This is a genomic window from Streptomyces sp. NBC_00178, from assembly GCF_036206005.1.
Lineage (GTDB): Bacteria > Actinomycetota > Actinomycetes > Streptomycetales > Streptomycetaceae > Streptomyces.
The window spans coordinates 1-56,241 of sequence record NZ_CP108144.1 but is presented as its reverse complement, the minus strand read 5'-3'; the positions used below and the strand labels follow the sequence as shown (position 1 = coordinate 56,241).

The following is a 56,241-nucleotide window of genomic DNA, read 5'->3' as shown; positions in this document are numbered from 1 at the left end:
TACCTGCTCCGGGACGGTGGTGGTGGCTGTGCGGCGGGCGACGGGTTTCGTGGGCAGGGGCGGGGACTGGCGGAACGCGTCGATCGTGTCCGTGACGGCGAGGGCGTGCGGGGCGCCGGCCTTCGCCGCGGCCCGGGCCGTGCCGCCCATCTCCTTCACCGGACGCCCCACCTCCGACGCGGCCGACGCGAGGCCCGCTGTGGTCAGGTTCCACAGGTCCCGCCACACCGGCCGCCCCGCCGCCGACAGGTGCGACGTGCGGCCCACCGACTCGACCAGGCCGACCCAGCGCAGGTCCTTGCACGCGTTGCGGACCGTCTGCACATCCGCCGTGCCCGGCAACACCAACTGCCGCAACTGCTCAGCCGTCGCCACCTTCACGATGCCCAACGCGAGCAGCACCAGGCCCCGCGCCTTCGCCGTCGACCGGTACGGCCACGCACTCTTCCCCACGCCTTGCTCCGCCTCGTCCTCTCCACCCGGCACCCCCTGGTGCCACATGCGTTGCCGGGCCGGGGCGGCAGCCCCGCGGCCCGCGCCGCCGCGACCCCCGTCAGAACCCTTCACCGCGTCATTCTCTAGCGGTTTAAGGGTTCTCGAGGCGGTGGGCAAGCCTCGAAAGGGCCCTCCACCTGCGCAAAGACCAAGCCGGGCGACGATGATCACTGTAGGGGAGAGTGTAGGGACAACGATAGGGACAGGTGTAGGGAAAACGGTGACGGTGCGCGAGGGCTTGCCAACTCACCACGGCCACGCAGCGCCTGCCTCGCGCAGGTGCGCAGTCGTCGTTGCGGGAGGGCCAGGGTGAGGACGCGCACGGCCCTCCCCCGCGTGGCAGCACCGTGCGGCAGCGCGTGAGCGTGAGGGTGGCAGAGGTTGCGTGCGCTCCGTGCAGTCCGGCCGACGGGTGGGCGTCCAGCCAGCTGTGGCTTCCGCCAGAGCTGCGGCTCGTGCCCACGGAAGCCACAGCACCCGCCCCCGCTCACCAGCCACCGTCGGCCACAGTTGCACAGACCGGTCATGGTGACCGACGACAGTTGCACGCACCGGTCGTCACCGTGACCGATGGCCCGCCACACGGCGGCCTGGGCAAGCACGGCTCAACCTGGGCAAGCCCTACGCGCAGGCCGGCTTGCCCAGGGGACAGGACGATCCACGTCATGCCGGATGGCCCCAGGTCTCCGGTCGCGAGATCCGGCCGGATGGCATCCAATGCCTGCCACCACGTAGGCCCGCGCCAGGCCGGCTGTGATCGTCGGAGTGAAGCAGGGCGGTGGGACGAGGTGGCTCTACTGGGCGGGTTCGAACTGCACGGTGGTGTCAGGGCAGGCCCCGGCGAGCTTGAGCAGTGCGGCACGTTCCGTGTCGTCCGCGGTCAGGCCCCAGCGAAGTTTGGTCGCGGTCCAGTCGGCGCCGTAGGTGCAGTGGGCCGTCTCGGCCGGCGGGAGCCAGGTGGCGGGGTCCTTGTCGGCCTTGGACCGGTTGGTCCTCGCAGTGACCGCGACCAGCGACCGATCGGCACCGAGGTCATTGGCATAAGCCTGACGGCGCTGAGCGGTCCAGTCGTAGGCGCCGCTGTCCCAGGCCTCGGCGAGCGGAACCATGTGGTCGATGTCCAGCTTCCGGGCGTCGGTGACCTCAACCTCGTCGTAGTACGACATCCACACCCCGCCCGTGAGCGCGCACCGCTCCCCCTGCTCCGGCTTCTTGGTCGCCTCCTCGATCAGGACCTCGGCGCGGGTGGGGCAGCCGTCATCGTCCTCGTCGACCCAGTGCTTGAAGCTGTCACGCTCGTAGCCCTCCCGCTTCTCCACCCCGGCCGAAATCTTCCCGATCGCGTCCCTGAGCGAGAGGGCCCCTTCCGCGGGACCGCCTGCCGCGCCGGACGGTGCCGGCGAGCCAGTCACCGCAGAGGGTTTCGCGTCCCCGGTGTCCGCGGCCTGCGGGTTGCACCCGGCCAGCGACACGGCGAGCAGGACGGTGGCGACCGGCAGGACGCGGCGACGGTTCACGAGCAGACTCCCTGGTGGGGTGAGGGGTGGTACCCGCTCATGGTGGCAGCGCCACACGGTTCATGACAGGTGGTCATGTGTGCCGGTCATCCCCACATCGAGTCTGTGGTCCGCGCGCAGAGTCTGAAGCCAGGACCCCTGTGACGACGGCCGACTGCCGACGGCCTGGGAACGCTACAGGTCGCCGGGCTCGTCTGTTTCGACGAAGCGGATGACACTACGGCGGACGTGGTCGAGGAACTGCGGCAGGCTGTCGGCGACCTTGTCGAGGTCCGCATCGTCAAGAGACGCGATCCGTGACCGGTGGATCGCGCCACCCCGGTCGGCGACGTAGAGGATGCCGCCTCCATTCGAAGCGATCACGATCCCGTGAGCGTCGCCCGCTCCCGCAACGTAGACCGGGCCTTCCTCCGCGAGCCGGCGCAGGACATCCTCCGCCGAGTGGAGGAAGAACCCGTTGCCCACGTCCGGCAGGACGACCTCCTCGATCACCTCGTAGAACGCCAGCAGATCCTCGAATCCCTGGAGCTCCCGGCCAGCGTCACGGGTAGCGGGATCCTTCCGGCCGGCGGCCCGGACTTCGTTCGCGCCCGGCTCATAGCCGTACCGCTCCTCGAACGTCGAGACCACGGAGCTCAGCGCGTCCGTGACGTCGTCGGACCACCGAGCCAGCCACGCCGCCGCGTACAAAAGCTGCTCCATGGGCCCGGATCATGCCACGGCCACCAGCAGCACTGACCTCCGCAGACCCGCTCCACAGTGTGAGCCCGGAGCAGTCGCCTTCCCTTCCACGTACGCAACACCCGACCACACAGGGCCCGCCAATCCCGCCGCCGGCCACAAGAGCTGGAACGTCGTGATGCCCGCACCGTTCGGGTGCGGGCATCACGGAGGGTGGAGGGCAAGGCAGCCACAAAGGGATGCTCCCTGCCCTCACCCCACCTGGGGCACGGCGGTCAGGGGGGCAGGATCCGCGTTCCCGCGGGTGGGGTTAGCGGCGGTGGTGGTTGCGGCCCCAGGAGTCGGTGTCGACGGTGCGGCCGCGGGCGTCGCGCAGGGTGGCGGTGTCTCCGTTGTTGTCCCAGACGTAGGCGCGGCGGTCCTGGAAGAGGTCGGTGCGGGTGTCGCGGCCGATGCCGGTGTGGATCCGGACGGTGGCGCGGCCGGCGAGGCGGACGTTGTCGAACTGGTAGCGGTGTCCGTCCGCGTCGCGCAGGGTCCAGCCATCGAGGTTGACGGCGCGGCGGGTCTGGTTGGTGATCTGAACCCATTCGGCGTTCAGGGACCGGTTGCTGCGGTCGTCACGGCCCGGGCTGTCGGCCTGCACGTCGCTGATCACCACACGCGGGGCGGGGCGGTGGCGGTCGCTGTCGTGCGCGGAGGCCGGCAGGGCGATCGCCGAGACGATCGCACCAGCCGCAAGGACGGTCGCGGCTGTGCGGCGGGCGGTCGAAGAAGCAGACATAGGTGACGTCCCCTCAATCACAATGCCCACGACCCAGTTCAAGGGGCCCGGGGCGGTACGGGTACCCGGCCCGTCGTGGGCCGAGAACACACACTGTGCGGGCTTCACCGGGGTGGCGGGACGCTGACCTGAGGCCAGTAACCGAGTGCGGACATTTCAGTAACAGTCGCCTGCATCAACCAAACAACGCCAGCGGGCATGAACCCAACATTGATTGCCCGGTGCACCCAAGCCCAGATGATCGACAACAACCGCTTACCCACCCCGGCGCACAACCGGCCCACCCGCCAGCGCGTCATCCTCCCGGTCCACGGCCGCCGGGTAACAGACGCCCACCATCACTTCTCGAACACACGACACCGTTCTCGCGCAGGGGAACGACATGAAGAGGCGCGGCGTCATCCGCCCGCCCCGCTGACCCTGCCGAGGCGGGCGAGGGCGCTACTCGAGCAGTTCCCTCACCCCGCGGGCCACCGACCGGTCGAAGAAGGGCTTCGCGAAGGACTCTGCGCGGTTGTCGATGATCACGTCGGCGAACCGCACCGTCCACTCCACCGCCGGATACCCCTCAAGGCCTTCACGGACAGCAGCCCGCAACAGCTGCTGATCCCGATCGGACATGCCCGGGCAACTGGCCAGAACATCATCAGAGAAATCGTCGGGCCCACGCCGCATCTTCGCTGCCATATCCGCTCCAACGACCATCAGCCCCCGGGGACTCGCCGCTGCTGGGCGCTCGCCGTCGTGCAGTCTGATCTAGTGCCGCATCAGGCAACGTTCGCCCTGTTCAGGCAGGTCGAGCGTGGCTCGCCCGGGGCGCGTAGTCTCGCGGGATGCACTCGCATCTGATCTTCGAGAACCCTTCCGCGCTGCCTCACGAGGCGGTGGCGGAGGTGTTGGAACGGCGGGCCCTGTGTGACCGCTCGGCGGAGGCCGAGGCAGCAAGCGTCCTGGTCGGGACCGCGTTGAACGACGACGATCAGGTGTTCGTCGAGCACTGGTGTGCGGAGGTCGGGATGCGGGCTGTTCCAGGAAGCCCTCTGCTCGGGCTGGCGGGCCTGCGCTTGAGGCACGCTGCTCGGCGTTTCGGGCGTCTGGGCGACGGGGCTCTTGTGCTGGCGGAGTCGCTTGCGGCCCGTGCTGAAGTGGACCCCTCGGACGTGGACGGTCGGGCTCTCGATGGATATGACGATGTCCGGAGCTTCCTTCATCTGTGGTGAGGCGTCCACGCGGGTGGTCAGGCGACGTTCGCCTTACTCACGATGGCAGCGAGGCGCTTGTTGTCGGTGGGGGGCGGCATTCTCCGTCGCTACATCGTCTGGCGGAACACTCACACTGCTGACCAGTGCCTCCGGAAGGTCTTGGCCAGAGCGAATGTCGCCTGAACCCGACCTCGTCGGCGGTTACTGCCGGTCAGGCCACAGTCCGTCCGCCGGCAGCACGGTTGCCTGGGTCTGAGCCGCCAGCCATGTCTTTACCTCGTGCCAGGCGGCCCGTTTTCTCCGCCGCGGTGCCCCACCAGACGGTGACCGAATCCTTCGCGAGACCAGACGAGCGTCCGGCGGCGCGGATTCTTGTGGTCCCAGCTGTCGTAGTCCAGGACGGCAACGGTGTCCGACAGTCGCCACCGAGAGGAACTCCATGACGCTTCAGGCACCTCCACCAGGCCGTCGAGGAGTTCGATGGCCGAGGTGGAAAGAGCGTCCAAGGGCCATGGCTGCCACGTCGCGACGGTGTCCGTAAGGGCATGCGATTGAACACTGCCGAAACAAAGTCAGGCCCCCGGCGGGGGGCCTGCCAGGGTGGGCCGCATCGTATGCGTCCCTCGCACTCACCGCGTAGAGGTCAGTTGAATGATCGCGCAGGTGAGAGGCGCTTTCCTGATGCCAGTAGGCTCAGACCGAACAAAACCGCGGCTACAGCCCACGCGCTTGGGCTGTCGGCCGGGTAGAGGGTCAGAGCCCACCACTGGCCAGTAGGTTGGCCGGATGGTTGATAGGCCCGGCCGAGGCTGGCGCTGGCCAGTAGAAGAAGTAGACAGACGGCGCCGGCTGCTGCCTCGTTGCTCAGCCTGCGGACGGTCAGAGCCACAGCGATGAGCACCATCAGGTTGCGTGGAATGTCCATGCCCACGATGAGGCCGAGCAGGTGAGCCAGCACCACAGCGGTCGTAATGACCGTGAGATCCCAGCGCCCTACACGTACAACTGCCGTGATCTCCGGGGCGTTGAGGCGCCGGTCAAGGCAGTAGAGGATGGCTCCGATGACCAGGATGGGTGTGAAGTACTGGAGGCGCATGCTGACCATTCCGCCCAGGAAACCGGGGACGGGTACTTCTGTCCCACCGAGTACCCAGCAGACCAGGGTGAGCAGTACGAGTGCTGCGGGCACGGACCACCAGCGTCGTACAACGGAGAAGTAGAGCTTCACGTTTGGCCCACCACGCAGTGCGTCTGGTCAACGGCGGCCTTGGTGAACCAGTCGGCCTGCTGCGTGGATGGCAGTTCCCTTATCCGCTGCACCTGTGTCCAGTCCTGGGGAGGGACACTCGCCCGCACGTCCTTCTCCTCCACTCCTACAACCAACAGCGCCCAAGTTTCGGCAAGATACGGCTGTCGGCAGTCCCGCACACCATGAAGTGCGGCAACACCGGTGACAGCCGACCGTGCGAGGTCGATCTGGAATTGCTCGGTCGAGTTCTCCGGCGACCAGTACAACGGCCACGTGCCCGGCTTCGGGCCGACATCGTCAGAGCTCATTTGCAACGTCTGCGGGGAGGGGACTCCGGCGGCCCGCAGTGCCTCCAGCGCGGGCAAGGAGTCATTGCGCAGACCGGCGGCCCTCTTCTCGTATTCCTCCGGCAGGCAAAGCGCGGGCGACGTGCCCACACAAACGGTGTGACCGACACGCGCTTCGGTCAGCGGGCTGTATCCCCAGTCCGACACAAAAGTGCGGCCCGCGGCGAGCGTGGCTACGAGCACTGCCACGCTTACCGCGATCAGCCACGGCCTGCGTCGGACACCCGTCAGCAGGACAACAGCCACGGTGAGGCCGGCCGTGACCAGCCATGGAACGAGGTAGACGAGCGGGTCCAGGGTGTCGGTGAGGGTGGATCCTTCGGTGGCGAAACCAGTCAGGTGACGCCATGCCGGAGCGCTCAAGGAACGCGGCATGGCCAGCCATGCCCAGCCGCCGACCGCCGCGACCAGTGCGGCTACGGCGCGGGGACACAGCAGTCCCAGCACCCAGCCGATGACCATCCAGCCGCACGGGAGGATCACCAGATGCCCGACTGCGAGCAGGCCGGCGCCGCTCGGCCATACGCCGACCGTAATCCTGGCCATGACGAGGGCGCCCGCGACGAGGAGGAGATGGAGGACGAAGACAGGCCGGGCCGCCCAAAACCATTGCCTGACCGTGCTTCGTGAGCTGACTTTCCGTATGTCTCCCATACTTCGTTGGCGGCCGGCTTCCCAGGCGGCGGCTCCAGCGACCGCCGGAGCGATCACCGTGATGCCCCACGAGGCGAGTTCGCCCGAAGAGGGGCCGTAGTCGGGGACACCCCAGAAGTTGTCGCCCCCGACGAAACTGGCCATGTAGAGGAGCGCCGGCAGCAGCAGCCACGGAGTCGAGGATGCGCGCAGGTTCCCGAGTGAGATCACAGTTCCACCGATCCCAGCAGAGCCGAGTACGCGCTCTCCAGGCGCCGCCCTGGAACACTTTCGGAGTCGGCGTAACTCTCGAATTCAGCTACTCCGCCCTGAAATTTCGGACGGCCGTTCTCCAGCACGACGACCTCATCGAAGGCCTGGTCCAGATCGGCTATGTCGTGGGTGGAGACGATCACGTGCACGCTTCCGCGGAGCTCAGCGAGCAGGTCATGGAACCTGCGGCGCTGATTGGGGTCCAGGCCGACCGTGGGCTCATCCAGCAGAAGGAGTTCCGCGTCGTGGACCAAGGCCTGGGCGATGGCCAGCCGTTGCTGCTGCCCACCGGACAGGGTGCCGACTTTGTCCTTGATCTTCGCAGTCAGTCCGACACGCTCGATCATGGCCGGGGCGGCACGCCATGCTTCGCGCTCACGCATCCCCTTGAGCCAGCCGACGTAGGCGACGTGTTCCTGGCAAGTCATCCCCGGAAGGAACGCAGCCCGCTGGGGCAGCCAGGAGACCTTACGCCGGTAGTCGTGCAGAGTCTTGCTGTTCGTGGACCGCAGCTCACCGAAGCGGACCATGCCCTCCTGCGGGGCGCTCGCACTCGCACCGAGCGCGAGCATCGTGCTCTTGCCGGCCCCGTTCGGGCCCAGGAGCACGGTGTTGCCCGGCGAGAAACTCAGATCGAGTCTGTCGATGACAGGGCGCGTCCTGCGGCTGTAGCGGAACGTGCAGGACTGGTAGTGCAACGGCATGAAGACAACCTCATAGACAGAACATGTTCCCCGTCCCGCTCCCCATGCGCGGAGCGGGACGGGGAACAGTGTGATCAGTAGGTGACAGTCAGCGAGCGAACCGACACGTTTCCGCCGCCGCCATCATTGACGACGAAGTAGTAGTCCCCGGCTCCATGGTCGGACCAGTTTCCCGTCGAAGTCGCCGAGCTGCCGCCGAAGCACTGCGTGAACGCTGCCCGGGTGTAGTCAGTGTCCGGCAGGTTGTTCACCACCTTGTACAGCGTGACGTTCACAACGGTGTTGGCACCCGAGCATCCGGTGAACGTGATCTTGGTGCCCGTAGACGAGCTCGGCTCGTACCAATTACGTGACTCGTAGCCCGCCGCAACACCGGACAGGTAGCTGCTCCAGCTGGCTGCCTGAGCAGGCGCGCTGAAGATACCTACCACCGTGATCGCGCTGAACAGGACCACGGCTGCCCGACGGACCGACGTGCGCAGCGCCTGTGTACTTGCAGTTTTCATTTTCCCCCCAGGGAATTGGTATCGGAATCTACTTCGTATTGCGTTCAGCACTTCTGAACGCACGAGGTGCGTTCGCGGTGCAAGTGCACCGCGACGACCAGCGGAGCCCTCCAGCGCACGAAGAGCAGACGTGTCGGTCAAGGCGGCCGCGATGGCACGCTGGGGTGCCATGCGATACACAGGGATGCCCGTGACGCTCCTCTTCGATCGGACTACCGAGGGGCGCCGAGGCTCGGCTCCTCCGCATTGACATGTAGGAGGGGCTGGGTTGCCACTTCCATCGCGCCTTGCACGACGCGTGAGGAGAACTGAGACGAAGGGACTAATCCTGCCGCCCACATACATCCCATCCTTCTCGAAACACTCAATACGAACAGAGCCGTCGGCAGGCACGGCTCCATGAGGTGGGCGCAGGCCGTTGCGACCAGCGCGCACATTACGGGGCGCTCGGTCGGTTTAGCAATATCGACGAGCACGGCAGTGCTCTTTCGTTTCTTATGTTCCATTTGCACTATTAGAGAGTGAACGCGGCAACATGACCGATAAAGACCACAAAGAACCAGCGCCGCGGGCACTGCAGAAGCGATCAGTAGAGACGCGAAGTCGGATCATTCACGCCGCTGCGGAGATTTTTGATGAAAAGGGATATGCCGCCGCATCGATCAGCATGATTCTGGAGCGCGCACAGCTCACCAAAGGAGCCCTTTACCACCACTTCAATACAAAGGAACAGATCGCGGAAGCCCTGCTGGCCGTCCAGGTGCCGATGAGCAGGATCCGCCCCCAGGAATCCAAGTGGCAGGAGTCGATCGACACCTCGTTCATCTACGCCCGGCTCCTGCAGAGCCACCCCGAAGCCAGGGCAGGGGTCCGACTGTCCATCGATGGAGGCGTGCCGTCCGACCTGGATGTATACGGCCCTACGCGACAGTGGATCGAACTGGCGACCTATCTCATGACGCAGGTGGACGAGCTGGGCCACCTGTCCGCCGACTGGACACCACGCTCCGCCGCAGAGCTCATTCAGTCCAGTTTCGTAGGGGCACAGCTGACCTCACTACAGATCACGGGGCCCCTTCGCAGCGACTTGAACGAACGAATCGAGAATATGTGGAAGGCCCTGCTCCCCGGCATGGCGACAATGAGCGCACTGAAAAAGGGCTTGGACTACGACGCGGACCGATGGAACCGCATCCCCTGGGAAGAACCGCCCGCCGGCTGAGAGCTCACACAGGTAACCGAGCATCCCAGGAAGTCCCGCGGCGCGGGTGCTTCAGCTCTCCACACGAAATCCACACAGCCTGCTAGGTTAAACAGTCCGAGCACCCTGTTTAGAGTAGGGTCGAGAAGTGTCATCACCGGGTGGGAGGACTGGCCATAGCGGACCCACCGACGACCACCGGGCTCCTCCTGCGGACCCGCGGCACAACAGACAGGCGTGGGCCTCAGGTCTCCGCTCGTCTTCCACTGCTGCGAGCAACCGGCCTCGTCCGTCCACCAGACCCGCAGTGGACCCGCCCACAGGTCGCGTCCCCCACCACATGCGCGCCTTCCTCCTCCGACCTCGCCCCAGAAGTGAGAACCAGTGATCTCGAACGCAGAAGCAGCCGAAGCGGTCAACTCAGACCTTCTGGCTTCTGGAACAGACGCCCTGCTGTCAGGTGAGGAGCCGGACCACAGGTCGTTCAGGCACCTGCTCATATCCCCCGCTCGCACCCGATTCATCGAGATAGCGAACGAAGTCGAGTCACGAGTTGGGGCACCCGACCTGTATGCCGGAGGAGCCGCAGGAGTCCTTGTGCGCTGGCGCCACAGGCGAACCACGCTCACGGTGGCTCAAGAGCAGGGGGTGACGATGTCACTCCAACCGTCTGCATCCCTCGACGCCGCCGAAGCCACGGCCTTCCAAAACGGGGTGGGCACGAGCGCTGGCCAGGCGCCCAGCTACCTCCAGCTGCCCTACCTCTGGCAGATCCAGCGGGGCCCTGAGCGCAAACAGCCCGGTGTTGCACGCACGCGCGACTGGGACCAGCTCGAACAAGCGCTGCAGAGCCTGTTGGAGCTCTGGGCCGACCAGGCCCCCCTCCTCTACGAAGCCGGCTGGTGCGACGAGGTCGCATTCGACCTAACGAAGCACGCGAGTGAGGACCGGGTCCTGGGCCTGCTGCAGAGCGCGGACGACGGGCTCGCTCTCTTTCTTCACGACGATCGGACGGAAATCGACCAGCCCGATCCGGACGACATGGTGGCCCGCGGCTGGCAGCAGAGGATCAAGCAGTTCCGGGCCTGGATTGCGTCCTTCGAACCCGGCCCGGACGCAGCCGCAACCGCGGCAAGGATCATGGTCCGTGAGCTACGCCGGCGTGAAGCTGCTACACCATTGAGCATCTCTTTGACTGCCCTCAGTGGCACTGCCGAGCACCGGTTGCTTTTGCCTGGCATCCCGCTGAAGTGCTGACCCTCAAACTCCCGTTCCACAGGCCGCAGACGGCCTGTCCGCAGCGCGGCGCTGCGCGTCCAGATGCCCCGGGTGAACGAGAGCTGGCCGGACGATGCGGACCGACGACGAGCACCAGGAGAGAGCGTCGCCGGGCCAGTCGGCCAATGCCAGCCAGCTCACATCGGCTCACAACCGTGGGCAAACAGCCCCCGCGTCAACACGCGACGGCTTCTCGTCCATCATCATGTCCGGATGCCGGGTGGAGCGTGCCTATCTGGAACGTCGTAGCAGCCACAGGCCGCCTCAAACCTGAGCGACGTAACCCTGGGCAGCTGGGCCACATTTGCACGGGCTCCATCCGCGGGCGGAGCCCGGCTACGGGCAACGCCTCGCTTCCGCCCGGTGAGGCCGGTGCCAGGAAGCACTGCTTGGCTAGAGCGCGTCAGGGTGTGGCGGCAGCTGCCGCCCTGTTCTGTTCGAGGAGGCGTTCAGCGCGGTGTGGAGAGGTGTCCAGGCGGGAGAGCACGCCGGGCACTGCGATGTTGGGGAGGACCATCTCAAAGAGCGATGAAATCTCGCGAACGAGGTCCAGAGGCTCTGCCGTCGACTCCCGCACTACCTGGACTCCCGTCCAGGCCCCGACCAGCAGACGTGATGCGGCGACCGGGTCCACGTCCGGAAGCAGCTCGCCTCGCGCCTTCCCCTCCGTGAGGAGATCAGCACCGTACGCGATCCAGTCCGGCCAACGGGTGCCGAACATGGCGCGCGCCCGCATGTCGACGGAGAGCCGTATGGAGGCGCTGAGCAGGGGTTCTCTTGGGAGGCGGTAGGCCAGGAGAAGAGCCGTGTCCACCCATTCCTGGAGCTTGAAGGCCTGGGGGACGACCCCGTCCGAGGTCACCGCCTCCTCAAGGACTCCCCGTGCCAGTTCTTCCTTCGAAGTGAAGTGGAAGTAGAGGGCACCGCGCGTGAGGCCGGCCCGCTCGAGGATCGCGGAAATCGTGGCGGCGTCGTAGCCGTGCTCGTCGAAGACCTCGGCAGCCGCTTCCAGGAATACCCGGCGAGTGCGGATCGCCCGTTGCTGCTTTACCAACTCGTGCTCACCTTGACCTCGCCTGACGGACATTCTAAAAAGACTGGTGAACGGGTACCGTATCAGCGCGCTACTACTGATTTTGAGTCATGTCCGGGGGGACCGTGCCCGAAGTACCCGTGATCCCGCAGGCTCCGCACGTCGAGGCCGTAGGCGCAGGCAGCGTACCCAACGAGTACGTTCACCTCCGGCGCCCCGACGCGGTTCTGATCACCGGATGGGAGCGCCTGGAAGATGGCGAGTTCTCGCTCACCGCCCGCTGGCCGGCTCCCCCGGAAGGACTGGCGTACGACCCCCGGGTACTCGTGCAGACCATCCGGCAGAGCGGTCTCGCCATAGCGCACGCAGAGTACGGTGTTCCGCTCTCACACCAGACGCTCCTCAACTCCTTCGACTTCACCGTCACCCCCGGTCTCCGCTTCTCCCCGTCGACGGAGTCCCACCCGCTCAGCGTGCGGGTCTCGCTCACGAAGCAGAGGAGACGTGGCAGGGCAGGAAGCTCGCTGGGCCTGGACATCCGCATACTGCGCGACGACGCCATCGTGGCCAGGGCAGACTGCCAGTTCGCCTGGATATCCCCGGTCGCATACAGCCGGCTGCGCGGCGATCACCTCACAGCCGAGTGGGCCACATGGCCACTGCCCGATCCCGTCGCCCCCCGCACGGTCGGCCGCACCACACGCGCTGACGTGGTACTGGCCCCCGGAAGCGGGCCACGGCACTGGCAGTTGCGCAACGACGTGGACAACGTCCTTATGTTCGACCACCCCGTTGACCACGTCCCCGGACTCGTCCTCATGGAAGCCGCCTACCAAGCAGCCCACGCATCGCTGTACCCAGCCGCCCTCGAGGCCACCACGGTCACGACCACCTTCGAGCGATACACCGAATTCGACCGGCCCTGCTGGATAGAGGCAGAGGTGCTCCCCCCCGCCGACTGCGGCGAGATCTCGGTTCTGGTGACAGGGACGCAGGACGGCAACACGGTTTTCCGCGGCCACTTGAGCGGACCGCGCGCCTAGCTCAACCCGGCCCGCCCCCTTCTGCATGTCTGGCCAGAGCCATCATCCCGAGCTGGAGATGCCCTGAACCAGTTGCGTCAGGACGTTCAGGATTCCCCGCCCCAGTTCGGTGGGAGCGAGCAGAATTCCGAGGGCCAGGACGATGACGACGGTGAACTTCTCGTCCATCCGGCTCCGCGCCTCGGTACGCCGGCGCAGCCGCATCACCACGATGAAGGCGAGCAGGACCGCCACGTTGATCGTCAGCATCGAGTCAGTCCCCCAGTCGCGGGCACGGGTCGTCGTACCGAGCCTCCGGTCTAGCGCGAACCGGGCTGCGGGGCGGGCTGTTTTCTCCTTGCTGGCGGCAGTAGGGCGCTCAATGGCCGGAATGGATTCGCCTGCCGCGCACGCACGAAGACGCGGGGAACTGCTGTTCAACACTTTGTAGGTGCCGCTCGTTCCGCCTGCTCCGCGAGTCGACTAGCGGAGCACCGTGCACCCCTCTCGCGCCCCTTTCAGGAGAGTGGTGTCGGCCGGCGGGGAGGCGGTACCTGCCGCAGGAGCTCCCACAAGGGTCGTGATCCGCCCGCCCAGGTGGCCAGGGTGTGCCGGTCGACCAGGTGCAGGCGCTGAGACCTCGCGAAGTCCGCGGCGGGTTTGGTGAAGCGGCCGTTGGTGACCAGCACGACCACATCCCCCTTGTGTACGGGGCGGCCGGTGCCGTTGAGGACCTGCAGGTCCTGGGTCCCGACCCCCGCCCCGGCGAGACCGGCCCGGCGGTGTTTGCACTGGATGACCCAGCGCCGCCCGAACGGATCGGTGGCCTTCACGTCCGCACCGTTGTCCCCGGCCCCGCCGACCTGGACCGCGTCCGTACACCCATCGCGGAGCATCAGGTCACGGACCGCGTACTCGAACTGCCGGTGCTCCAGACGGTCCAGATGCTCCATCGGATACCGCAACGCCCGCGTCCGTACCTGCTGCTGCCGTGCCTCCAGCACACGGGGACGGAACCAGAAGAAGGCGCCGACCGCCGCGAACAGCAGCGTGAGCGGCACCACCCAGGGATGCGCGGCGAGCCAGTCCAGCAGCGCCGACACCAGCCCCACCAGGATGACGACACCCACCAGCGTCTCGGTGCCGGTGTACGCCTGCCTTCGCTTCCGCGACCGGGCCGCCGAGGACCGGCCAGAAGGCTGCCGCCGGGCAGGACGGCGCGCGCCGGGGCGGCGCCAGGTACTCACCGGCTGCCCCGGTCCCACGGAATCGGATACCGCACCGTCGACCGCGGCCCTGGCCGGGCCGGAGCCTTGCGCACCTTCGGAAACCTGATCGGATACGACACCGTCGGCTGCGGCCGCGGCCTGGCCGTCGACTTCTGTACTCCGGGGAACTTGACCGGATACACCGACGTCGACGGGTCGGGCTTCCTGCCCGGATCGCCGGCCGAGTTCGACGGGTTACCGAGCACGACCACCGCCAGCCCCACGATGACGACGATCGGCAACTCCCGGCGCCCACCCGCAGCCCACCGGGAATAGCCCCGCACCCTCGTCCCGTCCCTGCGCACGTACTCCCGCACCCACGGCACACCCAACCCCCTCCCCCACCGCGCCCCCTTGCGCAGCACCGGACCATCCAAGCAGCCACCACTGACAACACGTCACCGAAAGATCACTTCTGGTCACGACGGGAGAGGTAAAGCAGTCAGGGGGGCCACCGGACGGCAGGCGCAGCACAGGAAGAAGGCCCCGGCTGGTCGGGGGAGGCCAGCCGGGGCCGAAAGGGGGTGTGGGGGCGGAGGGTGGTCGCCTCTCGGCGGAGGGCTCCATGGGGCTTCAGCCGGACGATCTTCCCCATGGGCTATAGGTGAGGCCCGGGGACACTGTCCCCTCCGTACCCACACACAGATGAACGCACCACCATCTGCGGATGTTCCGGCCCTCTGCGCCCGCGAGCGGTGAACCGGACCACACTGCATCACAACGACGGGCCTACCCACCCGGAGTAGTCCGGCGGTACGCCGCCGGCGTACCGTTCGTCATCGCCGGGTGACCGCAGCAGATTCAGGCGCTGCGATTCAGCGCCGCCGGATGAGGATCACAGTGGTGCTCACCACCAGGCCAGCGAACGTCGCGATGCCCAGTGCCGTCCCGATCGGCTCCTTGAGCACGGGATAGGCATGAACAAGGAACGCCCCGAACGTGCAGGCCATCAGCACGACTGTCAAAGCGATCACCACCACCGGCACCACCCACGGCTGCCGGCCTTCTGCAGGCTCGGGCATCGGGACGGGCAGGCTGGCGGGCGGCTGCGGGTTCGGCGGAGTAATGGTCATCAGAGTTCCCCTCGGGAGCAGTTCGGTACGGGATGGAAGCCAGCAGCGCTTTCCATCCCCGTTCGTTGGCGAGACGGGTGTCCGGGGTGGACCACCGTGGAATCTCGCGTTGGGCAGCACCATCGGGCCCCAGGGGGTTAGCCCCGCAAGTCCATCGCGCTGAACCGGCAGCCGCACGGCTCAGGGACAGCGAAAGCCCTGTGTGGGGTTCTCCGGGCCGAACAGCTGCATCCCGGACGGAGAGGCCCGAGCTGGCGTTAGGGGCTCAGATCGCGAGCTGGTCCACTTCGTCGGAATGCCGGTCATGCACGGAACACCCGGGTATCGCGCGGACTTGGTATCAGTCGGCCACTTTTTCTCCGCGCCCGGCGCGCGGCAGCCGTCCTTGCGCCGCGTGGTGGAGGGAAGCGGAGCGGCGTTCTCCCCAGGCGTGGAGACGCCGCTCCTGGTCCCTCTCTGCTACCGGGCGAGTGCCTCGGGCAGGTGGTTGCCGGCGACGAAGTGCTTGACGAGGTCTTGGTCGACGGGTGCGGCGTGTGCCGGTTGCCAGGTCGAGGGGGCGGCGGACAGGCGTAGGGGTTCGGGCAGGTGCCGCTCTGCGGTGTAGCCGAGGTATCTGGAGTAGGCGCACCAGGCGCGTGCGGCGGTGAGGGGGCCCGTCGCCGCGTGATAGACGGCCAGGACGTGGGCGGAGAGCGCGTGGTCGGCGCCGGCGGCGTAGCCCCACCAGTACAGGGCGCTGTCCTTGCGGTCGAGGATGTAGAGGAGGCAGGCGAAGGCGCAGGCTCCGGTGGCGTCGTAGTCGTGGTCGAAGGCCTCCATGAGCGCGGTGACGTCCTCCGCGCCCAGGACTGTCTCGCACAGGCGCCGTACGTGGTCGAGGGAGGCGGCGGGCCGGTCGGCGTGGTCGGAGGTGGTGAAGGGGATGTGGCGTCGCCGGGGGCCTCGCCGTGTGGTGGGTCGGGTGGAGCGGTGGGGCTGGGTGTCGAAGGAGGGTGGCGCCGCGGCGGAGTCGGCAGGGCCGCTCTGGACCCGCTGCGGGCGGGCGGGTGTCTGGTCGATGCGGGTGAGAAGGCGGCGCATGAAGTCGTCGGTGTCGTGGGTGCTGAGCATGTCGTGCAGTACCTGCGCTTCGGCGCGCAGGGTTTCTTCGAGCATCAGGAATCTCCTCCCTTCCCCAGTTCGGGGAGATCCATGAGGGCGTGCAGGGCTTTGAGTCCGAGCGAGACGTTGGCTTTGGCTGCGCTTGGGGTGATGCCGAGACGTTCGGCGATCTCCGTTGCGTCCTTGCCCTCGAGGTAGCGCAGCCGGACGCATTCGGCTTGCTTGGGTGCCCGCTCCTCGAGGATGGCCCGTGCCTGGTCGAGCGGTTCGTACCCGCGCAGTTCCAGCAGCTCGTCGGCTGTGGGGGTGCGGGGCAGACCGGATCCCGACGCAAGGATCTCGCGGTCGGCCAGGCGGGCCCGGCGCCGGTAGTAGTCGATGGCGCAGGTGCGCACGATCGTCATCGCGAGGGCGAGCGGGTTCGCGTGGGCTTCGATGACCGTCCACTTGGTGTGTATCTTCACCGCCGCGATCTGGACGACTTCGTCGGCGTCGTGCAGGTTACGCAGGCGGCCCATGGCTACGCGCATGAACTCACCCTTGTGCTCGCGGATGAACTCCTGGAAGTCCATCTGCTTTCGGGTGGGCTCGGGGATCTCGCCGGGCTCGGCGAGCTCGTGGCTCTCGTAGGGGCCGTTCACCGGGCCCCCTCGACCAGTGGGCGGGTGCTGGGTGCGGTGCGCGCGGTGCTGTGGGACGCGCGAGCCTGCGAGGCGATACGGACGGCACAGGAACCAGAGGTCCCGTGGTCAGCGGCGGTCAACCGGTAGACGGCGGCATCGGCCGGCGCGTACCAGGCCCTGTTAAGCCTCACGGACTCCTCCTTTTCTTCGGGTGGGCCCCGGCGCGCGTCCTTGCGCTCCTGGGGTGTGTTTCACCCCCTACACCGATCGGGTGACCGTCTGGAGTTAAGCGTGAGCCGCACGAGTTCTCATGCTCAGTGATCAATCGATTACAGATAGGCACGTGACCTGCGACAATCACATAATCAGTGACACAGATCACACTTCCGAAAGGGTTGAACGCACAGCGCACCCTGTCATGCACACCCCGTGTCCATTCGAGCGGGGAAACGCCATTCGAGTGGAAGCCCTCCCTCGACCGGCGCGCGCCCTCGCAACCCAAATTCGAACAGACGTACCATTCGGGTGTGACCACGTACGACTTCCCCCAGGACCTGCGCGACGCCCAGCTCGCCCTGCACCAAACCCGCGCCGCCCACGATCAGTACGCCCGGACCCTGCCGTGGTCGGCCGAGCCCATGCCCGGCTGGGAAGCCGACAAGCAGCTGCACAGCGACTACCGCTCCGCCAAGCCCGACAGCCCCGGCTACACCGACGACCAGCGCCGGGAGATGGCCCGATTCCGGGCTGAGCTCCTTGAACTGAGCACCCTGGTAGCCACCCACCCGTTCTGGGCGACGCTCGAGCGGGACAAGATCGTCGACGGCCGTATGACTCTCCAGCACACCCACGAGACGCCGGCCGTGGCCCAAGCGGGCTGAGCGCAATGACGGACGCCAATGGAATATCCCGGCTTGAGAAATGGCGGGCCACGCGCGACTACCTCGCGTGGCAGCTACGTGGCGCGGACCAGAAAGTCCGCGAGCTCGAGGCCCAGGAGCGGCAGGAACGACGGCAGCGGGAGCGAACCCGAGCGGAGCAGTCGTGGAAGATCCAACCGCAGCGTTCCAGCGAGAAAGCCCTGCTGCACCGGGGGTCATGCACGCTGTACAAGAACGACTTCGGCTACATCAACCGCGCCGAAGCCGCCCTCGCCCTCGCCGAGCCCGACATCAATGCCTGCCAGATCTGCAATCCCCAGACCGGTCTGGAGTGAGTTCAACTGCTAACGAGCTCGTGCACGATAAGGGCCGGCACTGCATCCGTGCAGGTCAACGACTTGAGCCGCGAAACGACTCGTGCACGAGCTCGTTAATGAGGGCGAGAGCCTCAGCAGCCCTGCACTCACCTCTCGCGGCGTAGCCGAGTGGCAACCTGCTCCAGGATTTCGGCCAGTGCAGCTCGGTTCTCGGGAGTCAGCTCGCCCTGCATGTCGACCGCAACGTCGTCGACACCGCGACTGATTTGGAAGTACCGGAGGATGAAGGCGCTGCGTTGCGCGGCGTTGAGTCGCGCGAAGGCAGTGTCCATGACGGCGGCTCCGTCGGCCCATGGCAGGTGGTCGCCCTCATGGTCGTGCGGTGCAGTCGCCGAAGGTTCCGAGGTGTTGACCTGGGTTACGGGAGCCGCCGTTGATACTGCCGGGCTGGCTCGATCGTCTGCCGGTTCGGCAGGGGTGCTTACGGCGTAAGCACCTTGCTTGCGCGCTGCGCTCTTCAGTTTCCGCTGCGCGAGGGCTTCTTTCGCGGCGCTGCCCTGTTGTTGTTCGGGTAGCTGGCCGACGGTCCGTGCTACTTCTACCGGCAGTTTCTTGTCTTCGACTGCTTGTTGCAGTTCGGGGGTGAGCTTGAGCAGGGCAAGTCGCTGGGTCACCCAGCCGCTGGACTTTCCGAGTGACCTGGCTACTGCGCGTTGCGACCCGTGGACCCCGACGAGGCGCTGGAGTGCCTTGGCTTCATCCAGCGGGTCGAGGTCCTCGTGTTGGACTGCCGCTGTGAGGGCTGTCTCGAGCAGGGTGTCGGCGCTGTCGGCGAGGGAGTCGTCGACGTGGACGGGGACATCGTCTATGCCTGCGACCTTGGCGCCGGCGAGGCGACGGTTTCCGTCCACGACGACGTACTGGGCTGTTCCGAGGGCATCGTCCTGCCCGGGGTGAGCGGCAAGGAAGGCGCTGCGGCTGACGACGGTGAGGGGTTGGATGATGCCTCGCCCGGTGAGGCTGTCGGCCATCTCTTCGATGGCTTTCAGTTCCTCTCGGGGGTTGTAGGGGTTGCGGGCGATCGCGGAGATCGGCAGACGCGGCGAGCTGGTTACGGCTTCGGGTCCCGTGTGAGCGGCCGTCGGTGTGGCGTCCTGGCCGGCGAAACGCGCGAATGACGCGGCGCGGCTGCTGATGGGCTGAGCCACTGCTTCAAAGGTGGCGCTGCCACCGAGGGAGTCGGCTTTGCTCATTCTTACTTCAGTCCCTTGGCGATCTGGCGCATGGCGTGCGACTGCTCGGAGGTGGGGGCGTAGGACAGGAGCGCCTTCTGCAGGCGTACTGCCTCGCGCTGTTCTTTGAGGTCCGGTACGACGGCGAGCACGGGCGGGCTCCCGAGCTGCATCCATTTGTCTCGTGACGAGGTGGCGATGTAGCCGCGGCGTGAGTCGAACTTGTTGACCACGAGGCCGAGCTGGTCGATCTGGATGTCGTAGTCGCGGGCCAGGGAGTCAACCTGGTTGATGAGCATGCCGTAAGCCTGGGCCGAGGTGTCCTCTGCCTCCACGGGGATGATCAGGCCGGACGCGCCGGGCCTTTCATCATCGCGCTGGCGTCCGTAGTAGAGCCCGGCGTCCATCGAGAGCCCCAGGCTCGGTGGGGAGTCGATGACGATGACGTCGAAGTGCTCTTCGATGGGTGACAGCGCCCGCTCAAGTGCGGCGTGTCGTGGGCCCCTGAAGATGGTCAGTCCGGAGTCGAGCAGGAAGGCGTCGAAGGCAGCCGGGAGAATGTGGAGTCGGTCGCCGAAGCGCTCGCCGTCTATGGGGATGGTGAGGTCGAGCAGGGAGTGTTGCGCCTGGTCGCGGTGGAGCATGTGCGTGACGAGGCTTTCCTCTCCGGCGGGAATCGCCTTGAGCCCGAGCTGGTGGCTGAGGTGGCCCTGGGGGTCGTAGTCGACGAGCAGTACGCGCTGCCCGCCCGCTTGGGCCAGGGCGTGCGCGTCTTCATTCGAAAGGCCCGCGGCAAGCGCGACCTTCAGGATGTGCTCGGATCCCTCGGCCAGGGCCTGGGCCAAGCCGGCCGCGACGGAGGTCTTCCCGACCCCGCCCTTCTGGTTGCAGACGACGAGGCGTCGGACCGACTGGGCCGCCTTGGCCGGGTTCTGTGTCAGCCATAGGGCTACGGACTGTGCCAGGCCCTGGATATACGACACTTCGCGGGCGCGGCAGTCCGCTTTGAAGTCGTCATAGAGGCCCTCGGGCAGGTAGGTGCCGAAGGATTCTGCGCCTGCGGTGTCGGCTGCGGGAAGCTGGTTGGGGTGCTCTCGCCAAGCCTGGATACCGGCGGCAACAGCGTCTTGGACGTCGGTGCTGAGCTGCGCAGCACGGACTTTGAGTGCCTGTCGGAGTGTGGCGGGCAGCTTCGAGACCAGCTTCTCCCGCTCACCCCCGGGGTACGGAGATGCCATGACGGCAGCTTACTGCCACGTCTTCCAGTTTCTGCGCACCCTTGCGCACGTTTCATTCCACATGTTCGTTAGTAGATGCAGGTGGGGTGCTTACGGCGTAAGCACCCACGGGTTCCTACTGGGTGCTTACGGCGTAAGCACCCATGCTTCGCGGTCCGTTCCCCCCGGGAGTGGCCGCGTCCCGCTCGATCTGATCGGCGCACTGACTCGGCTCGAATCGCACGTTTCCCTCTCCGTGACGAGCCTTCGCAGATGGCGGCGGTGAGTCATCGCTTGACGCGGTTACGGACGGCCAGGACGGCAAGCGCTAGAAGGACGGGTTCGGTCAAGCGGGAGAGCATCTCGATGTAGGTGCCGGAGGTGGTGAGGTCCTGGCCGGAGGAGCGGAACACCACCGAGTTGAGCGTGATGTTCAGGGCCTTCTCGGCGCGTTCACCGGTGAACCGGTTGCCGGTGGGGTTTTTCGGATCGTCCTTGTCGATCTCGAAGGTGACTCTGCCTCCGTCGGCCGGGACGGTGCCGGTCGCGGTTTGCTTCGGAGTCTCCGTGGGGAGGCCGACGGCTATCAGCATCACGATGGTGAGAAGCATGGCGGCTCCGAGCCAGGCCAGGGCCCGGGAGGCACGCATGCCGTAGCCGGACAACGCCCAGTACGCGGTCAGCAGGCTCCGTTCACCGCGGGGGATGTCGTCGGCGTGCCGGCGCATCTCCATCTCCCCGTAGTAGAAGTCAGCGGCCCCGGGCTCGTGTTTGCCGTCCTCAAGAGCTTTGCGTAGCGCCCGGTACACCGGCGCCAGCTGCAACGGCCCGGCGCGTCCGGCGCCCAGGACGGCTACGTTCCAGCCACGGACTGCCCCCGGCTGGCTGGCACGCCAGTGGTGTTCTTCGGCGAGGGTTCGGCGCTCGGTGAACCGTACGGGTGGCCAACGTCGCCAGTGCGCGGCGGGCGGCACCGTGTCGAACGTACACGCGCCTTCCAGGTGCAGTTGGTCCAGGTTCACTGTGCCTAGGAACAGGCATCTCGACAGATCGATGTCGGCCAGGACCAGGTGGGCTGCATCCACGCCACGCAGTGACGCCAGTCGCACCTCAGGACTCAACGCACCAGCGAGGGACGTCTCCGCCAGCTGCCGGCCGTCGGCGAGCACGAACGGATCCGGCTCTGCGGCGATCGTGAGGGGGTACTCAAAAACTGCATGTGTGAAGTCCACCGTGGCGTAGCGCAGGCGTACCTCGGCCGTGGACGACCAGCGAGTCCGACGGCACTCCAGATGCTGCGCAGTGAGGGAGAGGGTTACCGGGCTGCCGAAGGTCGCCCCGGACATCACGACCCGCCCGGCACATACCAACGGCCCAATGCTGCCCGCCTTCTCGAAGGTCGCCGACACGAACGAGGCATGGCGCTTGAAAATCGCTGCCGCGAACCCAGCAGGACCCTTGAAAGTCGCGGTTCCGAACCCTGCGAAGCCTTGGAAAGTCGCCTTATGGAACCAGGCGCCGCGCTCGAAGGTAGCCAACCGGAACTCGGCGCCACCCTTGAAGGTCGCAGACTGGAACCCGGCTCCGTTCTTGAAGGTCGCCGACTGGAAGCGGGCGGAGTCTTCGAAGGTGCTCGAATCGAAGCGGACGCCGTCCTCGAAAATCGCCGACTCGAACATGGTGCCGCCCTCGAAGATTGCCAAGTGGAACGATGCCACGTCCTTGAAGGTCGTTGTCCTGAACACCGCTTCGTCCTTGAAGGTTGCTGACTCGAACGATGCCTCGTCCTCAAAAATTGCCGACTCGAAACCGACGCGTCCCTCGAAGGTCGCCAACCTGAAATTGGCGACGCCCAAATGCGGGCGGCCGGTGGATGGGTCAAGAAGAGCGTTGAGGAGAGCATCGAAGAGGGATTCGGTGAAGGGCGTGCCGCGGTGATCAATGTCAGCGCCGGGGGACAGACCAGCAAGGTAGGCATCGCGGTCGGGGTCTCTCAGGTGGGCGAGGCACTCGGTGTGGCCCGGTACGCGGATGCCTGGGCAGCCGAACCTGACTTCTCGGCTGGCGTCCTCGCCGCAGCGCGGCCAGGTGATCGGTACTGGGGTCAGTCCTTGCGGTGGCTGAGGCATATCCGAGAGACGAGCGAGCGCAGCCCATCGGTTGCCGATCTCACCACGTGCATAAGTAGGCTCCGCTCCAACGCTTGTGTCGGGCGGAGATCAGCCCTGAACGCAAAAAGCCCCGCTCTTCTACCGCCCTGGAGGGCGGCGCAGAGCGGGGCTTCGTGTCGTGACAGGGTTGCCTGGCCCGGGGCGGGCGGCTGGGGCCCGATGCCAGTGACGGAACGTCCACCCCGGGCATCTGCGTGTCAGGCGTGGTCGCTGGCGTCCTTACGTCGGCGCGGCCGGTCGTCGGACACGAAACGGACCTCGCGAGGGCTCCTGAGGTTCCAGTTTTCGGCGCAGACTTTATGGACGGTCTCCCCCGCGTGCGAGCGCAGCATGGCGGGTTTACGGCACAGGATGCAGGGCGCGGGGGTGGGTCGGGCGTGTGAGCGGTCGCCCCAGTTGAGCAGTGTGGGCTGCTCGGGGGTGGTCATGGGCGGGTGGTGGTGCGGGCCGCAGTTCCGGGGCGGCCCTGGCGGCGGCCGTTGATGCTGGGTGCCTGGGCGTGCTCGGGGCGGGCCTGGACGACGGTGCCGCCGTGCTTCCCCTCGTACATCGCCGTGTCGGCGGCTCGCATCAGGGTGGTCAGGTCGCTGCTCCCGATGCCGGCGGGAGTGGCGGCGCCGACGGACACGGTCAGCGGCAGCAGTCCGTCGCCGTACGGGACGGGGCGGGCCATGAGGCGGCGCAGGTGGTCCAGGCGCAGCGCGTGGTGGCGGGGATCAATATGGGTGAGGGCGGCGAATTCGTCGCCTCCGAGGCGGCCGGCGACCCCGTGAGGTCCGGCCCACTCGGTCAGGCGGACCCCGATCGACGCGAGCGCGGTATCCCCCGCCTCATGCCCGAGATCATCGTTGATCTGCTTGAAGTGGTCGGCGTCCGCGAGGACCAGGACCACTTCGTCGGGGCGGCGCTCCAGGAGCCACTGCGCCCGCTCGGTGAACGCTTCGCGGCGCCACGTTCCGGTGAGCGGGTCGCGCTGGGCGTCCAGGAGGTCGTGCTGGGCGGTAGCCAGGCGACGGCGCAGGGCGGTGGTGTGCAGGGTCCATCCGGCCAACGGAATGGCCATGGCGGTGATGTGGAGCGCGGTCCTCGGTAACACGGGTGCGATCGGCATACTGGGTGCTCCTTCTCGTCTCTGACACGGGATGGAAAAGCTCAGGGCCACCGGTGCTACGGCGGCCCTGAGCGCTTATGTGCGACGGCTGGGCTCAGGCGGCGAGGTCGTGGCCGGCCAGGGGTGCGGTGTAGCTGTTCGGATCGGCCGGGATCCCCTCGGCACACTCAAGGCAGGAGCCGACCGTGCGGAGCGGCAGGCAGTAGTGGAACCTTCGGCGGCACTTCGGGCACGTGGACCGCTTCGCCATCGCCCGGTCCAGGGCCGCTTCCTTGGCGAGGGTCATCGGCCGCACCGGCAGGGCGAGATCGATGCGGAAGAGGTAAGCCATCCGCGTGCAGGCGCGGGCCGGCTTCGCGCGGCAGGCACGGCAGCGCAGCTGCGCGACGGGATCCTGGCCGCCGGGCCGTAAGCCGAGCGCCCGCAGCTGGCGGCGCGTGGCCAGCCCGTCCGGAGACGCCTGCCACTCGAACGTGTCGATGACCGGCGACGGCGCTGTTGCGTACGGGTCGACATCGACCACGACCGTCTCCACGCTCATGCCACACCCCGGGCGCCGGGGAGTCGGCGGTGAGGCAGGAGCGGGTGGCGGGGGCCGGGCAGGATCGGCCTCGAACGGCCGGTGTACTTGGCGGGACGCGGTGCGGACATGATGGACGATCACTCCTCTGAGCAGGGGAGAAAAGGGCGCGCCGGAGCCTGGGGAGGTCGAGGCGGGCCCTTTCCCTGTACGGGGGCGGGCAGGCCGGACGGCCTGGACCGCACCCGAGCCGTGGGTGGCTTCGGGTGCGAGGCAGGTGGTCCGGAGCAGGGGTGGTGTTACTGGCCGCGGTTGTCGGCTTGGGCGGCGGCTTGTCCGAGCATGCGCATCGGGACGTGGCCGTCAGCCCAGCGGTCGTTGAAGGCGGGCACGGAGTCCGCGTCGCCGAACTGGTCGCGGATGGCGTCCATCAGGACCTCCAGGCCGCGGGATTCCAGGCTGCGGTCGCCGGCGGCTTCGACGCGGATGGCGCCGTAGAGACAGCGGGCTCCGTCCTCGCGAACCTGGGATCCCGCGCCACCCGTCGGTGAGCACTTGTTGCGGGCATGTCGTGTTCCGAGACACCGCGATCCCTGAGCACTGGCCGTGTGAAATCGGCTGGTCTCCATGCGAGGCCGTGCGCGATGCTGCACGCGTGATCGATCGAGAAACCGCAGTCCAGATCGTTGAAGAACAGCTGGCGCGTGACTACGAAGCGAACCGTGCGTTGCGCTCGGAAGCGATGCTCTTGGCAGTGGCCGACGTGAAAGAGCACGAGTTGGTGTGGATCGTTTTCTGGACGTCCGAGGCGTATCTGCGCACCCGGGATCCGGATTTCATGTTTGTAGGGAACGGGCCCTACTTGGTCGATCGCCTGGACGGAAGCCTGCACCGGATCGGTGTCGTCTCGGCGGTAACCGATGGGTGGCAAGAGGACTACCGAAGCCGCATCCGAGGACAGGCTGTGCGGACCGCAGTTGATGATCTACACGATGAGGTTCGTGGTGTTGCGGCTTCTCGTGGGCGGATCCATGCCATGCACACGCTGCGTCAAAGGCTGCCCGTGCTGTCTCTTGCCGAGGTTATCGAGTATGTGGGCGCGTTGAAGGACGGCATCGTTCCGGATCATCTTGCGCAGGTCGCCACGAAGGAACTGGTGCCCTCTGTCGATCCGGTACTGACTGCGACGACCATCCGTGAGGCCGTATCGAACACTGACTGAGTTAGAGGTCCTCACAGAGGTCTCAGATGATGTGACTGTCGGCTTGGATGCTCGTTGGGCTGGTGGCGTTGGGGCGGGAGCAAGTAGCGGGGCCCGGGCAGGATCGGTCTCGGGCTGCCGGTGTGTCTGGCGGGACGCGGTGCGGGCATGGTGGGCGATCGCTCCTCTGATCAGGGATGAAAAGAAGGGCGCGCCGTCACCTGTGGAGGTTCCGGTGCGCCCTTTGCCTGTACGGGGGCGAGCAGGCCGGACGGCCTGGCCCGCGCCCGACCTGCATGGCGGGTTCGGGTGCGAAGCAGGTTGTCCGGAGCGGGGGCGTTGCTACTGGCTGCGGTCGTCGGCGAGGGCGGCGGCCTGGCCGAGGATCCGCATCGGGACACGACCGTCGGTCCAGCGGTCGTTGAAGGCGGGCACCGAGTCCACATCGCTGAAGTCAGCACGGATGGCGTCCATCAGGACCTCCAGGCCGCGTGCCTCCAGGCTTCGGTCTCCGGCCGCTTCGACGCGGATGGCGCCATAGAGGCAGCGGGCCCCGTCCTCTCGGATCTGGGATCCGGCGCACCACCCGTCGGTGAGCAGACGCTGATGGGCGCGTTGCAGGAGGGCTGCGACGGGTGAGGCGTACGGGGCGGGGGGCTGGAGGGTCGGGGTGAGCGGGACGGTGACGACGTCGGCCAGGTCGACGGGGTCGACGGGGTCGACGGGGATGTGGGCGGTGCGGACCTCGTAAGCGACGGCGGCCTCGTCCAGGGCCACGGTCATCGCCGCTTCGACAGCGGCCAGTCGGGCCTCCAGCGAGAGCGCTGCCGGGATGGTGGTCACCGGGGTGGGCGTGCTCGTGGTCTGGGTGGTGTGCATGAAGGGCTCCTCGAGGAACCGGGCGGCCGGGGAAGGGGTGAGGGCCCGGCCGCGATGCGGCCGGGCCCTCGGGGGTCGTGCGGGGTTAGGCGTTGGTGAAACTGCGGATGGCGTCCAGGGCCTGGCGGGGGGAGGCGACCGTGTCACGGCGCGGCCCGCTCTTCGTGCCGCTGCGGGGCTTGCTGCCGCCGCGCTTCTTGGGCGCGTCCCCGTTGCCGTCCTCGTCGTCCGGCTCGGGGCCGAACTCGCCGGGGCGGGGCGGCTCGGTCCAGTCGAACCAGAGGTCCCGCAGTTCGAGTTCGCGGATCTCGTGGTCGGTGAGGGTGGCGATGGTGTCGGGGAAGAAGCCGTCGATCCCGGCCTTGAAGTCCATGTACAGGGTGCGCAGGACGTCAGGCTGTTTGCCCTCGATGATCCATCCGGCGCCGCCGGTGTTGGAGTCGGAGGGCGGCTCTGGCTCGCCGGCCATCACGCGTTCGATCCGGCCCGCTTCGGCCGGGGAGAAGGAGCGGGGCAGGGGGTCGGGGGTGTTCTCGGACGGGATGCCGAGGGCCCTGAACATGTCGGCGATCTTCTTCGGCGCGACCTTCAGGACGACTGGGATGCAGTTCTCGCGCAGGTTCTCGCACAGCAGCTGCGTGAACCCGTCCTGCACATAGACAGACTGGCCGGCCACCTTGAGACCGACGCCGTACTTGCGGCCCTTGACCGAGACCAGCTCGGCGAGGTCCATGATCTCCGCGCCGTAGTCGCCGTTGCGGGCGGCGGACAGGAACTCGTCCAGGTACGCGGAGAGCATCCGGTAGGGGCAGCCCGGCAGGTTCGGGTCCCACTCGTGGACCTTTCCGTCGTCCCAGCGCATCTGTCCGCGGATCTCCATCAGCGCGACCATGACTCGCAGGAGCCGGATCATGTAGAGGGCGCCCACGCCGTAGCGGGCGGTGTGCTCGCCCAGCGCGGCCGTCTTCTCATCCGGGGCTTCGGTGGCGAGCATGACCACGGCGCCGTACAGGGCGTCGGCAGCGACGTGCAGGCCCATCAGCTGCGTCTTGCCGCCGCCGGACGGGGCGACGAACAGGCCGTGGGCCGCGCCCCGGTCGGTGTAGACGCGGTTGCGGGCGGGCTGCCCGTTGCCGAGGTAGCCGGTCACCCACCGGCCGTCCTTGTCCGGGGTCAGGAGCTCGCGGGTGGCGGGGAAGACCTGCGCCAGCGGCGAGCTGTCCCACAGGGAGACCAGGACCTGGTTGCCGTCGACAGTGACGAACAGCCGGCCCTCGTCGTACTTGGTCTTCAAAGCGGTGGCCAGGGCGTGCAGGTTGACGCGCGGCTCGCCCGCCTCGTCGGGGACCTGGGCGATGTAGTGAGTGACCCGGCGCTGCTTGTCGCGGACCTGCTTGACGAACTCCGAACCCGGCACGGGCCCACCGGTGGCGCCGATCCGGTCGGCCCACCACTCGTCCTCCGTGGGCGCCTTGCGGCGGCGGACCGCCTCGTCCGGGGTCAGGTGGACCTCCAGCCAGCCCGGCCCGCCCTGCCGGCCGGGCTGCTGCACCACCTGGGCGAAGTGAACGTCGCCCTCATCGATGCCGAACGCGGCCGCGACCGCGGCTTCACCCAGGCCGTTGATCGGGCGCCCCGGTTCGACGGCGCGCAGCAGCATGGTGAGGTCGTGGCTCGTGCCGGGGTGGCGGTCGGCGTGGACAACCATCGTGCGGCCTGGGTTCCCTGCCCGCTCCCACAGCAGCCGCACATCCCGCGTGAACGCATCCGCACCGTCATCCATGACAACAGGCGCGACGACGGCGGGTGTGGTGCGGGCGGGCTGCGGGATGGGTGCGAGGGCGGGGCGGTGGTGGCGGCGTGCGCTGCGCGAGAGCGGCAGCAGGCACCAGCCGGCGGCAGCCCACGCGGCGGCCAGGGCGGCGTCCCAGCCCCAGCCGGTGGTGTACATCGCGGCGGCGTCGATCGCCGCACCGAAGACCACGGGGGAGAGGCGGACCAGTTTGCGGCCGGTGCCCTCTCGGGACTGCACGGCGAGGATCGCACCGCCGACACCCGCCGCACCGGCCAGCAGGACGCTCGTGCTGACGAGCCCGTCGGGCGACAGGTTCGGGGCGGCGGCGAGGACCGGTGCGGTCAGGGTGTAGGCGATTCGTTCGAGGGCGACGCTGCGCGGGACAGACACCGGAGCTCCTTCAAGGACGGGACGGGAGGGCGGGGGAGGGAAGGCGGAAGGGCGGCCCCGCAGGTGCGGGACCGCCCTTCCGGGTGAGGTAGTGCTGTGCGGGTCAGCGGGCGAAGAATCCGGGCTTCGGGGTGCGCTCCGTGCGGGAGGAGCGGAGGTCGTCCAGCGCGCCGTAGAGGGTGGAGTGGGTGCGCTGCGTTTCGTGGGCGGTCTCGGCAACGTCCTGGGCGCTCTGGTGGAGCTTGCGGACGTCGTGGGCCGCGCCGCCCAGGGCGACGGACACCGTGTTCGTCAGCTCGACGAACCGGGTGTCGAGGTCCGCGTTGGCGATGTCGACGGCCAGGGCCTCGGTCCGCTCGGCGTTGGCCCGCATCTCGCGCTGCAGGGCCCCGAGCTCGTCGGAGCTGGAGTCCATCGCTGCGGCGAGCTTCTTCAGCTTCAGCTGGACGCTCTTGTACCGGTTGTCGCCGTCGGCGGGCGCGGGGGAGGCGGCCGGGCGGGGGGAGAGTTCGCTGCTCATTCAGCGGTCCCTTTCTGGTCAGTCGTGGTGGGTGGCGGAGGAGGCGTGGGTGAGCCCGGCGTCGTCCACCGCGCGCATGTCCTCGCCGTAGGTGCGGGCGACCCCGACCGCCGCGAGCCGGGCGGCTTCGGCGGCGATCTCGCAGGTCTGCGCGCACCGCTCGGCCTGGACCTTCATGCGGCCGGCGGCGTCGGCGAGGTCGGAGATGAGGCCGGTGACCTTCGTGTCGATGTTGTGGTCGCCGACCAGGTCGGTGGCCATGTCCCGCAACGCGTCGGCGACCTTGCCCAGCGCTGCGGCCAGTTCCTCCGCCCGCTCCTGGTCCGCGCCGGCGGCCAGCGCGATGTTCGCGATCTCCACCAGGTACTGGTCGAAGGTGATGTCGGTGCGGTGCTGGGCGGCCATGCCGCCCTGCGCCGATGTTGTGGTGGTCGGATGGGTCATGTGCGGCTCCTGTTCGGGGGTTCGGGTGGTGCCGGGGCGGGCGGTGTGAGGCTCCGGAGCAGGCGGCAAAGGGCGCTCGACAACGACCGCGTCCACGTAGTCGTCCTCGCTCCCGGCCGGGGTCGGCGGGGGCTGCTTGCGGGTTTCGTGACCGGGCCACTCCGCCGTCTCCGTCCGGTTTCCGGGCCAACCCGGACCGTCCGCTGACGCACCACCAGACCCCGGACCGGGGCCGTTCTTCGCCGTCCCCGGCCCGGAAGCGTTGGAGCCGCCTGACGGCTGCTCAGCGCCCTTCCGTGCACCGCCTGGCCCCGTCGTCCCGGCGCCCGGTTTCGGGCCGCCAGGGGTGGCCTCAGGGCCGTTCTTCGGGGTGTTCTTGCCGTCTGCCGCCGTGGTGTCCGCACCGGTGGTTCCGGCGGCGCCGCCCTTGGCCTCAGCGCGCTTCCCGGCACGATGCGCGGCATTCACGCAGCGCCGGCAGCGGCACTGATGCTCGTCGTAGGCCTCCGCGCTCCCGTGCCGGACACCGGGAGGAAGCTTCTTGGGCTCGTCGTACTGGATCTTGGACCGGTTACGGTCGCCCTTGCCGCCCGACGTGTCCGGTCCGGCTCCCCCGCCCTTGGCACCATCGGGCGTCTTCCTCAGCCGGTCCTTGGACAGATCGACCTTCCGGCCTCCCGCCCCGTCCCGCTGCCGGGTCTTGTCGTCACCCTTCGACGGCTTGGGAGCCGGGCCCAGCTTGGGCTGCTCCTTGGAACCAGGCCCCTGCTTCTGGGGCTGCTGCTTGGGCGGCGGCTGCTTCCGCGGCTGCTCCTTCGGAGCCGGACTCGGCTTCGGCTGCTCCTTGGGAGCCGGGCCCTGTTTCTGCGGCGTCTGCTTGAGCGGCGGCACCTGCTTCTGCGGCTGCTGCTTGGGAGCGGGCTGCTTCTGCGGCTGCTGCTTGGGGGCGGGGGCCGGCGACTTCGTCGGCTGCTGAGGCTTGGGCTGCTGCCTGGGCGCCGGGCCCTGCGGACCGTTCTTGCGACCGCCCTTGTCACCGCCCAGCCCGGAGGCGCTCTTGCCACCGCCGCCCTTGGCCCCGGCCGCGTCGCCTTTGCCGCGGGCCGCCGTCTTGTCGGCCCGCGCCTTCAGCTGGGCGGCGCGCAGCTTGTTGTGCTGCTCCAGCAGCCCGACTTCTCGGGCCGTCTTCGCATTCAGCAGCTCCACTTTCCGGGCGATTTCCGCCTCCCGGAAAGGAGCCTCGCTCTCGATTCGCGCCTGTCCGAGGGCAATCCGGTATTCGAGCCAGTCGCCCAGCCTTTCAGCGAGCGACCGACGATGCACATATTCACCGTCGCCGCCCTCACCGGATTCACCATCAATATCCGGAGTGGAGAAACCCTCGGACCTGAGCGCCATTTCCGGGTCCATGGGGCGCGGAATGACCGGCAGTTCCATGGTGGTCTCTTCCGGGGATTCCGGCGGCGTTTCCGGGGTCTCCCGGACGGGTGGGAAAAGGCGTCCGGGGTCCGGGAGTTCGGGCGGCCGGTTGAGGACGTCACCCGCTACGGGGAAATTGATGAGCTGGCCTTCGGTGTCGTCGGTGGACACGAGATGCTCCCTCCCGGGGGCTTGACAACGAGTGACTGCCTCGCGTACGCGTGTGCGCGCCTGGGCGTGTGGGTGTGTGGGCGCCTGGGCGTTGGGGACGAGTCGAGGGCCGCCGCTCGGTGAGCGACGGCCCTCGTGGACTCGCAGGCTGGTTACGCGGTGTGCTTGAGGTAGAGCGCGTGCAGGTCGTGTGCCAGCGACCGAAGGGCGGCGGTGTCGCCGCGCTTGAGCGCTTTCCTGCCGTGCGTCTGGACCAGCATGATGAGGAAATAGAAAGCGCCGAGGTCCTCGCCGTGTTTCTCAATGAACGCGGTCCGCTGGGCGATCAGATAATCGCGGGAACGCTGCGCTTTGAGTTCGGCTTTCAGGAGCGGCCTGGTCACGCCGACCTCTTACCGAGATCGTAAATCGACGCAGGACCACCATAGCCGGGATTCTGGCCGCTGTCACGCTCTTCTCCGGAATGGGGTGCGGCCTGGATCGGCTGCGGGTTCTTCTTCCGCGCCTTTTCCAGCTCCTTTTCCTTCCGGACCTTTCCGGTATTTACGACCGCCTCGTCGTGCGAGCGGCGCTTGTAGGCACTCTTTTCCAGGCCGTCGGTGAGGGAATTGAGGCTCTTCAGGACGTCCTTGAGGGCCCTTTCGACCGGCAGGGCGCGCATCCGGGCGTGGAACCAGCGGTCGCCCTCCACGCCGACGCTGCGGCAGTGGACGCGGGTCTCACGCTGGAGGATCTCCAGGTTGGCGCCCATATCGAGCAGGACGCGCTGCATGTCGGCGAGGTAGCGGGCGGTGGCCTCCGCGTTCTGCGCGACGTCGCGCAGCGGAGCGGAGCTGGGTTCGTTGCTGTTCACGAGCTGGCCTCCAGAGGCGGTCGGGTCTGCTGTACTGGGGGTGACTGCTTCCGGCAGTCGCAGCGAGGGCCAGCCCACTTCGGATGGGCTGGCCCTCACTGGTGTGTGCCGGACGGTGTGGTTCAGGTGAGGTACTTGTCCGCGTCCTCGGGGCGGAGCAGGCCGGCCTGGGAGAGCAGCCGGACGGCGCGGGGCTGGTTGACGCTGAGCTTGGTGCGGGCCTGGTAGAGGGTGACGAAGCCATCCATGTCGCGCGGCAGGTCCTGTACAAGGGGCAGGAGTTCGGCGTCAGTCCGTACAGCCGCCGTACCTGTACGGTCCGTTCCGGTGGTTCCGGTTGCCGGAGACGATGCGGCGTCCGTACCTGTACGAGCACCCGGTACGCCGTCGCCGGGTTGTGTACGGACGCTGACCGAACCTGTACGGCCCTGTACGGCCGCGCTGGTCGAACCGGTACGGCGTGCGGCCGGTGTACCTGTACGCGGCGCCCCGTCAGGGGTGGTGTGTACACGGTCTGTACGGTCGCTGTACGGCCTGGTCAGCCCAGCATTGGCGCCGTCGCCGTGCGGCGGGTGGGCGGCGACGTGTACAGGGTCTGTACTGCCCCGCCCGGTGGCCGTCCGGTCGGTCCGTACCGAGTGCTGAGCGCTGTACATGCCGCCGCCAAACCCGTCTGTATGGCTGGACTGTGCGGTGTCCGTCCCGTCTGTACGGCGGTGTGTACCTGTACGGGCGGGCGTTCCGTTTCCGGTGTCCGTACCTGTACGCCCGTCCGTCGTGCTCGCGCCGCTGTGTCCGTCTGTACTGTCGTCGTGCATGAGGGTGTGTACGCGCCAGATGACGGCCACGAAGATCAGTACGACGAAGGTGGTCAGCTGCCACGGTGCCGACTGGCCCTCCTTGACGATGTGGGCCTGCTCGGACAGGTGGTAGGTGACGTTCGCCGATGCCATCAGCAGGAGCGCGTAGGGGATGTCCTTCTTGGCGCGGAACGCGGTGACGCAGTAGACGTCGATGCTGACGGGCAGCAGCGGCGCGACGTACTTGTTGATGCCGACCATGGTCGCCAGTTCGTACTCGCCGGAGGCGGCGAGCCCGACGCCGGCGGCGAGCGCGATCCACGGTGACGTCTTCCATGCCTTGCGGCTGACGCTCTGGTGCCAGCCGTTCCAGCGGGAGCTGACCTTCTTCGCCTCCTTGGCCTCATCCAACAGCCGTCGGGCGCGGGACTCGTCGGCCCGGGCCCTCTCGGTGACGCCCTTGGCCTTGCGCTCCGCCTCCGTCGTGATGCGCTCCGCCTCTTTCTGCGCGGCCTCCCGCAGCTGCGCGGTGACGGTCTTGGCTTCCTCCCGCAGCCGGTCGCGCTGCTTGTCGCATGCCGCCTTAAGTCCGGCGAGCTCGTCGGCGAGCGCCTGACGCTTGGTGGCCGCCTGGGCGTCGAACTGGTCGGTGAGCTCGCGCAGCTTCTCCCGCAGCTCGGTGCGGGCCGCCTCCGCCTCGCTGTGTACGGCGGCGACATGCTGGTCGGCTTCGCGGCGCCGGTCGTCGGCGGCCTTGACCGCGTCCGCGTACAGCGCCTCCGCCTCCGCTCGACGGCCGTCATACTGCTCGGCCGCCGTCGCCGCGAGCCAGGCGAACCGCTCCCGGGCCTGATCGACCTCCCGCTGCGCCACGGCGACAAGGTGGTCGGCCTGCTCCTGGGCACGGGTGAGGATCTGGCCGGCCTCGGTGCGCCGCTGGTCGACCAGGGCGCTGATCTCGGTGAGGTCGGCCTCGGCCAGGCGGCGCAGTTCGGCAACGGCCTTGCCGGTCGCGTCGCGGTCGGTGGCGGCCAGCTCGGTCAGGTCGACGACCTGCGCCCGGGCCTCGCTCACGATGGTCTCGGCCCGGTCGTGGGCCTGGGCCAGGAGCCGGTCGGCTGCGCCGCGCGCTGCCTCCAGGTCGCCCGCGGCGGCCGCGCGCTGGGCGGTGGCTTCCTGGTCGGCGTCGGCGGTGATGCCCGCGGCGCGCTCCTGCGCCTCGGTCATCAGGTTGGTGACCTGCTCGTGCGTTCCGGCGACGGTACGCGCGGCCGCAGTCTCGGCTTCCGCCTGGAGGGCGGCGGCCTGCTCACGCGCGGTGTCGATGACGTCGGCGGCCCGATCCCGGGCGTCCGCGAGGCGGGCCAGCGTCTCGAAGTCGACGGCCTCCGGCTCCGTCGTCGCGGCCGGGACCGGGGGAGCGGCAGAGGTAGGGGAGGGGGTGGCCTGCGGAGCCGGGTGGGTCGCCGACGGCTTCTTTCGGGCGGGGGGCCTCTTACGGGCGTTTCGTGTGGCGGCCACGCCGCCTCCTTCCAGTTGGTACTGCGGTGTTCCGGGGCTGTCCGGCTCCCCGTCACCGCGAAGCGCCCCTTTCACCGGTGATGCCAGTGGGGGCGCTTCGCGGATCAGGCAGCCTGCAGAACGGGGTGTCACCAGCCGTTGAGGTGGGCCTCGAAAGCGGGCCAGCCCATCCGCGCGGCGGCGGCGAGCTCGCGGGCGCCTCGGGCGCCGCGCTGCCAGATGCCAGCGGCCGTGTCGTGCCCCTCGGCCGCCAGGCGGTCGGCGATCACCTTCTGGTCGTCGGCGGACCGCTGGTAGTCCGCCGCAATGCTCTGCATCTCCGCGTAGGTGTAGGGGAGCGGCTCAGGCGGGGCGATCTCGCCGATGACGAGGTAACTGTCGATATCAGCGGTGGACCACCGGGTCGGGTCGCCGTGGTCGTCGCGGTACTGATCGAGGGTGAGCATCTGGTCTCCGATCGGGTCAGGTGCGGCGGGAGTTCAGGTAGGCGTCCTGGAGTCGGGCGAACCGCTCGAAGAGCGGCTCACCCGCCTTGCAAGGGCTGTGGTGCTGGCAGGTGGTGCAGCCCGCATAGTGGTTACGCCAGGTGTCGGTGGCGGCCATGTAGCGGGTGAGCAGGTCATCGGCCATCGCGGGTGGTGCCTCTCAGCGGTGCGCTGGTGGATGTCGGCGACGGGGTGGCCCGCGTCCCACGCCCTGGCGGCCGCCGTTGCCGCGGCCGCCAGGAGCGTGAGAGTGAGCGGGTGGACCAACCCGAGTGAGGTGATCGCCCGGACCGCATGGCGCTGGGCGGTCCGGGCGGCGCGTATATGGACGTTCAGCGCTCAGCCCTGCCGCTGGCCGGTGCCACCGCAGGGCTGGCAGGACTGCATCTCGACACCCTGGTAGGGGGTGCCGTCCGCGCCGACGTGGCAGACAGTGACCATCTGCTGTCCAGAGCCGCTGCAGGAGGAGCAGGTGGTCATCGGGCGACCCCCGTTCCGCCGCAGGGAGAGCAGGGCTCCCAGTGCTGCCGGGACACCCCGTCGCTGCTGGTGTCCACGACCCAACCACCGGCCCCCGAGCAGCTGCCGCACGCCTGGTTCGCGGCGATGTTGATCCGGGCCCGCATCTCCGCAGCCGTACGCGGAGCCCGCCGGCCCTCGGGGATGCGGGCGTCGGCCTCGCGGACCACACGGATGAGGTGGCTGCCGAGCCGCTGCTCCGCCCTGGTCCTCACGGGCAGTTCGGTGAGGGTGGAGGTACTCATGCCGCGACCCCCCATCCGGCGCGTGCCCGGCGGGCGGTGCGGATCTGCCGGATCTGCGCCGCGAGGGCACGGAGCCGGTCGTTCTGGGCAGCGGTCCTGGAGTCGGGGTTCGTGCCCGCCTCGTGCTGGAGCCGGGTGGTCAGCGTGTCGAGCTGGCGGCCCTCGGTGTCACGGTCCGCGTCGACCGCGGCGGCCAGGCGCTCGGTGTGGGCGGCGCGGACGGCGGCGAGCTCGCGGCCGGTCAGGCCGGCGCGCACCATCTCGTCCGCGTCGGGCCGTCCGTCGCCGTCGCGCAGTGCGAGTTCCTCGCAGGCGGCCCGCACGGGGCAGCCGGTGCAGAGGCGGATCGCCTCGGTACGGCGGGTCCGCCAGGCGGCGAGACCTTCGTCGTCGGCGCGGAAAAAGAGGTCCGGGTCGGCGGTGGCGCAGTGGGAGCCTGCGTCGACCGCGGCCTGGAGTACGGCCCGGCGCGTGTGCCGGGCCTGAGTGGATGTCATCCTGTGCATGCGCGTTTGCCCTTCGACAGAGGGTGAGCTGCGAAGACGAACCCCCGGGCATGCCCGCCTGGGGGTTCGTCGTGTTCAGGGCCGGTGGCCCCGGGGCTGCTGTACGAGCAGCCACGGCCCCGGCCGCCCCCTGGTGGTGCGGGGCGGCCGGGGCCGTGGTCGTTCGTCGCCGGGTTCGGAGTCAGAGCGAGGTGCGCGTCCACGCCGGGAAGCGCTGGGCGCATCGTCCGCAGTGGGGTCGGCGGGTGATCCGGTGCCATCCCGCAGCGACCGCGTCGGTGAGGCTGGACTCGGTGGCGCCGCAGTGCTCGCACTGGAGCTGGCCGACCTCCGGCTGCGCGGCAACCTGGCGGGGGGCGAGGTGGGCCAAGGGGACTTCAGGGCCATCGGTGGGGAGAGCACCCTGGGGAACGGTGCGACGCAGCTGGTCGGTCTGGTGCGCCTGGTTCAGCACCTCTGCACGCGAGCGTTCCTGGCGGGCACGGGCGGTCCGGGCGCGCTGGGCAACCGCCCGTTCGGCCCGCGTCTGCTGCTCACGGGCGAGCGTGCAGGTGGCCTGCGTCTCCCGGACACGGATCTCCAGGTCGCGGCCCGTCGCACACCGGCCGCCGCCGAGGCAACCTGTGCAGGCGGTGCGGTGAGCGCGAAGAACGTGACGCGCCTGTTCCAGGAGGGCGAACAGGTGGGCCAGCGAGGTGCGTTCCCGGGCGGCGAGCCGGTGGACCGGGACGGCCGGCGCCGCGAGCGGCTTGTAGAACTGCTGCGCCGCACGCCGGTTGTCCTGCGGCATCGCGTCCCGCAGCAGGCGGTTCTGGGTGGCCTGCCAGCGCCGGACGTCGATGTCGACGATCACGAGCTGGTCACTGCCGGGGCAGAGGGCGTGCGTCTCGCCCTCCGCCCGCTTGTCGCTGATGCAGTGCTCGCGGATCTTGAGGACCGTGTCACCCATGATCCGGCGCCAGGTGCGGCAGTCGGGGCAGGCGATCGACATCGTCTCGCCGGGCCGGACGTTGTAGTCCTCGGGGGCCATGGAGCTGAGCGATAAGGGGGCACGGCGGTTGGTGTTCTTGGTCCGGACGCGGCCGGGACGAGAGCGGGGCATCGAATCCTCCTGACGTGGGATCGGGTGCGGGTGCTGCCTTCTCTGCCGCGCCAGGCCGGCCACGTAGGCCAAGTTGGTCCTGACGGACAGACAGCGCAGCAGCGCTGTTCGAGGTGAATCAGGTGGAGCTATTCGGTACAGGCGCCAAGGCCGGGGGAGCTCGGCTCACCCCACTGCCGCCGCCCCCGTAGAGGCCGTGACTCCTGCTGTTGTTCAGTGGTGCGGTGACGCTATGGGCGCCCGAGCTGGGGTTATAGCTTACGCAACCGAGAGATTTAGCGCCCTAAACCGCTCGGCTATGAAAACCATAGGGCTCGTCACGCCACGCGTCAACCACCTTGAACTGACGCGGTTTAATGGGGTAAACATGACTCAACGAAGGGAGGCGCCATGGAGCAGGAACGGCTCAACGAGGAGCATCCCTCACTGAGGGAGCAGCTCGACGCCACGTTCGACGTCACCTTGTCTCAACTGAAGGAGCTGTCCGACCCCCTGGTACGGGCGAAAGCCGCGCACGTTCTTGTCGGCCGGGCTCAGGACTACGGAGCTGAGCTGCAGGTCGTCCGCAATGAGGCCATGAACGAGACCCTGCGCGTTGGCCAGTTGAACAGCACCCAGCTGGCAACGGAGCTCGGCATCAGCAAGGGGCGGGTGAGCCAACTCGCGAAGGGCGCTCCACCTGAGCGACTGTTCCTCGGATCGGGCAAGGTAGTCGTAGCTCTCGCCGAAAAGTTGGAGCACGGCAAGCTGCACGATGGCCGGGACAAGCGGGTCCAGGGCCCAGTGATTGCTACTGAGGACTTCCAGACCTACGAGCACCTTCGCGAGCTAGCGGAGGACGTCGGGCTGGAGATCACTTTCGAGCGAATCCCGCTCGGGGGAAACGTGCGGCTCAATCGCAACAACCTCGTGGTCATTTGTGGGCCCCGGCTGTCGCCCCTGATCGAGCAGATCCTCGAGAGCGACCCGCACCTTCGATTCGACAAGGACGACGACGGTTGGTTCCTGACCGATCGAAAGACCGGTGAGATCTACCGGTCGGCCATGGACGTCGGCGGCAACAGCGACGTAGCGTACTTCGGCCGGCTGCCGCGCCCCGACGGACAAGGAACGTTCCTCTACATCGCCGGCATCCACGCCCGCGGTTCCGGCGGGGTGGTGCATTGGCTCAACGCTGAGCTGACCAACCTGCATCGTGAGCTGAAAGCAAAGCGCTTCTCGACGCTCATTTCCAGCACGTTCGACCCTGACACGCTGGAGATCATCTCCAGCAAGCGCGTCACACCATTTTATCGCCCGGAAGGCTCCTGAAGTGCAGGTATCCATGGCATCGACCCAAGGTGTGGGCGCCGCGAACGAGGACTCGGTCCACGTGAGCCCCACTGGGGTCGTCGTGCTGGACGGCCTGTCCGCACCTACAGATCTCCCCATGGGATGTGTGCACGGCACGCCCTGGTTCGTTCGACAGCTCGGTGCCAAGCTCATCAACCTGATTGGCGATCAAGAAGTCTCTCTGCGAGAGGCCCTGCGACGGGCAATCGCAGACGTCAACGACCTGCATCGCGACTCGTGCATGCTGGATCAGGAGGCAGTACCCGCTTCGACCGTGGCAATGGTCCGCGAGCGAGGCGACGCGTTCGACTACCTCGTCCTCTCTGACAACGTGCTGGTCATAGATCTGGGTGCCGACGGCATCAAGGCGATCGTTGACAAGCGTGTGGAGGAGGTCGCAGCAGAGGAGATGCGAGAGGCGTTGCAGGGGCCAACCGGCACTCCAGAGCACGCCAGCCGAGTGTCGAAACTCGTCTCGGTCCAACGGCGACTCCGCAACAAGCCGGGTGGTTACTGGGTAGCAGCTACCGATCCGGCGGCGGCTGACGAGGCCATTGCTGGCTCCGTGGAATTGGCGCGCGTACAGCAGGCGGCGCTGTTGACTGATGGGGCCAGCCGACTCGTGGATGCTTTTGGCGCACTCACGTGGGCGTCTCTCTTGAAGCTGCTGCGAACTGAAGGCCCGACCGCATTGATCGCAAGGACCCGTGAGGCCGAGCTCGCTGACCCGCTCGGGGAGCGATGGCCCCGGTTCAAGCGCTCAGATGACGCCACCGCTGCGTACGTCGGTCACCTCGGCGCCGCACCGTGGGAGGGGCGATGAGGGCTCGTGCTCGGATGTCCGCCGACGACCCGTCAGCCCGCTCTAATCGCGAGCCTTTTTGGGGGATGATGTACTCCATGAAGCCTTAGAAACGCCGAAGCGGTCCCGTCGCCACAACGGAACCGCTTCCTAGCGATCGACTCGACGAACTTCCAGGAACCCGAGTCGTGAGCAGTGAGAGTGACCTCGCCTGCCGGGGTGATGCCCGTGGACCTCTCGGTCCGCGTGGTCACCTCTACCCAGAATAAGCGGACCGTGTCGCGGATCGCCACCATCTGGGTCCCCTGTCAGGTCACATCTGCTGGTCACGGCTCCCCTAACAAGGGGAGATCCGCCACATGCACCGCCCGTACTGCCCGCGCCGCCGGCCTCCAACTACGGCTCGAGGAACTTTTTCCGGCCGAACCGCCACACAGACGCCTGGGCCGACACCTGTAAGCGTGACCGCCTTTACCGCCCTTGTCCCAGGTCCCACCAGCCGCACTGCCATGCCTTCGTCGGGGGGTGTCGCATGAACCAGTTCGGCGAAGCCCTCTTCGGCCGCGGCTACGAAGTTCCGGACGATGTGACAGTCACTCGCCCCGTTGCGGAGACTCCTGGGCTTCAGCCCGAGGACATTGGCGTCCTTGTCCACCTGTTGCTGCTTCCTCCGGATACGGCCGCTACTGCCAAGGACCTCGCGGCCGGCATGCGGGAGCAGCTGGGCTGGAAGATGAGCGTTGACCGGTTCGAGGTCATCGCGAAGCGCCTGACGAAGGCCGGGCACCTGATGCGCAAGTCGGTCTACAACGACGCGTCGAAGCGCCCGCAGTGGCGCTACTGGGCCTTCCGGAACCCGGCGAAGAACCCCGAGCACGCCGCAGCAGAGGCCGAGACGTTGTCGCAGGTCAGAGCCGAAATCGGGAAAAACCTGGTTTCGGGCCAGGCCGACCCGAGGGAAACCGGGGAAAACCCTGTTTCGCCAGGTCAGAGCCGGAATCGGGTTTTCCCCGGCTTCGAAGCGGAACCGGGGAAAACCCGTTTTCGCTCAGACCGCGTTGTCGCAGGTCAGAGCCGGAATCCGGAAAAACCCGGTTCCCTTTCGGACCCCCCCCGGACCCCCCCCGGTGGGTTGGTAAACCCCCCTACCGTCCCCCCACGGTCGACGACTCCCGAGTCGGTGGTTGCTGTCGGGGCGGGTGGGGACACCATGCGCATCGCGCAGAACTACAACCCCGCCACTGCGGAGATCGCCGTGAGTGATGCGGAGGTCGAGGCGGCCGGGGTGTTCTTGGCGAACCTGCCGGGGCGGTGGGCGTGTGGTGCCGAGGACATCGCGAAGTACGCCCGCCTGGTTGCCGAGTCGGTGAAGCGCTGGGGCTGGCCACTCGGTGAGGAACTGGAAGCCCGCCTCACGGACATGACCGGCACGAGTCAGAAAATCCGTGGCCACTACCCCCGGGTCATCCCGGCCCGGCTGAAGCGGCTGCCGCTGTACGCGGCCTTCAAGCGGGGAGACGTTGCTGCGGTCTCCGGGCAGGGGCAGCGGCCTCCGCTCGAGGGCGCGTGCCCGAATCACCCGCACCGTTTCGCGGCGCAGTGCCTGCCGTGCCAGGCCGACGACGACCACGACGTACGGGCTGAGCGTTCCGCCCGGCAGGTCCCGGACGAGGCCATCGCGGCGGCGCGTGCGTTCATCGGGTCTGGGAAGACCCGGGGGCGCCAGGGCGAGAAGACTCCGCGCAGTGAGGCGAGGGCGCGCCGGCAGTCCGTGGCCATGCGGTCTGCTCAGGCTGAGGCGGAGGCCGAGGAGAACCGGCTCAAGGCAGCGGCGCTCCTGCGGGCCGACGCTGCGGGTGTGCTGGGTTCCGGCGTCATTCCGGACCAGATCGACCGGATGGACACCGCACAGCAGCGGTGACCACCCGCGGCCTGCCCCCACATGCGTGCGGGGCGTCCGTTGCACCGGACGCCCCGCTGCGCCCCCTGCCAGCTCTGACCGATCAGGAGTGCACGTGACCACCGTAGAGGCCAGCGCCTTCACCGACTCGCATGACTACGACCACGACGCCGGATCCGGCGTGCGTGGCTTCGACCGGGTGCCGCCGCAGGACATCGATGCCGAGCAGTGCGTGGTCGGCGCCATGCTGCTGTCCAAGGACGCGATCGGCGAAGTCGTCGACACCCTCACTGCGGCCCACTTCTACAAGCCCGCTCACGCCATCGTGTTCGCGACCGTGCTGGACCTGTACGGGCGCGGGGAGCCCGCCGACCCGATCACCGTGGCGGCCGAACTGGTCAAGCGCGGCGACCTCACCCGGGCCGGCGGCGCCCCGTACCTCCACACCCTCGTCCAGGCCGTGCCCAGCGCCGCGAACGCGACCTACTACGCCGCCATCGTCCACGGCCTCGCCCGCAAGCGCCGCCTGGTCGAAGCAGGCACAAAAATCATGAACCTCGGATACGGCGACGGCGACGCCGACGAGGCCGCCGACGCGGCCGGCGCCGAATTCAACGCCGCCGTCGACATCAAGGACGACACCGCCAGCTTCCGCCCCCGTGAGCGCTCCGCATCCCTGATGGACCGTCTCGAAGCCCGCAGCCGCGGCGAAGTCACCCGGGGCGTACCTACAGGCCTCGTCGACCTGGACGCCCTGACCAACGGCTTCCACGGCGGCCAGGTCATCGTCGTCGCCGCCCGCCCCGCGATGGGCAAGTCCACCCTCGCCGTGGACTTCCTGCGCGCCGCCACCATCAAGCACAACTACTCCGGCGCCCTGTTCAGCCTCGAGATGGGCGGCGACGACATCCACGAACGCATCGTGTCCGCCGACGCCAAGGTCGGCTTCCATAAAATGCAGACCGGCGACCTCAGCGAAGAGGACTGGGCCCGCCTCGGCCGCAGCGTCCAGCGCCTGGAAGAAGCCGACCTGCACATCTTCGAAGACGCCAGCCTCACCGCCACCCAGATCAAGGCCCACTGCCGACGCCTCCAGCAACGCGGCGGACTCGACATCATCGCCGTCGACTACCTCCAGCTCATGCAGTCCACCGGCCGCCGGGCAGAGAACCGGCAGGTCGAGGTCTCCGAGATGAGCCGCCAGTTCAAACTCCTCGCCAAAGAACTCAACATCCCCGTCGTGCTCCTGTCCCAGCTCAACCGCGGCCCCGAACAGCGCACCGACCACAAGCCCGTCGTCTCCGACCTGCGCGAGTCCGGATCCATCGAGCAGGACGCCGACATGGTGATCCTGCTGCACCGCGAGGACGCCTACGACAAGGAATCACCCCGAGCCGGCGAAGCCGACCTCATCATCGGCAAGAACCGCAACGGACCGACCGCGACCATCACCGTCGCCTTCCAAGGCCACTACAGCCGCTTCGTCGACATGAGCAAGACCTGAGGCGACGATCTTGTAGGGTCTCAAATTTCGTGTCGGAATCTCCCGGTCGATGTCGGACGGAAGTCGGATCCGACATCGACCGTGAGACACCACAGTTCAGCGGGGCGCGGTGCCTGCAGGGGTGCCGGGGGTTTCGTAGGGTCGCTTGGCTGGCAGAAGGGGTGGAGGAGCATGCGGGTCGCCATTGACGGGGCACACATCGGAAGCCAGGCGGACCTGCACCGGGTTCTTGCCGGGCCTCTGGACTTCGGTTCGTACTACGGGTACAACCTGAGCGCCCTGTGGGACCGTCTGAGCAGGGATGTCGAGCGCCCGGTCGAGATCGTCTGGGAGAACGCTGCAGTCAGTCGTGGCCGCATGGGCGATGAAGCGTTCGAGGCGATCGCGTCCGTCCTGGTCCGAGCTGCCGCGGAAGACGAGTCGAACGCGCCGGACAAGAGGCTCACCATGCGTTTCACCTGATGTGGAGTCCAGCAGCGAGCGGTCACACTTCGTTGAGACGGGTCAAGCGGGTCGAGCCGCCGCAAGCGTCCGGCGCCGCCATCGACTTCCGACACGGAGCTGAGACGCTGCGCGTCCGACACAGGGTGAGACGGCGGGCGGGGCCGCAGGTCACAGCCTCGGCGTCCGACACGAGCCGCGGGACCCTACAGATCTCCGTCGCCAGACGCCCGCGAAGCCCGCTGCGCGCCTCGCTCGCCGACGATCTCCACCCCGAAGCCCTCCGGGTTGACCAGGGTGGAGATCGTCGCCCAGTGGCCCGCATGGGCGATCTTGTCGATGGGGCCCTGCACACCCAGGGTCGGAGCGGAACCCCAGCCGCAGCGCATACCTGATGCGGAGTACGTATATGCCCAGTACAGAGCAGACGTTGCGGCTCACGGTCGCCGCCCTGATGCGCATGACCGGCGAGCGCCAGGCCGACCTCGCCCGGGGCCTCGGCCTGAGACAGCCTCAGATCAGCCGCAAGCAGGCCGGCACCGCCGTATGGACCCTCACCGACGTGGACCTGCTGTCCGCCCACTACGGCATCCCCGTCCCCGACCTCCTCGCCGGAGTCGACCGCGCCATCCACTGCCTGCCCACCCGCCGCTACGCGCCCGCACCAGGCGCCGCTCAGCTCACCATCAGCCCATGAACTCATCCGTGATTTGGTTAATGAACGGGTTAAAAAATTGGGCTAAGTAATGCTAGTGTTCGAGGTGGAGGTAGTGATGGCATCTGAGGAAGAGTTGTTCGCGAACATTGACGCACTGTTGGCGGAGGAGCCGCAGTTGCCGCCGCCGGCGGAGCGGGCCCGGCTGCGTGAGGCCGCCGGTATCACCCAGGCCCGTCTGGCGCAGGCGTTGAAATCGACGACGCAGACGGTGAAGAACTACGAGAACGGCCGGAGCGAGCCGAAGTCGCCGCGCTTGGAGGCGTATCAGCGGCTGTTGAACGGGTGGGCGGCGAAGTACCCCGCCCATCAAGCACCCGCCGCCCCGGCCCCGGCGGTCGCGCCACAGGCGCCGGTGCCGCAGACGTTCACCGGCCCGGCCGCCCCTGAGCCGGAGGTGGAGGCCGCAGCCCCCGTGGAGGTTCCGACCGCCCCTGCCATCCCGGTCGGGCGTCCGGCGACGTCGTCCCGTCGTCCGGCGGCGAAGAAAGCCGCGGCCCCGGCCGTGGATCCGCGGTTCCCGCACGGTCCGCTCGCCGTGCTGGACGGCGACGGCTCCGCCTTCGGTGTCGACGGGATTGTTCTGGACTGCCCTGCCAGTACGGTGCCGGAGCTGGTGGAGTGGACCCTGCGCGAGTCCGGTCTCGGCGCTGGCAAGCTCAACCGCTACGGCAAGGACTCCGACCCCCTGATCGTCCTCACCGCCGCCGCGGCGGTGAAGTTGGGGCTGCCGGAGCGCCTGGATGGCCATGAGCAGCGCCGTTCCCTGCGTCTGCCCGAGGATCATCCGGTGGTCAAGCAGGTGGTCAAGGCGAAGTGGCAGCTGACTCAGCGAGGGTTCGGCCCGTGGGCCCGCATCTACCGCAAAGCGCAGGGCCGCGACCGGCAGTGCGTGCAGCTGGCGATCCTGTCCTGGGACGCCCTCGACGAACGCTCCTGGCCCGGGGTCGCGGACATGGAGCCGGCCGACATCGCCCGCGTCCTGGGCACCTACGCCGCCCGGGTCACCACCCCGCGCGGCTCCACCGCCGTCTCCGGCCTCGAGTTGATGACCGCCATGCGCCCGCCGACGAAGGCCGTGCAGGACCCGGAGACCGGGAACTGGGTCTCCGGCCACAACGCGGGCTCGCTCGGGACGGAGCCGATGGATCCTGCGCCGCCGGAGGCCACCCCGGAACACCCCGTCGTCGTCAGCAGTGGCTGGACCGGCGGCTTCCTCAACGAAGAGGCGTACCAGTGGGTGCGGCCGGTTCAGACGCTGTCCGATGAGGAGTGCACGCTGCCGTTCGCGGTCGGCCTCGACCTGAACACAGCGTTCCTCGCCGCCGCGGCCCGCCTGGTCGTCGGCCTTAGCGGCCCCGACCACTTCCACGCCCCGACGTTCAACCCGAAGATCCCCGGCTCGTGGCTCGTCGACCTCTCCCACATCGACCTGGACCCGCGCCTGCCGTCCCCGTTCATGCCGGACGGCTCCCGCCCGACGGGCCCGGCTTGGTACCAGACGCACACCGTCGCCTACGCCCAGGAGCTCGGCCACAACGTCACCCCGATCGAGGCGTACCTGCGACGGGAGACCGGCGCGTACCTGGACCCCTGGCACGACCGGCTGCGCACCGCGTACGTCGACACCCTCGCCGACCTCGGTGTCACCAAGGACCTGTCGGACGCCGAGTTCCTCGCCGCGATGGAGCAGCACAAGCAGGCCGATCCGGCGCTGGCCGCCGTCCTGTCCGCCATCAAGGCCACGGTCAAGGGCGGGGTCGGCAAGCTCCGTGAGCGTCCCCAGGGCAAGTCCTACAAGCAGGGTGAGACGTGGCCGGCCCTGGCGCGGCCGACGTGGCGTCCGGACATCCGGGCCGCGGTCATCTCCAAGGCCCGGGTCAACATGCACCGCAAGCTGAACAACATGGTCAAGCTGACCGGCCTGTACCCGCTGGCCGTCCTGTCGGACTGCGTCGTCTACCCGAGCCCGGGTGAATCGCCTCTGGACTTCCTTCCCTACGCCACCTCGGGGAAGCCGCAGCCGGGCGGGTTCCGTCTCGGGCCGACACCGGGTCTGGCGAAGCTGGAGGGCGTGCAGTCGATGCTGTGGGCGGTCGACCTGATGGAGAAGGGCCTGAACCCGGCCCGCCACATCAAGGGCGGCGACGCCGTCCTGGACGAAGGGGAGTAGCCCCGTGGGGGAGATCGACGACGCGATCGAACGCGCCGACCGCGAGGCGTTCACCAAGGACCCGCCCAAGACTCTCAAGGGTCAGATCGGGTTTTTGCTCAAGCAGCTCGGCAGCGCGAAGGCGGTGGCGCAGGAGCTCGGTGTCACCGCCGACAGCGTGAACCGCTACCGGCGCGGTGCCCGCAAGCATGCCCGGGTCGACGTCGCCGCGAAAATCGACGACGCGGTCCGGGCCCGCTGGCAGCCGCTGGTCCGCAAGCGCCGGCAGAAGCAGGCCGCTGCCTCGGGCGGCATCACCGTGGAGACCAGGGCCCGCTTCGGCTACTCCGCTGCGGTTGGTACGACGGACGACGGACGGTTCCGGCGCCTCACCGTGCACCTTCCCCCGACGTACGCGCAACGTCTCTTCGACGCCCGCAACACCGGCGCCAGCGACCAGCAGATGCGCGGAATCATCGCCGAAGGATTCAAAGACGTCTATTTCCAGGACGGCGGAAACCGCGCCCTCGGAATCTCAGACGTCGCCATCAACGATATTGATTACCTGGACCTGGATTACTAGAAACCAGCTACACGGCCTCGCGAATGAATGCCCCTCCGCAAAGCGTCCAGAACCGCCTGAGGCTTGCCGAGAGGGGCATTCTCTTCCTCGATGTCGATGTCCCCTATGCCGTGAACAAAAATCAAGTGCTGTGCGCAGAGGGCGGTCCCCTGCCACGTCGTCACAGCACGAACCCAACTCGCTTCACGGATGCATTCGGCACACCAACCGAGCGGCGGAACGGGTCGCGTGTCCTCTGAGGTAGTCATCCCGGGACCCTAGCGGCGAGCACCGACAACGCACCCTGCGCCTCGAGCCGTTGACCATACGATCACCAGCTATGAGCACACCGCGCAGACCGTTGGGACACGGCCCTCAAGCGCAGCCACAGGCCACCCCGCCGGGCACGACCGCCACCCGGCGGGTCCGCGCCACCCAGGCCGACATCGAGGCTGCCCCGCTGTACCGGCCGGGCGGCCTTGACACGCTTGACCAGCTCCGCGCCCGCGGCGTCCTGGGCACCAGCACCCCGCCCGCCTAACAGGCGGACCTACGCCGCTTCGTACCGGTGCGCCCGACCGCCCCGCCACTGCACCCACACCGGGTCGTCGAGCAGCTGCTCGGAGTCGGGCAGGCCGGCCCGGCGTAGAAACTCGACCACGTCGTGGTCGTCGTGGGCCAGGCCGACGATCTGACCCTGGATGGTGACCCGCCGGCCCCCGGTCACAGACGGTCGGTGGATCACTATCGGCACGCTCATACCCCCAGGGTGCGCCCGCGTACCGCACAGGGCATCTGCCTGGTCAATAGTCGTCGGGTGTGGTGTTGCTGGCACCGCATGACCAGCAGTCCCACTGGCTGGGTAGCTCGTAGTGCGTCGTCGTCCAGAAGCCCTTGGGGCGGCCCTGGAGCACGTTGGTCTCCCAGCAACTCCAGCAGTCGAACTCGAAGTCCTCCATGAGCCAAGGATGACGACCCAGGCCGCAGCCAGGGCCCGATTCCGCAACCTCGCACCCGCGAGAGAGAGCACCGCAAGCAAGGCGGGCAAGCCCAGGACCGGCCCGGCTCTGAGGCGTCTCATGGGCCCGCGGGGGGTTGCACCCACGGTTGCTCCCATCGTTGTCTCCATAGGGGGATTCAGGGTTGCACCGGAGGTAGGACCGGAGGTGTGAACCCCACTTTTCAAGATCGCATCGTTTCCCCAGGTCAGACCCTATGGGCAAGCCGATCTTGCACACCGACACCTCTTTCACGCGATAGCCGTGAAGAGGTGAGAGGGGTCCCGGACCGTCGTCGGCGGCGCAAAGCCGCAGCTGGCCTGCCGGGCCGGCCGACCACCGCGAGGTCTCTGACTCCCTTACCGATGAGTGACACCGGCGGGCTACCTAGTGAGCGAGGAGCGCGGACCGCCGCGCTGTGCCGCCTGAGATGCGATACCGACAGGGCTTGCGCCGCTTGGTGGCGCCTCCTTCATCGTGCAGCCCACCACCCCGCAACCCAACGTCTGTGAGCCCGCTCTACGCCCCGACCGTGGCCGGTCGGACCGATTGAGCGGTCCCGGAGCGCGGGCTGTGACCCCGCGCTCAGCCCGAGCGCCTCACCGAAACGAGAACCGTCGTGCCCACGACCACCCTGATCGTCTTCGCCCTTGTCCTGTTCGTCGCACTGCTCCTGGTCCTCGTGTCGGGGCTTGTCCTGGTCGGCCTGGCGTATGTCACCCACCGCCACCCCCGCCTGGAGAAGCCCCTGGGCGTCGCGGGCTCGTTCGCCGGCGTCTTCGTCGCGGCTGTCGCGGTCCTGGTCGCCGTCGTCGCCCTCGCAGCTCAGTGATGCGTAGAGCTGTGCGGGTGGGCCCGTCCATCTAGAGCGACGCCCGACATGACAAATTCGAACAGGCGTGCAATGATCGCCAAGGTTTCAAAAAACAGCCCTCATACCAGGTACGGTCCTTGAAACCGACCCTGGGAGGGGATGTAGTGACTGGCAGCGAAGCGCACGAGGTTGCCACCCGGCTCAAGCAGCTCGGCGTGGACAAGAAGCTATTCGAAGGTGTGCTGGACCGGGCCGTTGCTGAGGCCAAGATGTGCACCGAGTTCGACGCGCCGGCGATGGCAGGCATCACGTTCTGGAGCAGGACCAACCGGTTCCTCGCAGAACACCTGACTGACCCGGCAAATCGGGATCCGATCTGGAAGTACACCGCACGAGACAGCATCCTGCGCGTCGTCCACCCCTCGGGGAGCCACGCCATCACCGCCGTCAGCGGCTCAGGAGGCGTCGCCGACCTCGACTGCTCGGTCCGCTCCAAGAACCCCAAGGGCCGGGTCATGGCGCAGCTGGTCGAGAACAACACGAAGTACGAACGCAGCGGCCAGGGAGTCTTCAGCTCCCGCGATGAAGTCGAGTTCGGCGGCGAACTCGACTCCATGCCCCTGTGGTTCCTGCTCTATGAACGAAACGCAGAAGGCAAGCTGTCCGCAGAACTTTCCCTCCCCAAGAAAATGGAGGGAAAATACGTGAACGAGTGGAGTGAGCGCATTCCACTCTTCATCCGCACCGACCCGGGCCTCGACATCGCCCTCCTGGACGCGCCCGACGACGGCGACGACCTGGACTTCGAGGTCAGGAAGACCGACTAAGCACGACGGGAGCTGGGGAAAGTGTTCACCCCCGAAAGACTGGTACTCGCACGCAAACGACGGCGCATGACGCTCGCGGCACTGTCCCGCGAATCGGGCTTCTCTGCCCAGAGCATCACGGCGTTCGAGAATGCACGCAAGACCCCGTCCGAGGAAACACTTTCCTCACTCGCCGCGGCCCTCCGCTTCCCCATGTCCTTCTTCTACGCGCCACCAGCTCCAGACATGGTCCCCGGCGCCGTCAGCTTCCGCGCCCCCTCGAAGATGAGCGCAGCTGAACGCGACAGCGCTCTCAGCTGCGGCTCCATCGCCGCCACCCTGAACCACTGGCTCGAAGAGCACTTCACCCTCCCCGAACCAGATGTCCCCACCTACGGTGACCTGACGCCTGAGACTGCGGCCGAGCAGGTCCGCGCCGACTGGGGCCTTGGCGAAGCGCCGGCCCCCAACATGGTCCACCTCCTCGAAGCGCACGGGGTACGCGTCTTCTCCCTCGCCCCCGACTGCCTGGACGCGGACGCCTTCTCCACCACCCGGCACGGCACCCCCTACATCCTGCTCAACACCCGTAAGACCGGGGAACGAGGCCGCTTCGACGCCGCCCACGAACTGGGCCACCTCGTCCTCCACAGCGGCTACCAAACTCCCCGCGGCCCTGCCGCCGAGACAGCCGCCGACGCCTTCGCCTCCGCCTTCCTCATGCCGAAGGCAGGCATGCTCGCCCAGCAAGTCAACAACGCCTCAGTCGAGCGCATACTGAGCGCAAAGAGGCGCTGGGGAGTATCCGCGATGGCCTTCTCCTACCGCCTGCGGACCCTGCAGCTCCTCTCCGAATGGCGTTTCCAGCAGACCGCCAAGCAGCTTGCGCAACTCGGCTACCGCAAAGGCGAACCCGGCTCCACCATGGTCCGGGAGAACAGCAAGCTGATCTCCAAGGTCTTCGAAGCGCTACGAGCGGACAAAGTCCCCGTCAGCGAACTGGCGAAAGCAGTGCACATCTACCCCGAAGAGCTCAACCACTACGTCTTCGGCCTCGCCCCCATCAGCTTCCGAGGCGGCGAGCAGAAGAGCGCGCCCGCACGCCCTGCCCTCTCACTCGTACGGTGACCTGCCTCAGCGGTCACCGACGATGAAGCAGGCCCGTTCGTAGAGTTCGTCGAACGTGATGACCTCGACGTCCTGGACGGATCGCCTGTACTGCTCGAAAGAGGCGATCTTCTCAGGGTTACCCGCATTGCGTTCCGTGAGCTGACGAAGATTTCCGATCACCAGCACCTGTTTGGGGCGGACGGTGGCGACCTCGATATCGGTCGGGGCGCCACTGTCTTCGTAGAGCGTGTGCAGCTCACCTGCGACCTGACGAAGGGCCTTGTGCGCGGTCTTCTGCACCTGCGCCACGGCGCCGACAACTTCCTTGGATACTTGGTAGACGTCCGGAAGCCGGTACGGTGTGGCTGCCAGCAGAGGCGTGAGATGAGTCTTGATCTCGCAGAGCAGCAGGCTGCTGATGAATCCCTTGGAGCGCATGACAGCGTCACTGCGCTTCCCGGCGCCGGTGAAGATGTTGGCCCCGGTTGTGAACCGCTCCAGCTTCCCGCCGTTCAACGGTTCGCAGGCGACGAGGTTGAGACCGTAGCCGAAGATCCAAGGATTCTCTTCGAAGAGCTTCTGCCACACGGCCTCCGGGCCTGCCGCACTTTTGCGCTCCTGCTCGAAGTACTCCTGGTCGGTCAGCAGACTGAGCTGTTTCCAACCTGACGGGAGGTTAGACGGGCGGCCCCGGCAGCGGACATGAAGAAAGCCCCTGGTAGACGGGTTCACGACCAAGATCACCAGTCCGCCAGGAGCCTTCGCGTGCTTGTCTACCCGTCCGGCATCGATCTGTCCAGCCGCACCCTGCAGCACCTCTCCGGTCTCCTCGCAGGTCACCGCCGTCGAATCGGCTCCCGATGGCGTCGCCTGACCTGCGGCCGGCAAGCCCTGCTCGTCTTGGCGCACCTTCGCTGCGGCGACACCTACGCCCGCCTTGCAGCAGGTTTCCGCGTCGGGATAGCGACGGTCTACCGATACATACGCGAGGCCGTCGACCTCCTGGCCGCTCAGGCACCAACGCTGGAGCAGGCGATGCGGACCGTGCGGAGGAAGGCGTACGTGATCCTCGACGGCACCGTGCTGCCGATCGACCGCATCGCTGCCGACCAGCCGTATTACTCGGGGAAGAAGAAGCACCACGGGATGAACGTGCAGGTACTCGCGGATCCAGCCGGCCGTCTGATCTGGGCTTCGGACGCGCTGCCCGGGGCAGTACACGATCTGACCGCGGCCCGGACCCACGGCATTCCCGCCGCTCTCGCCGCCGATGGCATCAAGTGCTGGGCGGACAAGGCGTATCAGGGCGCAGGTCCTGCTGTCCGCGTCCCGTTCCGTGGCAAAGGTCTGCGCGGTTGGCGCCGGCGTCACAACCGCGATCACGCCAAGATCCGAAGCCTCGGCGAACGAGCCATGGCCACCCTCAAATGCTGGCGGCTCCTGCGGAAGCTCCGTTGCAGCACCACCCGGATCACCACCGTCGTCCGCGCCGTCATCGCCCTCGAACTCGCCACCTGATCAAGATGGAAAAGGCTCACTGTGAAATCGCTGGAGTTGCGCCTTGCGATTGCTGATCAGCCGGATGTCTTCCTCGGTGAGGCCACCCCCGATGACGCTCTTGACGGCTTCCAGGAGCGTCGTGCGCTCCTGGCCGGCCAGGAGCCTGACCAACTCGGCTTCGTCGTCGACGACCAGCCGCCGACTGCTTTCGGGGAATTCCATTCCGGAGCAGCCCTGTAGGAAGTTGATGACCTTCCAGAAATTTTCGTGGGCATCCTTGATGTCGACGAGGGCTTTCACTACGTGAGAAGTCTCGGTGCCGGGAATGGTTTCAAAAAGCGCAGTCTTCGCAGCCTTGGTCTTGTCCTTCTTCCACAGTTTTATTCTGGGTGAAAGGACGCTGTCCTTGTTGATGAGGGTGACCTGACACAACGTGGCGACGCGCGGCCGGTCGTCGAGGAGGAAATCGGTGATCAGCCGAGCCTTGCGGGTGTCGTAGAAGTAGGGAAAGTCCTCACCACGGATTTCTAGGTCCGAGAAGTCCTGTTCAGTGACGTTGAACTCCGTTGTGGGAAGAAGGATACGCAGGCGCCTCGACATGGGAGCGTCATGCTCGGCTGCCTGATCCCTCCAATCTTCTGATACCGACGGCAACGGACCGGGATCGCCGTCGACCACGAGCGACTGGATGTCTGCGCGCTGAAGGCGGGCGAGGACGGTTTGCAGCCGTGCCCAAATCGTGTCGGTGATCGTCGCAGTAAACGACGGAAGCAGCACAGAAGGCACTGTGAGGACGGCTTCGTAGGTGGCGTCCGTCCACGAGTTACCGGCCATGGGGTGGAAGAAACCGCCGTCATGGCGCAGTGTCAAAACAGACATGCGCACCAGGTCGCGGGCGGCATCTTCACCTTCCCTGTCGAGCAGACCGTAGGTCTGCCCGAGAACGAGGTCGAGCTTGCCGGCGTCATCGTCCCCCAGCGGCAGTGCAACCAACGGTTCGGTGGCTTGAACAGCAGCTGGTGTGTAAATGGGGCGACCCGAGAGGTACTCGAAGGGACGCAGGGCCCAGCCATCCGGCCCCAGGATGCGATTCAACTGTTCTACATGCCGAGATGAGTGATCACCGTCTGGTTGCGTCTCCGGGTGCACGAAGCGCGCCAAAAACGCGAGAAAGTCATCATCAGTGCCATCCGAAATCCGAAAATTCGGATAGCTGAAAACCCAGTCGTCAGGCCAGTCGTTTTCGTTTCTTATTCTGTGTTGGGTGATTTCTTCGCGTGCGGTTCTGAACCGTGAATTTGTCGAGCCGAGAGCATCCAGGTCATACAGTGACTGCAGAAAAACGACTTCGTTGAGCCGACCCCACCAAGGTCTGCCATCGCCGTTGAGATACTCGAAGGCTTCCCGTCGCGTGAGTGACGTGATCCTCTGCGTGCTGTGTGGCGCCGACAAGGCGACGAACTGCGTCATGCCCCAAGGATGAACGTCTATCGGCTCCCTTGTTCGGACAATTGAACATCTGGCCCCTCGACATCTCGCCGCACGTCGCATCTGGTGGGAGGCGCAGCAGGAGTAGTGGGGGAACCCCTTCAGCAGGCGCCAGACCCGGGGGCATTGCCAGGCCGTCTACGCCCTGCACCAACGTCCCGGGCCGGGGTTACGGGGCGGGTGTGTAGGTGACAGTGGTGTCGCCGCAGTCCTCCGCGGTCCCGAGGAGCGCCTGGCGCTCGTTCTCGTCGACGGCCAGGTCCCAGCGGAGCTTCGTCGCGACCCAGGTCGCGGCGTAGGTGCAGTGGTAGGTCCCGTCGGTGGGCATCCACTGTGCGGGGTCCTTGTCTGACTTGGACCGGTTGGAGGCGGCCGAGACAGCGATCAGCGTGTCGGGGCTGTCCTGGTCGTTCGCATAGGCCTCGCGCCGCTCCGCGCTCCACGGTGTCTGCTCGGAGTCGAACACCTCAGCCAGCGGCACGAAGTGGTCGACGTCGAGTCGGCCTGCGTCTGTCACCACCAGGTTGTCGTAGGCGCTGCGCCACGATCCTCCGGTGAGCTTGCAGCCGGCCGCGACAGCGGGTGCTTCGACAGCCTCGGCGAGGATGACTTCTCGGCGGGTGTCGCAGCCGTCGGTGGCGTTCAGGCCGCGGTTCCAGTGCTTGTACAGGGTTCGCTGGTAGCCCTCGCGGTGTTCTGCGGCGACCGGGAGCCGGTCGATCGCATCGAACAGCGGCAGCGCCATCCGGACACTGGGTGCGCCGGCGGGAGGCTGGGCCGGGGCGTAGGAGGTGAAGGGCAGCTCCTCCACCGGCGTGGGCACCATCACGGCGCCAGCGGGGCACGACGTCGCGAGCAGGGGCAGGGCGGCGAGGGCGAGCGCGGGCAGACCACGCCGCATCAGGGAGATCATCACAGGACGTGGTGTAGCAGCCGCCCCTCGCCGCACACAGCGGTCATGACGGCCCCTCACCCGATCGCGGGCACGGGTTCACCTGAAGAAACGGCACACCGAGTGAACGTCGGGACTGTGCTGGATTCGTCGAATTCGAAGCCCGGCTGTCGGTGGGTGCGTGAGACTGTCCCCGTGTTTACGATCGCTCTTGTCGGCGTGCTTTCCCCGTGGTTGGTCCTGGTCGGGATGCTTCTGCTCCTCATTCCTGGACCGATTCAGCGCTGGGGGTCTGCTTCTTGGGAGCGCTTCGAGCGCTGGCGCGCCGACTCGGGGGTGCGCCGCGCTGCTCCACTGTTGACTCAGATGCTGCTGCTGCCGCCTCGAATCCACGATCGTGTTGGCGGTAACGGATTGGCGCCTTCGTACGTCGTGCGCTGGTGGCGCGCTCTGCCTGTAGCAGGGTCGATCAAGACACTCCGGTTTGCCGTACTGCTGTTCATCGTGCTGCACGTCGAGGACATGGCCGACTGGGAGCATCTGCGGTGGAGCGCCGATCCGGGACCACAGTCCGGCTTGGTACAGGAACTGCTCAGCGGCTTCGCGGCTCTACCGACGGCGGTCCTCCCTTGGGACTCTTCCGCGATCGGCAGGGTCACGAAGCTCCTGTTCTGGGCCTTGATCCTGACCGCTGAAGTGCGGCTCATCAAGAGTACGAACCTCATCGGCTCTGGCAGGGGCGCGACACTTTCCGCCTACGACCTCGAGGGCCTCACTAAGTACGCGGACAGGGAGAGTGCCCGCGCGGAGGATCGACGCTGCTGGCCGGTCGTTGCCCTGCTGACGGTCGCAGCCCAGTGCGCGGTCGTTCTCCGCCGGTGGGAGGAAACCCAGCCGGACTGCCAGATCCCGCGAGTCTCCGTTCAACCGGTCGAGCGCGCCATCTGGAGGGCTCACCGCACCCGTCGCGCCAGAGCCAGACGGCACAACGAGCACCAGTTCAAGGCACATGCCGCACTGGTAGTGGGCGCGCTACGGAAGGCCGAAGCCCGGCAGGACTCCGACCCAGGCCGCGCCCTTGAAGACCTCACCGTGATGCTGCTGACAATTGCCGAACGCTACGCCGAGGGGCGTATCGACGACCTCCTCGACGCAGATCAATTCGCCGATGTGGTTCCAGCCGCACCGAGGGAGCGGATCCGAGGGGTCGTGGTGGGGCTTACCGTCGTACTGGTGATGGCTGGTGCGGCCGTACTCGGATTGCCCGAGGCTGCCCTCATCCCTCTGCTGCCGGTGGTGGTCGTGTTCGTAGCTGTCGTCTTCAACCGGGGCCGAGTTCCAACCGTGGGACAGTTCACCGATTTGATCATTCCTCGGTGAAGTGGGACAGCCCTTAGGTTCCTGGATATTGCCCTTTTCACCTTTTCACAGACTGCGGCGCGCAATCAGAGAGGTGGTGTCCGACGACCCCAAGCTCTACACAGCTAGGCGTTGTGATGCATGTTGGTATCAGAGGTTCTCCCTTGAGGCTGACACATGGTCTGATTCCCGCCCGTACGCATGGCTCATAGGGTAGGCTGACGGGGTATTGGCGAACGCGAGTAGTCGGTTTTCGATGATGAGGATGGGTTCGGGTGGAGCGCAGCGGAGCCCGTCACTGCGGTAGGGCCGGCACCCAATCGGACCGACGGCCCGTCACATTCGTTGTCGGGGTACTGGCTAGGATTCCCAAGCCCTACACAGGCCCGCACGTGATGCACCCTCACCCCGTAGCCAGCCTAGGAGGACCCGCTTGCGGGGACTCCCACAATTCGCGCTTGCGCGAATTGCGTTCCGTTCAGAATTCCGTTTACGGAATTCATTCCGGCGCTTGCGCCGGAATCCGAATTGCGCTTGCGCAATTTGTGCTCTATGCAGCGGCTTGCCGCTGCAT

The 56,241-nt window shown here is 67.4% G+C and carries 60 protein-coding genes (1 of these 60 only partly in view); 21 read left to right on the top strand and 39 right to left on the bottom strand.

Annotated elements, in window-relative coordinates:
• The 5 genes from OHT61_RS32420 to OHT61_RS32400 form a co-directional block, all read right to left on the bottom strand.
• Positions 1-453: the start of a replication-relaxation family protein gene (locus OHT61_RS32420; RefSeq protein WP_329043545.1), read on the bottom strand. 927 nt of this gene lie to the left of the window's left edge; only the first 453 of its 1,380 coding nucleotides appear in the window; the start codon lies at positions 451-453; its stop codon lies beyond the left edge, outside the window.
• Positions 454-1,289: 836 nt separating this feature from the next.
• The gene (locus OHT61_RS32415) at positions 1,290-2,012 is read right to left on the bottom strand and encodes an HNH endonuclease family protein (RefSeq protein ID WP_329043544.1); all 723 of its coding nucleotides are present in this window, start codon (positions 2,010-2,012) and stop codon (positions 1,290-1,292) included.
• A gap of 174 nt (positions 2,013-2,186) precedes the next feature.
• The gene (locus OHT61_RS32410; RefSeq protein WP_329043543.1) at positions 2,187-2,714 is read right to left on the bottom strand and encodes a hypothetical protein; all 528 of its coding nucleotides are present in this window, start codon (positions 2,712-2,714) and stop codon (positions 2,187-2,189) included.
• Positions 2,715-3,003: 289 nt separating this feature from the next.
• A complete protein-coding gene (locus OHT61_RS32405; RefSeq protein WP_329043541.1) occupies positions 3,004-3,477 on the bottom strand; it encodes a lamin tail domain-containing protein in 474 nt (157 codons plus the stop codon).
• Between the two features lie 441 nt (positions 3,478-3,918).
• Positions 3,919-4,164, bottom strand: a complete 246-nt coding sequence (locus OHT61_RS32400; RefSeq protein ID WP_329043540.1) for a hypothetical protein — start codon at positions 4,162-4,164, stop codon at positions 3,919-3,921.
• A 146-nt stretch (positions 4,165-4,310) separates the two neighbouring features.
• On the opposite strand from OHT61_RS32400, the gene OHT61_RS32395 reads away from it, so the two are divergent.
• Positions 4,311-4,697, top strand: a complete 387-nt coding sequence (locus tag OHT61_RS32395; protein ID WP_329043539.1) for a hypothetical protein — start codon at positions 4,311-4,313, stop codon at positions 4,695-4,697.
• A gap of 625 nt (positions 4,698-5,322) precedes the next feature.
• Here the strand turns inward: OHT61_RS32395 and OHT61_RS32390 are convergent.
• The 4 genes from OHT61_RS32390 to OHT61_RS32375 form a co-directional block, all read right to left on the bottom strand.
• A complete protein-coding gene (locus OHT61_RS32390; RefSeq protein WP_329043538.1) occupies positions 5,323-5,907 on the bottom strand; it encodes a hypothetical protein in 585 nt (194 codons plus the stop codon).
• Complete coding sequence (locus tag OHT61_RS32385; protein ID WP_329043536.1) at positions 5,904-7,139, bottom strand: DUF7224 domain-containing protein; 1,236 nt, start codon at positions 7,137-7,139, stop codon at positions 5,904-5,906. Before OHT61_RS32385 ends, OHT61_RS32390 begins: the two co-directional genes overlap by 4 nt.
• On the bottom strand, positions 7,136-7,885 hold the full coding sequence (locus OHT61_RS32380) for an ABC transporter ATP-binding protein (protein WP_329043534.1): 750 nt from the start codon (positions 7,883-7,885) through the stop codon (positions 7,136-7,138). Before OHT61_RS32380 ends, OHT61_RS32385 begins: the two co-directional genes overlap by 4 nt.
• 74 nt (positions 7,886-7,959) lie before the next feature.
• Positions 7,960-8,391, bottom strand: a complete 432-nt coding sequence (locus OHT61_RS32375) for a hypothetical protein (RefSeq protein ID WP_329043533.1) — start codon at positions 8,389-8,391, stop codon at positions 7,960-7,962.
• A gap of 535 nt (positions 8,392-8,926) precedes the next feature.
• On the opposite strand from OHT61_RS32375, the gene OHT61_RS32370 reads away from it, so the two are divergent.
• Entirely contained in the window at positions 8,927-9,613 is a 687-nt protein-coding gene (locus tag OHT61_RS32370; RefSeq protein ID WP_329043531.1) for a ScbR family autoregulator-binding transcription factor, read from the top strand.
• Positions 9,614-10,240: 627 nt separating this feature from the next.
• Positions 10,241-10,849, top strand: a complete 609-nt coding sequence (locus tag OHT61_RS32365) for a hypothetical protein (protein ID WP_329043529.1) — start codon at positions 10,241-10,243, stop codon at positions 10,847-10,849.
• A 424-nt stretch (positions 10,850-11,273) separates the two neighbouring features.
• Here OHT61_RS32365 and OHT61_RS32360 read toward each other — a convergent pair whose 3' ends face one another.
• Positions 11,274-11,924, bottom strand: a complete 651-nt coding sequence (locus tag OHT61_RS32360; protein ID WP_329043528.1) for a ScbR family autoregulator-binding transcription factor — start codon at positions 11,922-11,924, stop codon at positions 11,274-11,276.
• Positions 11,925-12,028: 104 nt separating this feature from the next.
• Between OHT61_RS32360 and OHT61_RS32355 the strand changes: the two genes are divergently transcribed.
• Positions 12,029-12,946 carry a ScbA/BarX family gamma-butyrolactone biosynthesis protein gene (locus tag OHT61_RS32355; protein ID WP_329043526.1) on the top strand — a complete coding sequence of 306 codons (918 nt, stop codon included), beginning with the start codon at positions 12,029-12,031 and terminating at the stop codon, positions 12,944-12,946.
• Between the two features lie 42 nt (positions 12,947-12,988).
• On the opposite strand, the gene OHT61_RS32350 is transcribed toward OHT61_RS32355, so the two are convergent.
• From OHT61_RS32350 to OHT61_RS32330, 5 genes are all read right to left on the bottom strand, one after another.
• Positions 12,989-13,195 (bottom strand): hypothetical protein, encoded by a 207-nt coding sequence (locus OHT61_RS32350; protein ID WP_329043525.1) that lies wholly within the window; start codon positions 13,193-13,195, stop codon positions 12,989-12,991.
• 248 nt (positions 13,196-13,443) lie between these two features.
• Positions 13,444-14,172 (bottom strand): restriction endonuclease, encoded by a 729-nt coding sequence (locus OHT61_RS32345; protein ID WP_443049648.1) that lies wholly within the window; start codon positions 14,170-14,172, stop codon positions 13,444-13,446.
• An 836-nt stretch (positions 14,173-15,008) separates the two neighbouring features.
• Complete coding sequence (locus OHT61_RS32340; RefSeq protein WP_329043522.1) at positions 15,009-15,266, bottom strand: hypothetical protein; 258 nt, start codon at positions 15,264-15,266, stop codon at positions 15,009-15,011.
• A 459-nt stretch (positions 15,267-15,725) separates the two neighbouring features.
• On the bottom strand, positions 15,726-16,424 hold the full coding sequence (locus tag OHT61_RS32335; RefSeq protein ID WP_329043521.1) for a hypothetical protein: 699 nt from the start codon (positions 16,422-16,424) through the stop codon (positions 15,726-15,728).
• Entirely contained in the window at positions 16,424-17,011 is a 588-nt protein-coding gene (locus OHT61_RS32330) for an RNA polymerase sigma factor (RefSeq protein WP_329043520.1), read from the bottom strand. Before OHT61_RS32330 ends, OHT61_RS32335 begins: the two co-directional genes overlap by 1 nt.
• A 509-nt stretch (positions 17,012-17,520) precedes the next feature.
• On the opposite strand from OHT61_RS32330, the gene OHT61_RS32325 reads away from it, so the two are divergent.
• A complete protein-coding gene (locus OHT61_RS32325; RefSeq protein WP_329043519.1) occupies positions 17,521-17,874 on the top strand; it encodes a hypothetical protein in 354 nt (117 codons plus the stop codon).
• A 5-nt stretch (positions 17,875-17,879) separates the two neighbouring features.
• Positions 17,880-18,209 (top strand): DUF6233 domain-containing protein, encoded by a 330-nt coding sequence (locus tag OHT61_RS32320; protein ID WP_329043518.1) that lies wholly within the window; start codon positions 17,880-17,882, stop codon positions 18,207-18,209.
• Positions 18,210-18,337: 128 nt separating this feature from the next.
• Here the strand turns inward: OHT61_RS32320 and OHT61_RS32315 are convergent, their stop codons facing one another.
• From OHT61_RS32315 to OHT61_RS32630, 6 genes are all read right to left on the bottom strand, one after another.
• Positions 18,338-19,444, bottom strand: a complete 1,107-nt coding sequence (locus OHT61_RS32315; RefSeq protein WP_329043516.1) for a ParB/RepB/Spo0J family partition protein — start codon at positions 19,442-19,444, stop codon at positions 18,338-18,340.
• Positions 19,445-19,446: 2 nt separating this feature from the next.
• Positions 19,447-20,661, bottom strand: coding sequence for a ParA family protein (locus tag OHT61_RS32310; protein WP_329043515.1), 1,215 nt, complete (start codon positions 20,659-20,661; stop codon positions 19,447-19,449).
• Between the two features lie 266 nt (positions 20,662-20,927).
• Positions 20,928-22,769 (bottom strand): pentapeptide repeat-containing protein, encoded by a 1,842-nt coding sequence (locus tag OHT61_RS32305; protein ID WP_329043513.1) that lies wholly within the window; start codon positions 22,767-22,769, stop codon positions 20,928-20,930.
• A 466-nt stretch (positions 22,770-23,235) separates the two neighbouring features.
• On the bottom strand, positions 23,236-23,922 hold the full coding sequence (locus OHT61_RS32300) for a GGDEF domain-containing protein (protein WP_329043511.1): 687 nt from the start codon (positions 23,920-23,922) through the stop codon (positions 23,236-23,238).
• 94 nt (positions 23,923-24,016) lie between these two features.
• Complete coding sequence (locus OHT61_RS32295) at positions 24,017-24,463, bottom strand: RRQRL motif-containing zinc-binding protein (protein ID WP_329043509.1); 447 nt, start codon at positions 24,461-24,463, stop codon at positions 24,017-24,019.
• Between the two features lie 278 nt (positions 24,464-24,741).
• Positions 24,742-25,071, bottom strand: coding sequence for a DUF6197 family protein (locus OHT61_RS32630; protein ID WP_443049647.1), 330 nt, complete (start codon positions 25,069-25,071; stop codon positions 24,742-24,744).
• A gap of 26 nt (positions 25,072-25,097) precedes the next feature.
• On the opposite strand from OHT61_RS32630, the gene OHT61_RS32285 reads away from it, so the two are divergent.
• Positions 25,098-25,664, top strand: a complete 567-nt coding sequence (locus OHT61_RS32285) for a YrhB domain-containing protein (protein WP_329043506.1) — start codon at positions 25,098-25,100, stop codon at positions 25,662-25,664.
• Between the two features lie 321 nt (positions 25,665-25,985).
• On the opposite strand, the gene OHT61_RS32280 is transcribed toward OHT61_RS32285, so the two are convergent.
• From OHT61_RS32280 to OHT61_RS32225, 12 genes are all read right to left on the bottom strand, one after another.
• Positions 25,986-26,522: a DUF6197 family protein gene (locus OHT61_RS32280; protein WP_329043504.1), complete on the bottom strand. Its 537-nt coding sequence runs from the start codon at positions 26,520-26,522 to the stop codon at positions 25,986-25,988.
• Positions 26,523-26,607: 85 nt separating this feature from the next.
• Positions 26,608-28,707 carry a chromosome segregation protein ParM gene (locus tag OHT61_RS32275; RefSeq protein WP_329043503.1) on the bottom strand — a complete coding sequence of 700 codons (2,100 nt, stop codon included), beginning with the start codon at positions 28,705-28,707 and terminating at the stop codon, positions 26,608-26,610.
• Positions 28,708-28,810: 103 nt separating this feature from the next.
• Complete coding sequence (locus OHT61_RS32270) at positions 28,811-29,227, bottom strand: conjugal transfer protein TraB (RefSeq protein WP_329043502.1); 417 nt, start codon at positions 29,225-29,227, stop codon at positions 28,811-28,813.
• Between the two features lie 18 nt (positions 29,228-29,245).
• Positions 29,246-31,261, bottom strand: coding sequence for an ATP/GTP-binding protein (locus OHT61_RS32265; protein ID WP_329043501.1), 2,016 nt, complete (start codon positions 31,259-31,261; stop codon positions 29,246-29,248).
• Positions 31,262-31,413: 152 nt separating this feature from the next.
• Entirely contained in the window at positions 31,414-31,644 is a 231-nt protein-coding gene (locus tag OHT61_RS32260; protein ID WP_329043499.1) for a carbohydrate ABC transporter, read from the bottom strand.
• Positions 31,641-32,114, bottom strand: coding sequence for a hypothetical protein (locus tag OHT61_RS32255; RefSeq protein ID WP_329043497.1), 474 nt, complete (start codon positions 32,112-32,114; stop codon positions 31,641-31,643). The genes OHT61_RS32260 and OHT61_RS32255 overlap by 4 nt, the downstream gene beginning before the upstream one ends.
• Before the next feature lie 122 nt (positions 32,115-32,236).
• Positions 32,237-34,435 carry a hypothetical protein gene (locus tag OHT61_RS32250; RefSeq protein WP_329043495.1) on the bottom strand — a complete coding sequence of 733 codons (2,199 nt, stop codon included), beginning with the start codon at positions 34,433-34,435 and terminating at the stop codon, positions 32,237-32,239.
• 128 nt (positions 34,436-34,563) lie between these two features.
• The gene (locus OHT61_RS32245; protein WP_329043493.1) at positions 34,564-34,881 is read right to left on the bottom strand and encodes a hypothetical protein; all 318 of its coding nucleotides are present in this window, start codon (positions 34,879-34,881) and stop codon (positions 34,564-34,566) included.
• A 16-nt stretch (positions 34,882-34,897) separates the two neighbouring features.
• A complete protein-coding gene (locus tag OHT61_RS32240; protein ID WP_329043492.1) occupies positions 34,898-35,065 on the bottom strand; it encodes a hypothetical protein in 168 nt (55 codons plus the stop codon).
• Between the two features lie 331 nt (positions 35,066-35,396).
• The gene (locus OHT61_RS32235; RefSeq protein ID WP_329043490.1) at positions 35,397-35,684 is read right to left on the bottom strand and encodes a hypothetical protein; all 288 of its coding nucleotides are present in this window, start codon (positions 35,682-35,684) and stop codon (positions 35,397-35,399) included.
• Complete coding sequence (locus tag OHT61_RS32230; protein ID WP_329043489.1) at positions 35,681-36,181, bottom strand: WhiB family transcriptional regulator; 501 nt, start codon at positions 36,179-36,181, stop codon at positions 35,681-35,683. Before OHT61_RS32230 ends, OHT61_RS32235 begins: the two co-directional genes overlap by 4 nt.
• Before the next feature lie 190 nt (positions 36,182-36,371).
• Positions 36,372-37,292, bottom strand: coding sequence for a hypothetical protein (locus OHT61_RS32225; RefSeq protein WP_329043488.1), 921 nt, complete (start codon positions 37,290-37,292; stop codon positions 36,372-36,374).
• 390 nt (positions 37,293-37,682) lie between these two features.
• Here OHT61_RS32225 and OHT61_RS32220 point away from each other — a divergent pair, with 390 nt between their 5' ends.
• From OHT61_RS32220 to OHT61_RS32200, 5 genes are all read left to right on the top strand, one after another.
• Positions 37,683-38,603, top strand: a complete 921-nt coding sequence (locus OHT61_RS32220) for a sigma-70 family RNA polymerase sigma factor (RefSeq protein WP_329043487.1) — start codon at positions 37,683-37,685, stop codon at positions 38,601-38,603.
• Between the two features lie 13 nt (positions 38,604-38,616).
• On the top strand, positions 38,617-39,447 hold the full coding sequence (locus tag OHT61_RS32215; protein ID WP_329043486.1) for a hypothetical protein: 831 nt from the start codon (positions 38,617-38,619) through the stop codon (positions 39,445-39,447).
• Positions 39,448-39,958: 511 nt separating this feature from the next.
• Positions 39,959-41,347, top strand: coding sequence for a hypothetical protein (locus OHT61_RS32210; RefSeq protein WP_329043484.1), 1,389 nt, complete (start codon positions 39,959-39,961; stop codon positions 41,345-41,347).
• A 94-nt stretch (positions 41,348-41,441) separates the two neighbouring features.
• The gene (gene dnaB, locus OHT61_RS32205; protein WP_329043483.1) at positions 41,442-42,830 is read left to right on the top strand and encodes a replicative DNA helicase; all 1,389 of its coding nucleotides are present in this window, start codon (positions 41,442-41,444) and stop codon (positions 42,828-42,830) included.
• A 171-nt stretch (positions 42,831-43,001) separates the two neighbouring features.
• On the top strand, positions 43,002-43,292 hold the full coding sequence (locus tag OHT61_RS32200; protein WP_329043482.1) for a barstar family protein: 291 nt from the start codon (positions 43,002-43,004) through the stop codon (positions 43,290-43,292).
• A 185-nt stretch (positions 43,293-43,477) separates the two neighbouring features.
• On the opposite strand, the gene OHT61_RS32195 is transcribed toward OHT61_RS32200, so the two are convergent.
• Positions 43,478-43,624 (bottom strand): hypothetical protein, encoded by a 147-nt coding sequence (locus OHT61_RS32195; RefSeq protein WP_329043481.1) that lies wholly within the window; start codon positions 43,622-43,624, stop codon positions 43,478-43,480.
• Positions 43,625-43,680: 56 nt separating this feature from the next.
• On the opposite strand from OHT61_RS32195, the gene OHT61_RS32190 reads away from it, so the two are divergent.
• The 4 genes from OHT61_RS32190 to OHT61_RS32175 all read left to right on the top strand — a co-directional run bounded on the left by OHT61_RS32190 (position 43,681) and on the right by OHT61_RS32175 (position 47,241).
• Complete coding sequence (locus OHT61_RS32190; protein WP_329043480.1) at positions 43,681-43,968, top strand: acyltransferase; 288 nt, start codon at positions 43,681-43,683, stop codon at positions 43,966-43,968.
• Positions 43,969-44,044: 76 nt separating this feature from the next.
• Positions 44,045-46,159, top strand: coding sequence for a telomere-associated protein Tap (gene tap / locus OHT61_RS32185; RefSeq protein WP_329043479.1), 2,115 nt, complete (start codon positions 44,045-44,047; stop codon positions 46,157-46,159).
• A gap of 4 nt (positions 46,160-46,163) precedes the next feature.
• Positions 46,164-46,721, top strand: coding sequence for a telomere-protecting terminal protein Tpg (tpg, locus tag OHT61_RS32180; protein ID WP_329043478.1), 558 nt, complete (start codon positions 46,164-46,166; stop codon positions 46,719-46,721).
• Positions 46,722-47,040: 319 nt separating this feature from the next.
• Positions 47,041-47,241, top strand: coding sequence for a hypothetical protein (locus tag OHT61_RS32175; RefSeq protein WP_329043477.1), 201 nt, complete (start codon positions 47,041-47,043; stop codon positions 47,239-47,241).
• A gap of 9 nt (positions 47,242-47,250) precedes the next feature.
• On the opposite strand, the gene OHT61_RS32170 is transcribed toward OHT61_RS32175, so the two are convergent.
• Together OHT61_RS32170 and OHT61_RS32165 are read right to left on the bottom strand one after the other, a co-directional pair.
• Positions 47,251-47,460, bottom strand: a complete 210-nt coding sequence (locus OHT61_RS32170; RefSeq protein ID WP_329043476.1) for a hypothetical protein — start codon at positions 47,458-47,460, stop codon at positions 47,251-47,253.
• Between the two features lie 43 nt (positions 47,461-47,503).
• Complete coding sequence (locus OHT61_RS32165) at positions 47,504-47,659, bottom strand: hypothetical protein (RefSeq protein WP_329043475.1); 156 nt, start codon at positions 47,657-47,659, stop codon at positions 47,504-47,506.
• 658 nt (positions 47,660-48,317) lie between these two features.
• Here OHT61_RS32165 and OHT61_RS32160 point away from each other — a divergent pair.
• From OHT61_RS32160 to OHT61_RS32150, 3 genes are all read left to right on the top strand, one after another.
• Entirely contained in the window at positions 48,318-48,530 is a 213-nt protein-coding gene (locus tag OHT61_RS32160) for a hypothetical protein (RefSeq protein ID WP_329033856.1), read from the top strand.
• A 146-nt stretch (positions 48,531-48,676) separates the two neighbouring features.
• Positions 48,677-49,339, top strand: a complete 663-nt coding sequence (locus OHT61_RS32155; RefSeq protein ID WP_329033855.1) for a hypothetical protein — start codon at positions 48,677-48,679, stop codon at positions 49,337-49,339.
• Between the two features lie 21 nt (positions 49,340-49,360).
• Entirely contained in the window at positions 49,361-50,446 is a 1,086-nt protein-coding gene (locus OHT61_RS32150; protein ID WP_329033853.1) for a helix-turn-helix domain-containing protein, read from the top strand.
• A 6-nt stretch (positions 50,447-50,452) separates the two neighbouring features.
• Here the strand turns inward: OHT61_RS32150 and OHT61_RS32145 are convergent, their stop codons facing one another.
• Positions 50,453-51,316, bottom strand: coding sequence for a Shedu immune nuclease family protein (locus OHT61_RS32145; protein WP_329043473.1), 864 nt, complete (start codon positions 51,314-51,316; stop codon positions 50,453-50,455).
• Here OHT61_RS32145 and OHT61_RS32140 point away from each other — a divergent pair.
• On the top strand, positions 51,215-51,946 hold the full coding sequence (locus tag OHT61_RS32140) for a transposase family protein (RefSeq protein WP_329043549.1): 732 nt from the start codon (positions 51,215-51,217) through the stop codon (positions 51,944-51,946). The two genes, OHT61_RS32145 and OHT61_RS32140, sit on opposite strands and share 102 nt — an antisense overlap.
• Here the strand turns inward: OHT61_RS32140 and OHT61_RS32135 are convergent, their stop codons facing one another.
• Together OHT61_RS32135 and OHT61_RS32130 are read right to left on the bottom strand one after the other, a co-directional pair.
• Positions 51,947-53,398 carry a hypothetical protein gene (locus tag OHT61_RS32135; RefSeq protein ID WP_329033848.1) on the bottom strand — a complete coding sequence of 484 codons (1,452 nt, stop codon included), beginning with the start codon at positions 53,396-53,398 and terminating at the stop codon, positions 51,947-51,949.
• Positions 53,399-53,585: 187 nt separating this feature from the next.
• Positions 53,586-54,329 carry an HNH endonuclease family protein gene (locus OHT61_RS32130; protein WP_329043023.1) on the bottom strand — a complete coding sequence of 248 codons (744 nt, stop codon included), beginning with the start codon at positions 54,327-54,329 and terminating at the stop codon, positions 53,586-53,588.
• 174 nt (positions 54,330-54,503) lie between these two features.
• Here OHT61_RS32130 and OHT61_RS32125 point away from each other — a divergent pair, with 174 nt between their 5' ends.
• On the top strand, positions 54,504-55,688 hold the full coding sequence (locus OHT61_RS32125; protein ID WP_329033846.1) for a hypothetical protein: 1,185 nt from the start codon (positions 54,504-54,506) through the stop codon (positions 55,686-55,688).
• The last annotated feature ends 553 nt before the right edge of the window (positions 55,689-56,241 follow it).

Bases quoted from the DNA above. Each gene is read 5' to 3' on its own strand.
- OHT61_RS32410 (WP_329043543.1), bottom strand. From the start codon at position 2,714: ATGGAGCAGCTTTTGTACGCGGCGGCGTGGCTGGCTCGGTGGTCCGAC.
- OHT61_RS32405 (WP_329043541.1), bottom strand. From the start codon at position 3,477: ATGTCTGCTTCTTCGACCGCCCGCCGCACAGCCGCGACCGTCCTTGCG.
- OHT61_RS32400 (WP_329043540.1), bottom strand. From the start codon at position 4,164: ATGGCAGCGAAGATGCGGCGTGGGCCCGACGATTTCTCTGATGATGTT.
- OHT61_RS32395 (WP_329043539.1), top strand. From the start codon at position 4,311: ATGCACTCGCATCTGATCTTCGAGAACCCTTCCGCGCTGCCTCACGAG.
- OHT61_RS32380 (WP_329043534.1), bottom strand. From the start codon at position 7,885: ATGCCGTTGCACTACCAGTCCTGCACGTTCCGCTACAGCCGCAGGACG.
- OHT61_RS32375 (WP_329043533.1), bottom strand. From the start codon at position 8,391: ATGAAAACTGCAAGTACACAGGCGCTGCGCACGTCGGTCCGTCGGGCA.
- OHT61_RS32370 (WP_329043531.1), top strand. From the start codon at position 8,927: ATGACCGATAAAGACCACAAAGAACCAGCGCCGCGGGCACTGCAGAAG.
- OHT61_RS32350 (WP_329043525.1), bottom strand. From the start codon at position 13,195: ATGCTGACGATCAACGTGGCGGTCCTGCTCGCCTTCATCGTGGTGATG.
- OHT61_RS32340 (WP_329043522.1), bottom strand. From the start codon at position 15,266: ATGACCATTACTCCGCCGAACCCGCAGCCGCCCGCCAGCCTGCCCGTC.
- OHT61_RS32335 (WP_329043521.1), bottom strand. From the start codon at position 16,424: ATGCTCGAAGAAACCCTGCGCGCCGAAGCGCAGGTACTGCACGACATG.
- OHT61_RS32320 (WP_329043518.1), top strand. From the start codon at position 17,880: ATGACGGACGCCAATGGAATATCCCGGCTTGAGAAATGGCGGGCCACG.
- OHT61_RS32315 (WP_329043516.1), bottom strand. From the start codon at position 19,444: ATGAGCAAAGCCGACTCCCTCGGTGGCAGCGCCACCTTTGAAGCAGTG.
- OHT61_RS32310 (WP_329043515.1), bottom strand. From the start codon at position 20,661: ATGGCATCTCCGTACCCCGGGGGTGAGCGGGAGAAGCTGGTCTCGAAG.
- OHT61_RS32305 (WP_329043513.1), bottom strand. From the start codon at position 22,769: ATGCCTCAGCCACCGCAAGGACTGACCCCAGTACCGATCACCTGGCCG.
- OHT61_RS32300 (WP_329043511.1), bottom strand. From the start codon at position 23,922: ATGCCGATCGCACCCGTGTTACCGAGGACCGCGCTCCACATCACCGCC.
- OHT61_RS32295 (WP_329043509.1), bottom strand. From the start codon at position 24,463: ATGAGCGTGGAGACGGTCGTGGTCGATGTCGACCCGTACGCAACAGCG.
- OHT61_RS32630 (WP_443049647.1), bottom strand. From the start codon at position 25,071: ATGGAGACCAGCCGATTTCACACGGCCAGTGCTCAGGGATCGCGGTGT.
- OHT61_RS32280 (WP_329043504.1), bottom strand. From the start codon at position 26,522: ATGCACACCACCCAGACCACGAGCACGCCCACCCCGGTGACCACCATC.
- OHT61_RS32270 (WP_329043502.1), bottom strand. From the start codon at position 29,227: ATGAGCAGCGAACTCTCCCCCCGCCCGGCCGCCTCCCCCGCGCCCGCC.
- OHT61_RS32245 (WP_329043493.1), bottom strand. From the start codon at position 34,881: ATGCTCACCCTCGATCAGTACCGCGACGACCACGGCGACCCGACCCGG.
- OHT61_RS32240 (WP_329043492.1), bottom strand. From the start codon at position 35,065: ATGGCCGATGACCTGCTCACCCGCTACATGGCCGCCACCGACACCTGG.
- OHT61_RS32235 (WP_329043490.1), bottom strand. From the start codon at position 35,684: ATGAGTACCTCCACCCTCACCGAACTGCCCGTGAGGACCAGGGCGGAG.
- OHT61_RS32230 (WP_329043489.1), bottom strand. From the start codon at position 36,181: ATGACATCCACTCAGGCCCGGCACACGCGCCGGGCCGTACTCCAGGCC.
- OHT61_RS32225 (WP_329043488.1), bottom strand. From the start codon at position 37,292: ATGCCCCGCTCTCGTCCCGGCCGCGTCCGGACCAAGAACACCAACCGC.
- OHT61_RS32220 (WP_329043487.1), top strand. From the start codon at position 37,683: ATGGAGCAGGAACGGCTCAACGAGGAGCATCCCTCACTGAGGGAGCAG.
- OHT61_RS32215 (WP_329043486.1), top strand. From the start codon at position 38,617: ATGGCATCGACCCAAGGTGTGGGCGCCGCGAACGAGGACTCGGTCCAC.
- OHT61_RS32210 (WP_329043484.1), top strand. From the start codon at position 39,959: ATGAACCAGTTCGGCGAAGCCCTCTTCGGCCGCGGCTACGAAGTTCCG.
- OHT61_RS32200 (WP_329043482.1), top strand. From the start codon at position 43,002: ATGCGGGTCGCCATTGACGGGGCACACATCGGAAGCCAGGCGGACCTG.
- OHT61_RS32190 (WP_329043480.1), top strand. From the start codon at position 43,681: ATGCCCAGTACAGAGCAGACGTTGCGGCTCACGGTCGCCGCCCTGATG.
- tap (WP_329043479.1), top strand. From the start codon at position 44,045: ATGGCATCTGAGGAAGAGTTGTTCGCGAACATTGACGCACTGTTGGCG.
- OHT61_RS32175 (WP_329043477.1), top strand. From the start codon at position 47,041: ATGAGCACACCGCGCAGACCGTTGGGACACGGCCCTCAAGCGCAGCCA.
- OHT61_RS32170 (WP_329043476.1), bottom strand. From the start codon at position 47,460: ATGAGCGTGCCGATAGTGATCCACCGACCGTCTGTGACCGGGGGCCGG.
- OHT61_RS32165 (WP_329043475.1), bottom strand. From the start codon at position 47,659: ATGGAGGACTTCGAGTTCGACTGCTGGAGTTGCTGGGAGACCAACGTG.
- OHT61_RS32135 (WP_329033848.1), bottom strand. From the start codon at position 53,398: ATGACGCAGTTCGTCGCCTTGTCGGCGCCACACAGCACGCAGAGGATC.
- OHT61_RS32130 (WP_329043023.1), bottom strand. From the start codon at position 54,329: ATGATCTCCCTGATGCGGCGTGGTCTGCCCGCGCTCGCCCTCGCCGCC.